Origin of the sequence: Pseudophaeobacter flagellatus (assembly GCF_021228235.1) — a bacterium.
GTDB classification, from domain to species: Bacteria; Pseudomonadota; Alphaproteobacteria; order Rhodobacterales; family Rhodobacteraceae; genus Pseudophaeobacter; species Pseudophaeobacter flagellatus.
The window spans coordinates 229,175-285,292 of the sequence record NZ_JAJQRG010000003.1 but is presented as its reverse complement, the minus strand read 5'-3'; the positions used below and the strand labels follow the sequence as shown (position 1 = coordinate 285,292).

Below are 56,118 nucleotides of genomic sequence, written 5' to 3'. Positions count from 1 at the left end.
ACAGGCGGATCACTTCGCGGTGCGCCCGCGCATGCAGCATGTTTTTCGCACCCGTCTGTGGCATCCGCTCTTTCATCAAGCGCACGCAACGTTCCTGATCGCACAGATTTTCCGAATGCATCAAGGGCATATAGAAAAACTGGCGCGCGGGTTCGTCGATCTTCATATCCCATTTGCGATTGATCGCATTCTTGGCAGCACAGAGCGCTATGCGATCGGAATGGAACGCCTCTTTGGAACCGCGGAACATGTTGCGCGAAAACTGATCCATCAAGATGATGTAAGCCAAGGTGCCAGTGGGATAGGTCAACCAGAGAGAGAATTTGCCGCGACAGCCTGCCTCCCAGGTGTCTTTGAACCGCTCTCGAATAGTGTTATCCAAGGCTTCATCGCTCAGATACCAGCCATCTTCACCGACCTCATCCAACCAGAATTTGAGGATCTCTTCGGGGCCCTGCATTGTGCCATCTCCACGTATTAATACTGAATACAACTTCAGACCATTTTACGGGTGATTTGCAAGTGACCCTGGGTCACTAATTGTAACACACAGGGCCATTTGTTGAAATATTACTCACAAAGCCAAAAGGTTAGCGCAATCACCCCGCCTCAATGGCGGCTTCTTGCTCCTCTATGTCGGTTTCGATGGCGTATTCCTGCGCGAATTCCACCGCAACAGGAGAACCAGTCAACGACATTGGTGCCATAATCCCGGTTTCATCCGAAGGAATCGCGGCGCGCTGCGTGGTACGATAAAGCGCGTAGCATGCCAGTGCCCCCAGCAAGACCGCCATGAACAGGAAATATCCCGGAGGGCCAAAGATCGCGTCGCTCATGATCCACCCGGTGATCACCGGCCCGGCAATGGCCCCCAGCCCGTTGATAAAGACAAGCCCGCCAGAGGCTGCCGCCATATCGTCGTGCTCCAGGTAGTCGTTGGTATGGGCGATCAACAGCGAATACAGCGGGTTGGACATCCCACCGATAAAGAAGGCGGCAACAAGCAAAAATCTGTACTCGCCGCCCATGACCACCCCTATAAGTGCAGCGCCACCACCAAGAGCCGAAGCCGCCAGAACAAGAACCCGGCGATCCATCCAGTCAGACATCCAGCCCAGCGGATATTGCAGCACAATCGCACCAATATAAAAGGTAGCGATAAAGATCGAGATCTGGGACAGGCTTAGCCCCGCCTCGGCCGCGTAGACCGCGCTCATGCCAAATTGCGCCGAGAATACGCCCCCCAGAAGGAACATCCCCACACACCCCAAAGGCGAAGCGTTCATCAGGGCACGCAGCGACATCGGTTTGGTGGTGTCAAAGGCCGGCGTGGGCGAGATCGACAGCAAAATCGGCGCAAAAGAAACCGAGATCACCACCGAAGCGATCACGAAGGTTTCATAGCCTGCGGGATCGCCCACCAGCATCAGCGCCTGGGCCGTCACGATGCCAACCGTCTGCACAATCATATATAGAGACAGCGCTTTGCCCCGGTTGGCATTGTCCGCCGCATTGTTCAGCCAGCTTTCAGCCGTGACATACACGCCCGAAAAGCAAAACCCGATCAGGGCGCGGCCCAGCATCCAGGCAATGGGGTTGGCCACCGCCGGATACAGGATCATCACCGCGGAAATCAGCGAGGCCAGCGCCGCAAAGACCCGCACATGACCAACCCGGCGGATCATTTCCGGCGCCAAGCGCGAGCCCCCCAGAAAGCCGACAAAATAAGCGGACATCACAAAAGACATCTGCAGGGTGGAAAAGCCTTCCATGGCGCCGCGCACACCCAGAATTGTGCCCTGCATGCCATTGCCAATCATCAACATGCCCATGCCCAACAGCAGCGCCCATGCGCTCGACAAAACCTGCAGCATCTCGGTAACTCCTTTACCGACGGGAACAAACCGCAGGCCACAATGGTCCAGCAGTCTCAGCCCGCCTGTTATTTCTGACCCAAAGTCCCCTGATCTGCAGAGGGACTGTTCAATTTTCAGGATTGGTGTCGCATACCAGAACCCTCGGCGGGATCAGAACGCATACTGCCTGAGCTTGTCTAGCAGGATTGACGCTAATTCTGCGACGTATTCGTCTTTTGCGGTAGCAAAAGCGACCCGTCGCCATAAGAAAAGAAACGATAGCGATTTCTCACCGCGTGATCATAAATTTCGCGCACCCGCTCGGCCCCCATCAGCGCAGAGATCAGCATCAACAGCGTGGATTTTGGCAGGTGAAAATTCGTCATCAGCGCATCTGCCACATGAAAGGTGAAACCGGGGTAGATAAAGATATCGGTCTCCCCCTCCCAGGCCGCAATCTCGCCAGAGCGCGCTGCACTTTCGATCAGCCGCAGCGCCGTGGTCCCCACCGGAATGACGCGCCCCCCTGCTGCCTTGGTGGCGGCAATCTCGGCGGCGGCCTCGGGGCTGACACGGCCCCATTCCGCGTGCATCTTGTGGCGTGTCACATCCTCCACCTTGACCGGCAGAAAGGTCCCCGCCCCCACATGCAGCGTCACATAGGTAAAGGTGACGCCCTTGGCCGCCAGGGCCGCCAGCAGCGGGGCGTCAAAATGCAAAGAGGCGGTTGGCGCAGCCACCGCACCCGCATGCCGGGCCCAGATCGTCTGGTAATCCTCTTTATCCCGATCATCGGCTGCGCGTTTGGCAGCGATATAGGGCGGCAACGGCATGGCACCAGCCGCGTTCAACGCCTGATCAAAATCATCCCCTGCCAGATTAAACCGCAGCACCCCCTGGCCGTCTTCGACCCGCACCAGCTCTGCTGTCAGGGAATCGGAAAACACCAGCTCTTCGCCCGGTTTGATCTTTTTCAAGGGTTTGAGCAGCGCTGACCAGCTGCCATCCGGCTTGGGGTCCAGCAGTGTCACCTCGATCTTGGCGGCGGTCTTGCCCTGTGCGGTGTCTCGGTGGCGCAAACCTGACAGCCGCGCCGGGATGACGCGGGTGTCATTCAACACCAGCCGATCGCCGCTCTGCAACAGATCGACAAGGTCGCCGACATGGGCATCCTGCAGCTGGTTTGGCGTGGCCACCAGCAAGCGGGCCGCGCTGCGCGGGCTTGCCGGGCGGGTGGCTACCAGATCATCAGGCAGGTCAAAGTCAAAATCGCTCAGTTTCATGGCGCCCCTTTACGAGGTTTCACCCGCCTTGACCATGGCCCAGGTCGGCACCGAGCGCAGAAAATTCCACCGGCCTAGCGCTCACCCCCGCTGTTGCTGGGGCGGTACGGCGGATCTGGCGTGCGCTCTTCCACCGGGGCGCCCGGCACCGTCGGCGCCTTGCCACGAAAAATGTCTCGGACAATCCCCGGGGCCAAGGCGGACAGCGGGTTGACGCTGACACTCGGGTCATCCGCGCTGCCTTTCAGCTTGAAGGCAAAGCCAAACAGCCCCTCGCCCTTGCGCGCCACCACGCGCCCGATGGCATTGATCAGGTAGATCGGCGAAATCACCCCCCGCATATCCAGGGCGCCGTTCCGCAGATCATAGATTCCATCCATCGAGATCCCCATGGACGGTCCGACGGCGCTGCTCTCATGCAGGGTCAGATGGGTAGACCCCAGGCGGAACTTGGCCTCGACCCCAGTGAACAGAATCCCCCCGCCAGAGAGCTCATCCAGCAGGCCAATCACGCTAATCGCATTCAACAGGGCAGCCATTGATGGTGCATTCTTGATCCGGGTATTCTGGATCTTGATCTCGCCGTCATATTCGCCCGCCACCGAGGCTGGCACCAGGGTCATGTCAAAACTGCCGCCCCGGCCATGGCGCAGAATGCCCGCCGCCTGAAACACCCCGCCCGCATCCTGTGACCGGATTCGCGTGGAAATGCCCCCCCCCTGCGGCACCACCACCCCCGAAACCATCGGTGCCCCGTTGAGCCGCCCGGTGAACTGTCCGTTGACCCCGCCATTGGTAGAGAACCGCCCCTCAAACCCGGTAAGGGCAATGCTCTCGGTGACCTGCAGGCGATCCAGCCGCATGGTGATCGGCCCAGTTGTCGCACCGGCCCCAGAGCTGCGGCCACTTTCTGCCGAAAACGGTGCTTTTTGCAGGTCCAGCGTGCCACTCGTCACCTGCAAATCTGCCTGGCCATTGCTCCGCCCGACAAACTGCACTGTCCCCCGTAGCCAATTGCCCACAGTCACCGAGGAAAAGCTGGCGCGGTCCAGCCCGCCGCCTGGCGTGACGCTGACCTGACCCTGCGCCGCCAGTCCCGGCGCAGAAAGCGACAGCCGATCCACCTTGGTCGGCGATGACAGTGTTGCTTCCAAATCCAACCTGCCCGTCGCGGGCGGTGCCTTGCGCCAACTGATCGGCGCGATCCGCAGATCAAGCCCGGCCAGATCCGAAGACAGCTGCAACTTTGGTGGCTGATCCGGGGCCAGATCCAGTTGGTAGTCTCCCTGTCCCTGCCCGGCAACGGTGCCATCGGGCAGACCGATTTCAAAGGTCGCAAGCGCAGCGGCGCTGATCTCGACCCGGCCAGTGACCTGACTGGCGCGACTGGCATCCTGGCCCACTGCCTGTCGCCAATGGGCTGTCAGCGGCACGCCCGAAAGCCTGCCCGCGCCCGATAGCGACACCTGGCCTTGATCGCCGCGCAAATCCAGACGCTGCGCCTCGACCTCTTGTCCGGGCACCAGAACGGTACTGCGCACATCGCGAACCACCCCAGTATAGTGATAGATAATCTCTTCCGGTGCCACATTCGGCTTCAGCGGCAACGCCAGAGTGCCCACGACATTGACCTGCCCCGCCGCCAGATCGACCGGCAATTCGGCCTTGTCCATAATGGCCAGTGGCGGCCGATTCAGCAGCGACAACCCCGCCGTGACAGACCCCTGCGCCACCACTCGCGCAATTCCCGGTGTGCCGTCCTTAACAGTCGTATCCGGAATAATGAAAGAGGTACCCGCCACCGAGACAGAGCCCCCTTCATCCGCCGTCACCGTGCCTTTGCGGGCTACGATGACCATCCGGTTGCCATAAAGGCTGAAATGCCCTGCCGCATCCTGCACCGGAGGCAGATGTTTCTGAAACTTGACCTCTGCCCCGGCAAAATTCGCGTCCAGCGCCACAAAGGGCCTGTCCCGCCCCTTGCCGCGCAGGGCAAAGTTCACCGCCTGCGCCTGGGCCTGGGCCACATTCTGCAGCACCCAACGCCGGGGCTTTTCCGCCGCCCCCGCAGGCCAGAGCGATTTCACCTGGGCCAGATCCAGCAGATCTGATCGGGCATTCAGAGCATAATCCCAGCCGTCCTCTCCGGTCTTGATATCGCCGTTCAGGTGGATCTGACGACCCTCGTGCTCGACCAGCATTTCGCCCAGCTGAAAGCGAAAGGGCGCTGGCTGCAGGTGAAAATCGGCCGTTACCCCGGCAAAGACCTGCGGCGTCGGGTAAAGCCCGGCTGGGTTCAGGGTCAGGTCGCGAAAGCGCAATTGCCCCACCAGATCGGTCAGCCGCCCGTCGCGTATCCCAGCCAGATCTGCCTGACCCTCCATTGTGCCAGAACCCCAGCCGCTGCTGACCTTCAGCTCGTCAAACTGCAAGCGCTGATCCTGCGGGTAATAGGTGAAATAGCTATGCGCCCCGTGAATCGGGATCGGCAGTGTCTGCGGTGAGGGCTGGATCACCCCCTCGCCAATCTGCAAAATCGCCGAAAGCGGCAGCAGCGCGCCATCACCGCCAACACCACCACGCAGTGAGCCGGAAATCGCCGCGCGCAGCACCTGCAACCAGCCAAGCGCCGGCGCCTGCACCGCAATATCCTCGCTGGCGATGTCACTAACCAGAATACCAAACTGGGCAGCAACTTCGCCAATCTCCGAGGTATAGCTGGCCTCGACCACCCCAACATCCTGGCGACCACTCAGCACCGAAAAGCCGGCTGAAATGGTCAGGGTCTCATCCTGCCGTTCAAACCCCACCTGGCCGCCATCCATGATCCAGACGCGGCCAAGCCGGGCATCCTCATAGCGCAGCGTCACGCCTTCGATTGTCACATCAACCAAGGCAGAAAGCTGCGGTAGCTGGAACTGGCTGTCCCATTGTTCAATCAGTTTCGGCAGGCTCTCCGCTTTGCGCAGTGGCGACCCCCCTTCGGCGAAACTCAGCGCGATACTGTCCGATTCACGGCGCAGATTGGCATATAATCCATTGAAATATATCCTCTTCGGCCGCAGTCGCGCCCGAAGAAGCGGCCGCATGGCGATGGAAATCTCGGCATCCGCCAGCTGCAGAATTGGGCTGCCATCCAGACCGCGCAGAACCACGTCACGCAGGCCCAACCGGGGCCGCCAACCGTGATTGATCACAAAATTAAGCTCGCCAAACTCCAGCTGCAGTCCATTCAGGTTCTGTTCCAGCCGGGCCTCTACCCGTTGGCGCAGCCAATTCGGAGCCTGCATCTTGGTGCCGACGCCAAAATAGATCGCCCCGGCAGCCAGAAAACACAGAACCACAACCAGCCGAATAGCCCACCGCAAAAGCCGCCAGTGCCAGCGTCGCCGTTGCGCCACCTGCCTTTGGGTCTCTTCTGCCGCTTGCGACGCATCTGGCGTGCCAAGGTCGGTGTTTTCCGCCTCTGGTTCGATCGCTGTTTATCCTTTGCCCGTGATGGCCTATTTGTGACAGGCAGACCTTGCCAACCCGTTTTGGAGACAAACAAAATGCTCGACACTCATGATCCGGCCCCGCTTTTCACCCTGCCCCGCGATGGCGGTGGCGAATGCTCTCTTGCGCAGATGCAAGGCTCGGTGGTTGTTCTGTTTTTCTACCCCCGCGATGATACTCCGGGCTGCACCAAAGAATCCATCGGGTTTTCAGCCCATCTGCAAGCCTTTGCCGATGCGGGCGCCCAGGTGTTTGGCATTTCCAAGGATCCGATTTCCAAACATGAAAAATTCATCGCCAAACACGCGCTGACCACACCCTTGCTATCGGATGCCGATCACAGCACCTGCGAAGACTATGGCGTCTGGAAAGAAAAAAACATGTACGGCAAGAAACACTGGGGCATCGAGCGCTCGACCTTCCTGATCGACGCAGAAGGCAAAATCGCCCGCGTCTGGCGCAAAGTCAAAGTCGACGGCCATGTCGAAGAGGTGCTTGCCGCCGCCAAGGCACTGTAGTCCGCCCTGCAACCGGGGCTGCGGCTGCCGGGCCAAGCTTCGCTTCGGAGCCGCCCGTCACCTGGCCCCGATCAGCCATTTCTGCGGCCACAAAGCCAGATAAATCGCCGAGGGGCCCCTTTGGGGAGACGGCTATTTCTCTTGCGACGGGGCTGCGGAAATGGCAGGGGCTGATCAGGTGATGGGGGGCTCTGAAGCCTTCGCTTTGGAGGGTCCCTGATCCTGCCCCCGCCTTTCCCTCCGGTTCTCTGTAAGGATCCCGCATGACTGCTCCGCTCAGCCTCGCTCAGATGGCCACCCAGGTGCTGACCACCGCCGATGGTAAGGAAAAGACCGCCCTGTCGCGGCGCCATGCCGCCGCCTGGCGCGACGCGCGCAGCCACAGCCCCTGCGCCATCGAGATTGGCACAGCCACGCCACCGCTGCATCCCGCCCGGCCGGACCGGCCGGAATTGCTCAGCCCGCGCGATGTGCCCAAGCGCAAACCCGGCAGCGAGGCCGGCCGTATTGCGCTACTGCATGCGGTTGCCCATATCGAGTTGAACGCGGTTGATCTGCACTGGGACATCATTGCACGCTTTTCCCATGTGCCTATGCCGATTGGTTTTTTTGATGACTGGGTCAAGGCGGCGGACGAAGAATCGAAACATTTTGGCCTGATGTGCGACTGCCTGGAAAACCTGGGCAGCCACTATGGTGCCCTACCGGCCCATCAGGGCATGTGGAAAGCCGCCGAAGACACCGCCGAGGATCTGATGGCCCGCCTTGCGGTGGTGCCCATGGTGCTGGAAGCGCGCGGTCTGGACGTCACCCCCGGCATGATCAAGATCTTTCGCCAGGCCAAGCTGACCCAGGCAGTAGAGGCGCTGGAGGTGATCTATTCCGAAGAAGTCAGCCATGTGGCCTATGGCTCCAAATGGTTCTATTTTCTGTGTGGCCGTGACAACCTGGACCCGAAAGGCGTCTTTCACGAACTGGTGAAACGCTACTTCCACAGCCCGCTAAAGCCGCCCTTCAACGAGGAAAAGCGCGCCGATGCCGGTCTCCCACCTGATTTCTACTGGCCGCTGGCCGATCAGGTGAAGCCCATTACCGGCATCTGATGCTGCGGGCCTTGCTGGCGGCAATCCGCCCAAAGTCGGTGCAATCCCGCGCCCGGGGGACGGCAGATGCAGCGCGGTGGCGGAATTCCCCCATCACCCTTGCTCAAAGCGCCAGTGATGGCTAAAGATTTCGCCCACAGGACGACCGCACGGGGATGATGGTCGCTCTGGTCAATTGGGATGGAACAAGGATCAGCGCGTGCGCACACGTCTGGCTATAAAGATACACTCGTTTCTGGAACATCGGTTTCCGGAACGCCGGGTGTTTTTGAAATCGGATGCAGATACCCGCTTTGTGCGGCTTCGACCGGAAACCCAGCTGATTGCCACCCTTGGCATGGTCCTGTTTGTCGCCTGGTCGATTGTCGCCACGGCTATTGTCTTGATGGACAGTATCGGATCTGGAAACTTCCGTGAACAGGCCAAGCGCGATCAGATGACCTATCGCGCCCGGTTGAATGATATTTCAGGCGAACGCGACAGCCGCGCCGAAGAGGCCCTCGCAGCCCAGGAGCGTTTTAACGCCGCTCTGGCGCAGATCTCGCTGATGCAGTCGGAACTGCTCACCTCTGAAACTCGGCGCCAGGAATTGGAAACCGGGATCGAAGTGATCCAAACCACCCTACGCCAGACCATGATCCAGCGCGACAATACCCGCGCCGAACTGGCCGCTCTGCGCCAGAATGCCGAGGCAGAGGGCGTCACACCACTGGTGGCGGGCGCCACACCTTTGCAAATGGATTTCCTGTCGACGGTACTGTCCGAAACCGCCAATGAGCGCGACCAGATCGAAGCCGATGCCAGGGCCGCCCTGGAACAGCGCGACGAAATAGAGCTGGAGCTGGAGCTGCTCAATGAGCGCAATGACCAGATTTTCCGCCAATTGGAAGAGGCGGTGACCGTCTCTGTCACCCCTCTGGACAAGATGTTCAGAAACGCAGGCATGCCACCAGATCGCATTCTGGAGCAGGTCCGGCGCGGCTATAGCGGTCAGGGCGGTCCGCTTACCCCTTTAGCCCTGTCCACCCGCGGTGAAGAACCCTCCGCGGAGGAGTTGCGCGCCAACAAGATTCTTGATCAGTTGGACCAGTTGAACCTCTATCGCATGGCGGCCCAGCAGGCCCCCTTTGCCAACCCGGTGAATTTGGGACTGGTACGCCGGTCTTCCGGCTTTGGCTATCGTCGCGACCCCAAGACCGGTGGCCGCCGCCTGCATAAAGGATCTGATTTTGCTGGCAGAACCGGCACAGATATCTACGCCACAGCCGATGGCACAGTCACCCACGCGGGCTGGCAATCCGGCTATGGCAAACTTGTTACCATTCAGCATGCCTTTGGGATTGAGACGAAATACGCTCATAACTCAAATCTGCGCGTCAAGGTTGGCCAAAGGGTCTCGCGCGGGGATCACATTGCTGATATGGGTAACACCGGACGGTCCACCGGGACCCACCTCCACTATGAGGTAAGGGTCAATGGCAAACCCGTAAACCCGATGATCTATATCAAGGCTGCAAGAAATGTTTTCTAAGAGCAAAATCAACGAGCCCGGACCAAAGCAGGCCGAAGCTACTCCAACAGCAGCACCTTCCGCTGCCGCGCCTGCTGCGCCCTCCGGCGATTACAAGCCCGCAGCGCCAAAGGCAAAACCGCCTGCGTCGCTGCTTAGCTCGGATCTGCATATCGCAGGTAACCTGAAAACCTCTGGCGATATCCAGGTTGAAGGCACCGTCGAAGGTGATATCCGCGCCCATTTGCTGACGGTTGGCGAAACCGCCACCATCAAGGGCGAAGTTGTTGCCGATGACGTTGTGGTCAATGGCCGCGTTGTTGGCCGTGTCCGTGGCCTGAAGGTACGTCTGACTGCCACTGCCCGCGTCGAAGGCGACATCATCCACAAGACCATCGCAATTGAAAGCGGCGCCCATTTTGAAGGCTCGGTCCAACGTCAGGATGACCCGCTGACCCCCGGTGGCAAAAAGGCAATGCCCGTCGGCACCGCTGCAGCTCCAACTGCAGCGCCAGCCGCCCCATCTGCCGCTGTCAAGGCCGCCACAAGCGCCGTCAAAGCCGAAGGCTAAGCCAAGGCGCGACCGGCTCTGACACAGAGACGATATAATAGAAATCAAAGGCACCGAAGCGCTCTTCGGTGCCTTTTTTGTGCCTGCGACAGCACAACCCAAGGCGGCAGTTGACCTTTACATTATCCATCCAGGTGCTAAGAACATCCCAATAATTTTGCGTAAAATTCTTTGAAATTTGGAGATTACAGATATGACAAAGTTCGTCATAAATGACCCTAGCGGCAATTGGACAGCAGATTTTCTCAACAGCGATGATTTTGCCAATCCCGTCCTGGCCTACCAAAGCACAACCACGCTGATCATCACCGGCAGCAATGGCGCGGCGATGACGCTGCGGGGGAACTTTTCCTCGAGCAGCCATTACCTGTGGACCTTCACTTCGGTTTCAGTCAGCGAATACGGTACGACCAAATACACTATCTCTGATTTTTCCCTTCGCTTCACGCAGCTGGATTCGCTGGGCAGCAGCTCCATGTTTTATGGCGACGACAGCATTATCTCCAACATGATGACGGGCAGTGTGTTTAGAACCTACGGCGGCAACGACACCATCGACGCATGCACCGGCAATGACAGCATCGACGGCGGCACGGGCACAGACCAGGTTCTTATTGCCGACAGATATGCCGATGCAGATATCTCGCAGGTGGGATCGCTGATCCAGGTGGATTCGGCTGATGGCCTTGATTTGCTCTATTCGGTTGAGCTGTTGAAATTCGAGGACAAAACCGTCGCTGTTCAAACCGGCACCTCCTATGCGAACACCCTGACCGGTGATCAGCAATCGTTGACCGCCGACGATCTCATCTTTGCCGGGGCAGGCAAAGATACCGTATCCGGCGGGACAGGCGATGACAGTATCCAGGGGGGCAGCGGTGCTGATCTGTTGCATGGCGATGACGGCACTGACCGATTGATTGGCGGGAATGGCTACGACACCCTGGAAGGTGGTCAGGGCAATGATGTGCTGTTTGGCAATCAGGGCGACGATTCTCTCGATGGCGGCGCTGGCCACGACTGGCTTCTGGGTGGCGATGGCACGGATAGGCTGTTTGGCGGCCAGGGGGCTGACCAACTGAAGGCCGGTTCTGGCAGTGATTTCCTCAATGGCGGCGGCGGCCGGGATAAGCTTTGGGGGGACGGTGGCAACGACACCCTGAAAGGCGGCTATGGCAACGACCGGCTTCAGGCCGGCGCAGGCAATGACAAGTTGTTCGGCAACGAGGGCACCGACCGGCTATTGGCTGGCGGCGGCAAGGATACGCTATTTGGCGACCAGGGGGATGACTGGCTGTTCGGCGGCACCGACAAAGATGTCCTTGTTGGCGGCGATGGCCAGGATCAGCTGTTTGGTGGCAATGGCGATGATACGCTGAACGGCCATCTCGGCGATGATCTGCTGTCCGGGGGCGCTGGCGCTGATCTCTTTGTCTTCCGCAGCGGGCACGGAAATGACACCATTTCCGACTTTGAACTCGGCCAGGACAAGATTGTCATCGGCCGCGGTGCATCTTGGTTCAAGCAGTTGGATTTTGCACAGCAGGGCGATGACGTTCTTGTCTCTTTCTCTGATGTGACAATTCTGGTTGAAGACATGACCCTGGCACAACTGCAAGACGCCGATAACTTCCTGCTGTGATCCTGGCCTGACAGGCCAGCCCCATGCGCGGCGATCCGCGCCAAAGGTGGCTGAGGTGCCGGGGAACCCCAAAATGAAAGCCGCGCCAAGGAAATCCTGGCGCGGCTTTGTCATTGCGTACCACCTGCCCCAGCTAGACGCTGGGCCGGGCCGGTGGTTTTGCCATCACTCGGTGGCGGTCACCTTCACCATCACATCGGGCTTGCCAACAACTGCGCCATTGGCCCCTGCGCCCAGCTTGATCGTATCGACAATATCCATGCCCTCGGTCACGGTGCCGACAACGGTGTATTGACCGTTGAGGAAATGCCCGGGCTTGAACATGATGAAGAACTGCGAGTTGGCGCTATTGGGGTTCTGCGAGCGCGCCATGCCAACAACGCCGCGATCAAAGGGCCGATCGGAGAATTCGGCAGGCAGATCAGGACGGTCGGACCCGCCCATGCCGGCACGCCCCATGTCGCCGCCCATCTTGCCGAATTCGACATCACCGGTCTGCGCCATAAAGCCATCGATAACACGGTGGAACACCACGCCATCATACTTGCCCTCAGAGGCAAGGGCGGTGATCTGCTCCACATGCTTGGGGGCGAGGTCCTCAAACAGGTCGATTTTCACCAGACCGTTGGCGCCTTCGCCCTCGATCTGAATTTCCAGCCCCGAGGCCAGCGCCGAGCTGGCAACCAGGGAAAAAACCGCGGCCAGCTTAAACATCGGCAGCCACCTTGACGCTGATCATCCGATCGGGATTCGCGGGCGGCTCTCCCTTGGTGATGGCGTCGACGTGCTCCATGCCCTCGATCACCCGGCCATAGACGGTATACTGACCGTTGAGGAAATGGTTATCCTTGAAGTTGATGAAGAACTGCGAGTTGGCCGAATCCGGGTTGGCGGAACGGGCAGCACCCAGGGTGCCACGGTCATGCGGCAGGCTGGAAAATTCGGCTGGCAGATTCGGGTGCTCGGACCCACCAGTGCCCGCCATGCGCAGGTTGAAACCATCTTCCATATCGCCATGGGCAACATCGCCGGTCTGCGCCATGAAACCATCGATAACACGGTGGAAACAAACATTGTCATATTCACCAGCGCGGGCCAGTTCCTTCATGCGTGCGGCATGTTTTGGAGCCACGTCCGCCAGCAGTTCGATGACAACATTGCCGTCTTTCAGCTCGACGATGACGGTGTTTTCTGGATCTTTGATCTCGGCCATGGGGCCCTCCTGTCGGTAAAATTTGCAACGATAGTTAAGCCGAGCGCCCGCAATTGCCAAGGGAGCATTGACTGATGGCTGAAAAGCGCTGAAACAACGGGGCAAAATCCCGTAATATCTGCACAGAGGAGCCTCTCATGGGCTGGAAAACACTGGACGACATGGACCTGGCTGGCAAAGGCGTACTGGTGCGCGTGGACATCAACGTCCCATTGGTTGATGGCGTGGTGACCGATTCCACCCGGATCCGCCGCATCGCCCCCACCGTGCGCGACATTCTTGCCGCTGGAGGCCGCCCGATCCTGCTGGCGCATTTTGGCCGCCCGGCAGGCGAACGTCGTGACAGCCTGTCGCTGAACCAGCTGGTGCCGACGCTGGAGCGCGCCTTTGAAACCAAGGTGCATTTTGCGACTGATTGCATCGGTCCCGCCGCCCGTGACGCCGTCAAGGCACAGCAGCCCGGCGAAGTGCTGCTGCTGGAAAATACCCGCTTTCACCCCGGCGAGACCAAGAACGACCCGAAGCTCGCCGCTGGCATGGCAGAGCTGGGCGATATCTACTGCAACGACGCCTTTTCCGCAGCCCATCGCGCCCATAGCTCTACCGAGGCGCTGGCACGGTTGCTGCCCGCCTGTGCCGGACGGCTGATGCAGGCTGAACTGCAAGCACTGGAAAGCGCCCTGGGGGCGCCAAAGCGCCCCGTCACTGCCGTGGTTGGTGGTGCCAAAGTCTCGACCAAACTGGAACTGCTGGGCAACCTGGTAGAGCAGGTGGATTATCTGATCATCGGCGGCGGCATGGCCAATACCTTTCTGGTGGCCAAGGGCGTGGCGGTTGGCAACTCGCTTGCCGAACATCAGATGACAGAGACTGCGCTGCAAATTCTTGCCAAAGCCAAGGCCAAGGGCTGCAAGATCATCCTGCCCAGCGATATTGTCGTCGCTGAAAAATTTGCCACCCATGCGCCACACCAGACACTGCCGGTGGACCAATGCCCCGAAGCGGGCATGATCCTGGATGCAGGCCCCGACAGCGTCAAAACCATCACCTCGATTTTTGAGCAGAGCAAAACCCTGATCTGGAACGGCCCGCTGGGGGCCTTTGAGCTGGAGCCCTTTGATGCCGCAACCAATGCTGCTGCGCTGAAGGCGGCCGAGCTGGCGCGGGCTGGTGCCCTGGTTGCTGTGGCAGGTGGTGGCGATACCGTTGCCGCGCTGAATGCCTCTGGGGCGGCGGCAGACTTTACCTATATCTCCACCGCAGGTGGTGCCTTTCTGGAATGGATGGAAGGCAAGGTGCTGCCCGGCGTCGCAGCCCTGGAGAGCTAGGCCCGAGTGGGGCAACAACTGGGGCCATCGATTGCGTGAAATGGCCCCTTTCCACCCCCAGCGCCCTGCCACCACACTGTTAGATATGGCCCCCTAGCTATGGCCCCTAGCTATGCGATTGACCGCAGGCAGCGGTGATAAGTTCTGCTGGGATGCCACGGACAGGTCAGGCCATCCCGCATTCAGGGTTGGCCGCCCCACCTCTTAACAAATCATTAACGGCAAATTTTCTATCCCCTTGTGGATAAAAGGGGATTCACAAACCGAATCACTTGTGCCATAAAGATTGCAGAGGCGGGAATAACCGGCCCAACACAGACTTGAGCAGTAACATACAGGCACTTCCATTGACCCGAAGCAGCACGCCTTCCATAGGTTCTTTTACCTTTTTTGTCGTTGCGTTTGCGCTGAGCGCATATTTCACCTTTGCCGCCGTGCAGGGGGATTTCGGGTTGTTCAGAAGAGTTGAGATTCAGGCCGAAGCCGATGGGCTTCGCCTGGATCTCGATCGCCTGAGCCTTGAAATCTCTGAAATAGAGAATCTTACCCACCGACTGTCGGATGACTACCTGGACCTTGATCTGCTGGATCAACAGGCCCGCTCCGTTCTGGGTATGCTGCGGTCTGACGAAATCGTCATTCGCTAATCTCACCTGTTATAGATGCCTGACATCGAAGCCATTGTACCCGGCTGTTGAACAGGCCTGCGCGTCATGCAACCATGCCGCCATGGATACCAGTATTGCAGCTGGCGGATCGGGCCTGTGGCCAATAATCAGCCCCCATGCGCTGAATTGACCGGGGGTAACAAAATGTCTCGCCAGCTGCGCCAATTTGAACTATGAATTAGTTTAACACTAAACTATCTAGCCTCAAAGGGGGAGCCCGCACCGATGGCAGCTAGGAAAAGCACAAAGAAACCAAACGTTTCTGCCGAAGAACTGACCAAGTATTATCGTGACATGCTTTTGATCCGTCGATTCGAGGAAAAGGCAGGCCAGCTCTATGGCATGGGCCTGATCGGCGGATTCTGTCACCTTTACATCGGGCAGGAAGCCGTCGTTGTCGGCCTGGAGGCCGCCGCCGAAGACGGCGACAAGCGCATCACCTCGTATCGCGATCACGGTCATATGCTGGCCTGCGGCATGGACCCAAACGGCGTCATGGCCGAACTGACCGGCCGCGAGGGCGGCTATTCCAAGGGCAAGGGCGGGTCGATGCATATGTTCTCGAAAGAGAAACATTTCTACGGTGGCCACGGCATCGTGGCGGCACAGGTGCCGCTGGGCGCCGGTCTGGCCTTTGCCGACAAGTATAAAGAAAACGGCCGCGTGACCTTTACCTATTTTGGCGATGGCGCCGCCAACCAGGGCCAGGTCTATGAGACCTTCAACATGGCCGCGATCTGGGATTTGCCGGTGGTTTTTGTGATTGAAAACAACCAATACGCCATGGGCACCGCGCAGGCGCGCTCAACCTCCACCCCGGATATCTATACCCGTGGCGCTGCCTTTGGCATCCCCGGTGAAGCCGTCGATGGCATGGATGTGCTGGCGGTCAAAGAGGCTAGCGAACGCGCGGTCGGGCACTGCCGGTCCGGCAAGGGGCCCTATATCCTGGAGGTCAAGACCTATCGCTATCGCGGCCATTCCATGTCCGACCCTGCCAAGTATCGCACCCGCGAGGAAGTGCAGAAAATGCGCAGCGAACGCGACCCGATCGAACAGGTCCGCGACCTGCTGCTGACTGGCAAACATGCCAGCGAGGAAGATCTGAAAGCGATCGACAAAGAAATCAAGGAAGTGGTCAACCAGTCCGCTGAATTTGCCCGCACCAGCCCGGAACCAGCGCTTGATGAGCTCTGGACCGATATTTACGCCTGAGGGGAAGAAATTAGATATGGCAACTGAAATTCTGATGCCCGCCCTGTCGCCAACCATGGAAGAGGGCACCCTGGCCAAATGGCTGGTCAAAGAGGGTGACACCGTCAACTCTGGTGACATTCTGGCCGAGATCGAAACCGACAAGGCCACCATGGAGTTCGAGGCGGTTGATGAGGGGATCATCGGCAAGATCCTGATCAGCGACGGCTCTGAGGGGGTAAAGGTCAACACGCCCATCGCCGTACTGGTCGAAGAGGGCGAGAGCCTGGACGCCGCGCCTGCGGCGCAGGAAGAAGCGCCAACGGCCGGGGCACCTGCGGCGCCCGCAGCCGCCGTCGCTGCTGCCGCGCCCAAGCCGCAGCCCGAGGTGGACACCAGCCCCGACTGGCCCGAAGGCACAGAAGTGGTCAAGACCACCGTCCGCGAGGCCCTACGCGACGCCATGGCCGAGGAAATGCGCGGTAACGAAAACGTCTTTTTGATGGGCGAGGAAGTCGCCGAATATGAAGGCGCTTATAAGATCTCGCAGGGGCTGCTGGATGAATTTGGACCCAAGCGTGTCATCGACACGCCAATCACCGAACATGGGTTTGCGGGTATTGCCACCGGCGCGGCCTTTGCCGGGTTAAACCCGATTGTCGAGTTCATGACTTTCAACTTTGCCATGCAGGCCATTGATCAGATCATCAACTCTGCGGCCAAGACATTGTATATGTCCGGCGGTCAGATGGGCGCGCCCATGGTGTTTCGTGGCCCCAATGGCGCAGCCGCCCGCGTGGGGGCCCAGCACAGCCAGGACTATGCGGCCTGGTATATGCAGATCCCTGGCCTCAAGGTGGTGATGCCCTATTCGGCATCTGATGCAAAAGGCCTGCTGAAAACCGCCATCCGCGATGCCAACCCGGTGATCTTCCTGGAAAATGAAATCCTCTATGGGCGCTCGTTCGATGTGCCAAAGATGGATGATTTCACCGTGCCCTTTGGCAAGGCCAGGATCTGGCGTGAAGGCACGGATGCCACCATCGTCTCCTTTGGGATTGGCATGCACTATGCCCTGGAAGCCGCTGATAAGCTGGCAGAAGAAGGCATCTCTGCCGAGGTCATTGATCTGCGCACCCTGCGCCCGATGGATCTGCCCACGGTGATCAAATCGGTGATGAAGACCAACCGTCTGGTCACCGTCGAGGAAGGCTGGCCACAGGGATCTGTCGGCAGTTACATCGCCTCAGAGGTGATGCAGCAGGCGTTTGATTACCTTGATGCGCCGGTGGTGACCTGCACCGGCAAGGATGTACCCATGCCCTATGCGGCAAACCTCGAACGCCACGCGCTGATCACCACCGATGAAGTGGTCGCAGCCGTGAAACAAGTGACCTACCGGTAAGGAGCGCGAGAAGCATGCCCACAGAAATCCTGATGCCCGCACTCTCCCCCACCATGGAGGAAGGCACCCTGGCGAAATGGCTGGTCAAAGAAGGCGATACCGTGTCGTCTGGTGATCTCATTGCCGAAATCGAGACGGACAAGGCCACCATGGAGTTTGAAGCCGTCGACGAAGGTGTCGTTGGCAAGATCCTCATTGCCGAAGGCTCCGAAGGCGTGAAAGTCAACACGCCCATTGCGGTGCTGCTGGAAGAGGGCGAAAGCGCCGATGATATTGGCACGACGCCGGCCAAGGCAACAGAGGCTGCGCCCGCAGCCGACGCGGGTAACAAAGCGGCCCCTGCGGTCGCTGCGGCGCCCGCTTCCCCTGCCCCGGCAGCCCCTGCTGCGGCAGATGGGACACGCATCTTTGCTTCGCCCCTGGCGCGACGCATCGCGGCCGACAAGGGCCTTGACCTGGCACAGCTCAGCGGCTCTGGCCCGCGTGGCCGCATCGTCAAAGCCGACGTAGAAACCGCCACATCGCCAGCCGCCCCCGCCGCCAAGGATGCCCCTGCTGCGGCAGCCGCCACGCCTGCTGGCCCGTCTGCCGATATGGTGGCCCGAATGTATGAAGGGCGCACCTATGAAGAGATTTCTCTCGACGGTATGCGCAAAACCATTGCTGCGCGCCTGACAGAGGCCAAGCAGACCGTGCCGCATTTCTACCTGCGCCGTGATATCCAGCTGGACGCGCTGCTAAAATTCCGCAGCCAGTTGAACAAACAGTTGGAAACCCGTGGCGTCAAACTTTCGGTCAATGACTTCATCATCAAGGCCGTGGCGCTGGCGCTACAGGCGGTGCCCGAGGCCAATGCCGTCTGGGCTGGCGATCGCGTGCTTCAGATGAAGGCATCGGATGTGGCCGTGGCCGTGGCGATCGAGGGCGGGCTTTTCACCCCCGTCTTGCAGGACAGCGAGATGAAATCCCTCTCGGCGCTCTCGGCCGAGATGAAAGACCTCGCCACCCGCGCCCGCGATCGCAAGCTGGCCCCGCATGAATATCAAGGCGGCAGCTTTGCGATTTCCAACCTCGGGATGTTTGGCATCGACAACTTTGACGCCATCGTCAATCCGCCCCACGCCGGCATTCTTGCCGTGGGCGCTGGCGCCAAGAAACCCGTTGTCGGCGCAGATGGTGAACTGAAGGTCGCCACGGTGATGAGCGTCACCATGTCGGTTGACCACCGGGTCATCGACGGTGCCTTGGGGGCCCAGTTGCTACAGGCGATTGTCGAAAACCTGGAAAACCCGATGGTCATGCTGGCCTAGCCCTCTGCCTGACCCTCTTTAAGCGTACAACAGACAGACCACCCGCAGGCTGCCCTGCGGGTGGTTTTTGTATAAATGAGTGATCGCCCGCCGAGAGCGGGTCGCGTTCATTCGCATTCAGGCGATACGCTCTCGTGTATTGATTTCGCATGTCGAATAGCTCAAAATCGGAAACCACTTTCTAGCGATATGCTCTAGATCCCGCCCCCGGCATAAGATCGCAGACATAAATCAGATATGAAAAAGGGGGCAGCAGCCCCCCTCTTCACAGGCAATGTGTCCCTACCCCGAACAGCGCGAAGGACACGCTGCTTGGCCGATCTTGAGACCTGGCTCATACCTATCTGGCCCATATCGACCTGGCGCGCCTAGGTGGCGTCTCGCTGTGCCGAAAGCACCTGATCCATACTGATCGAGGGTTGATCGCAGCCCGCTTCACCAACGATTCTGGCAGGCACACCCGCCACTGTCTTGCACGGGGGGACCTCTGACAGCACCACCGAACCTGCGGCGATCCGGCTGCAATGGCCGACGCGGATATTGCCCAGAACCTTGGCACCGGCGCCAATCAGCACCCCGTCTTCAATCTTGGGGTGGCGATCTTCTTCTTCTTTGCCGGTCCCGCCCAGGGTCACCGAATGCAGCATAGAAACATTATTGCCGACCACCGCAGTTTCACCAATGACGATAGAATGGGCATGGTCGATCATGATCCCCCGGCCAATTCTGGCCCCGGGGTGAATGTCGACGCCAAAGATTTCCGAAATACGCATCTGGAAAAAGAAGGCCAGGTCCTGATCGCCCTGCAACCACAGCCAATGCGCGATCCGGTAGGCCTGCACCGCCTGATAGCCCTTGAAATACAGGATAGGCTGCACCAGCCGATGGCAAGCGGGATCACGGTCATAGACCGCCATCAGATCAGCCCGCGCCGCCGCGATCAGATCCGGGTCCGAAGCATAGGCCGTCTCGACGACTTCACGCAGGATCACCATCGACATCTCGTTCGAGCATAGCTTGGCCGAAATGCGGTAAGACAGCGCTTTCTCTAGCGTTGGGTGGTGCAAAATACAGGCATGAATCAAGCCCCCCATCAGCGGCTGCTTGGCAACTGCCTCTTGGGCTTCGGTGGAAATCTGTTCCCAGACCGGGTCCAGCGGGGTTACGGCTGTGCGCGTCTTGATCATGATATGCTGTCCTTTTGTCACCCTTAGGTTTGCATTTAGGGCAGAAAAACCCAAGCGCAAACCCTTGATGGCAAAGATTTCAAAAATGAATATGTCGGGGCTGGGAAATCAAATGCCCCTAAGGGGGCGGTGCCAATGGTGCCCAAACCCGCTGCACAGGTGTTCAGTCTCACTGCGGCTGCGCAGGCGGCAAGCGGCGCTGCAGCTCTTGCAACGATATCATCAAGCAATTGATATAACACGGATCATCCCAAAACGGCTCTGTCGCGAGACGACAGCAGCGCCGCGCCACCGCGTCCAAAGAGCCATTGCCCCACTGCGGATGTAGATCGCCGGTGTGCGCCACATGGGCGGCGGCCAGGGCGGCGCGATCAAACAGATCCTGGCACAGGGCTTGGCGTTTTTCTGCTGAATGCGCCAGCAGGGCACGCGACAGGCTGCTCAGATCCTGCGGCAAAACGGGCAAGAGCACTGGCAGATGTTGTGATCGCGGCGCGGGCGGCACCTGGCCGCCCGCCTGGATTTCATGGATTTTCATTGGCACAGAATTCGTGAAACTGTTTCCCTCTGTCGAGCCGCATTAGCCAAGCGGTTGACGGCTGGCAAAGCCGGCACCGTAGCGGTCCGATAGCTGCGCAACCTCGATCAGATCCCCCTGCAGCGCCCCATCGGTGCTTTGCGCACTTTGGCTGTAGGTCCAGGCGACTGTATTCACCGTCTCTTCGCGCAGCACGGCAGAGCCGCGCAGCACCCGCAGCCGATAGGATTCTTGATTTTCACCTAGCGGGATTTCGGCCAGATCCCAGCTATCGCCTTCAATCCGGCTGCGCCGGATCCAGCTGACCGCGATATCTCCCCCCAGATCCCCCTGCAGCCGCAGATGCACCGGCGAATAGGGTCGCAGCCCGTTGCCATCAAAGGCCTCAAGCCGATGCAGATAGCTGGGGTCATCATAGCTGCGCCGCGCCGGGCCGATACGGTAATGCCGGGCAATACGGCGCTGCGTCAGCGACAGATCCACCTGATTGAAGCTGCCATCCAGCAGCACCACATATGACCCTTCGGGCCAGAGCGCAGGCATCAACCCATCGCTACCAAGCTGGCCGCGCAAACGCCCCCGCAGCATATAGGTGTCCGGTGCCACCAACTCTGCCTCGCAGAACTGAAAAATCTCCCAGTTGTCTGGGCTACCATCGCCGATGGCCACCGCATTCGCCCCATTGAGCACCGCCTCTTTATCGCGGCTCTGTAGCGTGCCGGAAATCAATTTGACCTGCAAATCCGCCCCCAGATCCCAACGCCCCGGGGCCGCCACGGCCAGCACCGTTTCGGTCAGACCAATTGTACTGCGGGCGGCGATGATCTGCTCCAGCTCATAGGCGGCATCGCTGCCCGAGCTATAGAGCGCCACACTGCCGGGCCAGGGATCGGCCGTTACCGCCAGATGCGGCGCATGCGGGACCTCCTCTCCCGTCAGCAGCGGCAGATCCAGAAACAGCGGCAAGACCGGCAGCGGCGGCTCGAATACCTGGCCCCTAGGCAGGGTCTCGGCAATGTCAGCGGGCTGGTAGACCTCTGGTTCGATTCGCACCGCCTCGACGGTCTGCGCCGTGGCCAGTTCCATCCGGTCAAGCCGGTAGCGCGCGCCCGGTAGCGCCGCTAGGTTCAGCTCGCCTTCCCCGGCTGACAGCGCATCAGCCGCCGCTTCGGGCGGCAAGGTGACAACATCCCCGACCCCCAGATGCAGCTGTGACGGCGGCAGTACAAAGCGGGCGGTGTCGCGGGCCACGCGGGATTCGGCCAGCCAACGCTGGACAATCTGCCCCGCCTCGCTCTGCGTCAGCACCAAGGAGAGCTCATGCGAGCTGATGGCATGGGTTTCCTCGTCCGGCAGGCTCGCCTCGACAGAGGCAGTATCATAGTTGCTGCCCCAGGCGATGTAGCGCAGGCGTACCCGCCCGGCCAGTTCGGCCTCGGCTTCGCGGCGCAGTTCCAGCGTACCGTCCAGCTCATCGCTGGCCACCAACCCCTGTTGCGACAGCGCAGAGACCTCGCTGCCCTGGCGCAGGCGGAACTCCAGCACCCCGTCGCGCTCGATACTGTCAAAGCTATAGCGCAGGCTCAGCGGTTGCAGCGCCGCGCGGGCCGGGGCAACCTCGCCCAGCCCATAGCCATGCACGATCCCATAGAGCTGGCTGACATCAATCCGATCCTGCCCGGAATTGCGGCAGATTTCTTCCACCACAGAGGCCAGACTGCGCTGCCCAGCGCGCCCGTTCAGCCAATGCCCGCGCAGATAGTTTGCACCGTCGCTCCAGATATCGCCGCGATTGGGAAAGGCGGGAAAGGGACGCGCATCCCAGGCCCAGACAAAGGCGTTGCTCATATCCAGCATCCGCCCCTCATATTCCGTTGAAAGCGGATTATGCGCCGCCTCACGCCAATACCCGATGAGGGCGCGCAGATATTGCAGCTGCATCAGATCATCGCGCTGGCCGTTGGAATATTTTGGCAGCTGCGATTCAGAGCTTTTGGGATCGAGAAACTTATTGGGCTGGTTCGCCCCCTTATCAATCGCGGCGCAGCCCAGTTCGGTGAACCAGATCGGTTTCTTTTGTGGCTGCCAGGGGCTGGGCACGGCCTGGCGCACCCCATCAATGCGATCATAGTGCTGATTGGACCACCAGTTCTTCAGATCCTTGTAGCGCCAGATCCAGGGTTCATCATGGGCACCGTCGGTGATCGGCGTGCGGATCTGGGCAGCTTCTGCTTCGGGGGAATGGTAGTACCAGTCATAGCCTTCCCCGCCTTCGACATTGGTTTGCAGATAGTCCAGATCATAGATGCTTTTGTTGCCCGCCACCCGGTCCAGATGACCCTGCCCCTCGCGCCAGTCCGACAACGGCATGTAATTGTCGATACCGATAAAATCGATGTTGTTGTCCGCCCAAAGCGGATCAAGGTGAAAGTACCTATTCCCATCAGGGCTTTGGTAGCCCCAATATTCCGACCAGTCCGCCGCATAGCTGATCTTGGCATTCGGCAGCAAGAGACGCACCTGCGCCGCAAGATCGCGCAGCGCGGCAACGGCGGGAAAGCCCGTCGCGCCACGGATCTGGGTCAGCCCGCGCATTTCGGAACTGATGCAAAAGGCCTCTACCCCCCCGGCGGCGGCACAGAGCGCCGCGTAATGCAGGATAAAGCGCCGCAGCCCCCAATCCACCGTGCCCGTATAGATAACCTGCCCAGCAGAGATGATGAAATCAGAGGCTGTGGCTCCGCCCATAAAGGCCGCGACCTCGGCCTCTGCATCAAGGGTCTGATCCGGGCTGCCCGGCTGTCCCGGTGCCTGCGACAGGGTAATACGCCCCCGCCAGGGCAGATGCGGCTGGCCTGTCTGCTGGCTCCAGGGATCTGGCAGGCTATTGCCTGTGGTCTGATCCATCAGGATAAAGGGGTAGAACATCACCCGCTTACCGGCCGCTTTCAGCGCCGCAATCGCCTCTATCACAGAGGCATCCGCCGGGGTCCCACCATAGAGCGAGCGGTCTTCGCTATCCTTGGGAACCAGCCCAGCACCTGCGCGGTTCACCCCGGAGACCTCCCATGGCATCGGCACGCCATCGGCCTGTTTCTGGTCCACCTTAGGTCTGATCTGACACTGGGCACAGCGCAGATCATTGCCAAACCAGGACACAATAAGCGAGGCCGCCTCGCAGGCGGGCAGCTCGCTGTTCAATGCAGCAAGAGAGGTGGCAAGATCGCTCTGCCCCGAGGCGCTGTGGCTATTGGCCCCCTTGGCGCGCCCCAGCCCAGCGCTATAGTGCACCCGCGTGGTGGCCAGGGCATATTCCCCGGTGCCCGGCATCAAGGCTACGCCTTTGATCAGCTGCCCCAGGTCCAGGTCATAATCGGGGCTGTCTGGCTGCTCTGGCCGTACCACTTCAAAGGAGAACTGCGGCACCCGGTTGCCAAAGCGCTCCAGCGCGATGTTTTCCATGACCACATAGGCGGTGCCGCGATAGGCCGGCACCGCGCCTGTACCTTCGACCACCTCCATCAGGGGATCTGGCAGCTGATCTGGGGTGCCGCGATAAACCGTCATGTTCAAATCTTGTGGCGAAATCTCTTCGCCATCGACCCAGACCCGTGGCACCGAAGCGATCTCGCCCACACAAAGCGCGATCGCCAGCGACACCGAATAGCTGTAGCGGGTGGTGGTGGGCTGGCGGGGTGCCCCCTTGCCACCGCCGCCAGTTGTCGTTGTGGTTTCCAGAAAATCGCTAGCCCAGATCACCTGGCCCCCAATGCGACTGCGGCCAAAGACCTGGGCGATGGGGGCACCCTGGACTGCCTCGGTCAGGCGAAACCGGTCCACCCGGCCCACCTCGACCGCTTCGGAACCAGCGCCAAGCAAGCGCTCATCTATAGCCCGCCCCAGGGTTGCGCCCACTGCGCGGCCAATGGCGACGCTGGACAGCCCCGCAACGCTGCCCCCAATAGAGCCGCCAATCGCCGCTCCGGCTGCAGAAAGAACAATGGTTGCCATCAGCTCAGCTCCTCAGGGTAGGTAAAACGCGCCACGATGCGGCGCTGCCAGGGGCCCGTCAGGGCGCTTTCCACCACGCCACGCCCCGAATAGGCGTGAATAAAGGCTGCTCCGCTGGGGGAACTGGCCTGACGGGATGGCACACGCGATTGCAGGCCAAGGTGTTTGGCCACCGCGCCTGCCCGCATCCGAAACAGCAACACATCCCCCAAGGCGGCCGCGTCCAAGGGTTTGGGGGTCAGGTAACGCAGCGCCGCCTGCCACAGACGCTCTTGCCCCTGGGGTTCTGACCAATCCAGTGAATAGGCCGGGGGTTTCGCGGGTTCCTGCCCATAGAGATCCCGCCACACCCCCCGGATAAGCCCCAGACAATCACAGCCCCCCCGGTAGCAGCTGGCCTGGTGCAGATAGGGCGTGCCCAGCCAGCGACGCGCTGCGGTGACTGCCCGCAGGTTGCCCTGCGGCGCAGGAAAGGCCGGGGCCTTGCTCTGGGCCGGGGCCGTCCTCAGGCTCTGCCGTGGTTGCTGCCATGTCATCTTCGGCTGCCCCCAGTATTGCGCCCGGTAGATTTGGGCACCGCCATCACCCAGTCTTCGCCGGGGATATCCGGAAAGCCCTGATAATTGAGCAGGTTGTTGAACTTCAACCGGCAGATCTGCATGGATTTGTCACAGCCCGCTTCTAGTCGCAGCTGATCCCCCGGGCGCAGCCCGCCCTGAAGCGGTTCGATCAGGGTGATCTCGCGCCCCGTTGCAACCACACGGTCCCGCTTGATACTGCCCCAAAGCCCCGCCGCCGCGCCGCTGATGACGCTCATCCGGCCGCCGGTGAACCAGCCCGGCTCAAACCCCTCTAGCGCCTGCCACCGCAGCGCCCCGCTTTCTGTCAGGGTTTCCAGCGCGCCTTGATAGGCATAGCCTGGCGTGGCGAGATCAAAGCGGCAGCTGCCATCGCCCAGAACCGCGGTACAGGGGGGCTGATAAATCCGCCCCAGCGGTTGGTTCAGCGCCTCGGTCAGGCCGCGCAGCTCTGCCTCAAAGGCACCACCTGCCCGCTGCAACTCTCCGATAGAGCCGCGAAACTGCAACCAACGCTGCGACACATCCTGCCAGTTGACCAGCCAGCACAGCAGATCCGCCCCATCAAAGCGCCCGGCGACGATATCCGCCTCTTGCAGCGCAGCATGGCTGAGCGCCCCCTGGGCTGCTGTATTGTCCACCGACAGGCCAGTGCTTTGCAGCAGGGCCCGCGCGCTGAGCCCACTGTCAGCGGCAAAATTCCAGCCATCAAAGGTCAGATCCTGATCATGGTCGGTAAAGCCAAAGCGCGTGCCATCGCGACGGGTCAGCCCCCAGCAACGCGCCAGCGTTGTGACCCCGGTTGCCACATGGGCCTGAAAATCCTTGCTCACCCCGCCCATCAGACCCGGACCTCGACCACTGGCACATTCGGTACATCGCCCGCCTGAAAAGAAGCAACGCTGGTCTGAATCCTGTCGGTGTCAAAGCGTACAGGCACATCGAATTCAAACCCGGCAACCACCTCAATTCCCGCTTCGGGCGGGTGGCTAAGGCTGATGGCACCGCTGCTGGGATCCAGCGTGAAATCAATATCTTCCTGTAGCTCTTCCTGGCCCAGCCCCAGGCGCAACGTGCCCGCCACAGGCTTGGCGATGGGGCGTTGGTACACCGTATTGCCAGAGCGATAGCTCTTGCTCAGCTGGAACTGGCTGGTCAGCCCATCACCCAGGCCAATGACCTGATCGCGAAAATCCGGGTCGGCGCTGGGGCGGGCCGATTTGTAATCGGACCAGTCCTTCCAGCGAAAGCCAAAAATCTGCCCCTGGCGCGCCTCGAAGAAGGCTATCAACACTTCGATATCATCCAGTGACCGCAGGCCCAGCCCGGCGTCATAGCGGCGTCTGGAATGGGCCCAGGGGGTGTTGCGCTCTTCAAAGCCATTGGCCAGCGTCACCACATCGGTGCGCCGCTCTGGCCCGCCGACAGAGCCAAAGCTCAGTGAAGCGGGAAAACGGATTTCATGAAAACTCATCTGACTGCCCTCCTAGCGATTGCGATTGCCACGGCTTAAAGCCCGCGACAGCTGTGCCGCGATCTGGCCGCGACTACGTGCAAACCCCTGCACATCCGGCGTGGTGACATTTACCACCACCGATGCACCGCCCCCCTGGCTGCGCACGCCCAGGCTGCCATCCGCACCCCGGCTCAGCGGTAAAATGGCCTCGGGGCCTGCCTCTCCCATCAGGCCGATGCCGCCGCGCATGGGGAAACTGGTTGCAGAACTGACCACGCCGCCACGGGCAAAGGGCATCACCTGCCCCTGCGAGAATGCCGCCCCTTCGGCAAATGGCAGCAGCCCGCTGATGAGATCCCCCACACCTTTTGACACCAGCCCACCGACATGGTCCGTGACGGGGCGGATGGCGGCATTATAGGTGGTGCGCATCAGCGATTGCGCCAGTCCATCCAACGCCGAAGACAGGCTATCCCCATCAAAGACCACCTGTTCAAACGACCGCCGCAGCCCCCGCGACAAGCCACGTTCCAGGGTTTCGACATCCTTGCCGGTGGCCTCAAAGGCATCGCGCACCCGGCGCATCTCGGCCTCAAAATTCGCGGCCATGCCAGCGGCATCACCCAGCGAGTCTCCAAGGGCTTCGCTTTGCAGCTCAAGCGCGGCGATATCACGACTGTCAGCCATGGTGATTTCCTTTCTCCATCAGGCGCAGGCCTGTCGATTGATCTGAATACGGCAGAGCGGCGATCCAGCGGATCAGCTGTCAGCGGGCATCGGCGGCGTATCCGGAAAGCGGCGCATCAACTGCTCTAGCCGCGTGCGGTTCAAGCTGGGCGCGCCGCCCTGCGCGCCCAAGAGCAGCTGCAACTCCATCGGCGTCAGATCCCAGAACACGCCAGGCGGCAGACGCAGCCCGCCAAGCCCCGCGCGCATCAGGCCGCGCCAGTCCAGCCCATTCATGTTCTGCTGCCGGGGGCGGTATCTGCGCCCTCTGCTTCAGGCAGGGCAAAACTGCGGGCCAGCAGCTCTGCAGCGGCACGGGCCGCCGCCACTGGCCCGCCTGCGATCTCTGCCTGCGCCAGATCCGAGGCGGTGAAATCACAGCCGCCCCCCTCTAGTCCGGCGGCCAGCAAGGCCAGAATATCCGCCGCCGAAAACCCACCCGTTTCAAAACGCTGCACCAGTTCGACCAGCGTTCCCACCTGCAGTTGCGCCTCTAGCCGGGCCAGCGCACCCAGCGACAGGCGCAGAACAAAGGGTCGGCCATCCAGCGTCAGCGTCACCTCGCCGCGCCAGGGATTTGCACCAAAAGGCTGCATGGCTCAGACCGCCACAAAGGTCAGCGCCCCGGCGCTGGACAGAGACAGCTCATAGGTGGCCTCGCCGTTGTGGCTGCCGGCATAGTCCAGCGAGGTGACCTGAAAGGGACCTTCGACAATGCCAAAATCAGGGATCACCACCTGAAAATCAGGGGTAATGCCGTCAAAGAACAGCTGGCGGGCGCGTTCATCGGTGGTGTCATCGCGAAAGATCCCCGAACCGGAAATAGACGCCGACCGCACCCCGGCCCCCGCCAGCAGCTCGCGCCAGCCACCCTGGCTTTCAAGGCTGGTCACATCGACGCTCTCGGCGTTGAAGCTGATCCGCGTGGCGCGCAGCCCCGCCAGGGTTTCGAACTGACCATCGCCGGTCATGTCCACCTTGATCAATAGATCCTTACCATTTTGGGCAGCCATTGCTGTGCTCCCTTTCGTGCTAGAGTTATCGTGTATTGGGTGTTGCGCCCCCTCTGGGCGCAGCGGCGGTCAACTGTCGTCGACCCGGGCGGCAAACATCAGGGTTATGCTGCGGCCGCCAGCCTCCAGGCGTTGGGCGGTTGCCCGTTCGAACCACAGCCCCACCAGATGACCACGCGGCAAGACCAGAGCCGCATCGATCAGCGCGTCACAGATTGCGCCTGCTGCCTCTTTGGCGAGGCTAAAGCCTGCGCTGCTGGTAAAGACGCTGATGGTAAAACGATGGCGCGCGCCAGCGGCACTGGCATCCGAACGATCCACCACCTCTTCCGAGCCAAGAACCGCATAAAGCTGCGGCAGGGTGCCGCTGGGCAGTGCATCAAACAGATCGCTCCCCAGCGCGGCACTAACCGCCGGATCTGCGGATAGGTGCTGGAAAACAGCCTGTTGCAACCCGCTTGCAAGCGCATAGGTCATGGGGCCACCTCCTCGATACAGTGACAGACAAGATAGCGCCCCTGCGTGTCTGCTTCGCTGACCGCCTCGATCAGAAACAGGCGCTGCCCCTCGCGAAAGCGCTGGCCGGGCCGCGGGCGTGACAGGGCGCCCTGCGGGCTGGCGCGCAGGAAAATTCGATGGCGCTGCAGTGACAGGCTGGTACCATCCTGGCCGGTTCGACGCCCGGCCTGTGACACCAGATCGGCCCAGACCGTGCCAAGGGGGGCCCAGCTCTCGCTATAGCCGCCCGCCCCATCGCTGAGCCGCTGCGGATCCTCCAGAACCAATTGCCGGTTGGTATTGGGCGGTTTCTGCCGGGTCATGCGCCACCGCCAAGCAACAGGCGTACCTGCCGATAGCGTTCGACCAGGCTGACCACTCCAAAGGGCATGCAGCCGCCATGCAGGCCAGTATCGTTGCGGTATTCGTAATAATGCGCCGCCAGCATCAAAACCGCTTGGGCCAGATCCTGCGAGAGCGCGTCCCAGCTGGCGGCAAAACCAGCTGTCATGCCAATTTCAAGGCGGCCGCCCGAGGGCACGTGCGGCAGACAACTGCCCTGTGGATGCAGCCTTGGTTGCTGGCTGTCACTTTCTAGCCGGACCACATCAAGGTCCAGGGCGGTACTATTGCCCTGGGCATCAGACAGGGTCATCGCAGTGATCGCCACCACTGGCGCAATCGGCAAACTGGCCGCATCCGTGCGGCGCCACCTGGACACCACCCACAAGAATTCTCTTTGCAGCAGGGCTTTACCGCTGCGCTTTTCAATGGCCGCCAGGGCTGCGCGCAAAAAGCCGATCAACACGCTATCCTGCAGGGTTCCCTCGCCAAAGCCGGTTCCCAGTCGCAGGTGCGCCTTGAAGGCCTCCAGTGGCAATGCCGCGTCGGGCACTGGCGTCACTTCGCTCAACATCATCTTCAACTCCGCAGGCTCAGAACCCCAAGATGTCCCAATCTGGTTCAGCGGGTACGCAAAGCTCTCTGCCGCTCGGACGGAGGGGGAGCAGCTAGACGACAAAAAGCCAGGAAATGCGTACCCGCTAGGGAACCGGGCTGCCGGTTCCCTACTCGGTGAAAGCCTTAGCTCACACCGAATTTCAGCAGCTTGATGGCAGCAAAATCACTGACATCACCGCCAACGCGTTTGGTGGCGTAAAACAGCACATGCGGTTTGGCGCTGAAAGGATCGCGTAACACCCGCAGATCGGGCCGTTCAGCGATGGTATAGCCGGCGGCAAAATCGCCAAAGGCCAGCGCCAGGCTATCCGGGGCCGCATCCGGCATATCTTCGGCAATCAGCACCGGATAGCCCAGCAGGCGGGCGGGTTCCCCAGCCGCAAGACCGTCAGACCATAGGAAACGCCCATCGGCATCCTTCAGCTTGCGCACCAGACCGGCGGTTTTGGAATTCATCACAAAGCTGGCATTGGCGCGGTACTGCGCCCCCAAGGCGTAAACCAGATCGATGATCGCATCACCATCGCCAATGCCGCCAGCCTCGCCCGAGGCCACATAGCCAAGAGAACCCCAGCTCCAGCTGTTGTTTTCAACCGTTGGATGGGTCAGAATGCCGGTGGGCTTGTCGACGCCGTTGCCCAAGATAAAGGCCGCCGCCTCGGCCCGCGAAAATTTGTCAGCGATCCGCCCGGCCAGCCAGCCCTCGATATCAAAGGCGCTGTCATCCAGCAGCCGCTGAGAGGCCTTGGGCAGGGCGCTCAGCTCGTGCAGGGCGATGGTGATGCGGTCAATAATCGGTGTGCCGCTTTCCACCGTCGGATCACTTTCGGTGGCCCAGCCCGCCCCAGTATCACTGTGATCGATCAACACATCAAAAGAGGTCGCCTCGACGCTAACCACCGTGGCCACCGCCCGAATAGAGGCGGTCGATTGCAGCACAGATTTGACCGTATCGGCAGTCTGCGGATCCACCAAATAACCGCCATCGCTGTTCACGGCGGTAGAAAGCGCCTTGCTCTCGGGCAAGAGGCCACGCAGGGCGCTGTCATCGCCGGTGCGGATATAGCCACAAAAAGCCTTGTGATGCGGTGCCTCGGCAGTGCTTGCCGCTGCAAGATGCGGGCGGGCTGTGCGGTGTGTCTTACGATCCAGCATGGTCATTCGCTCTTCCGTCTGTTCAAACTTTACTTTCATAACGTCCTGAAATCCTTTGAATTCACGCAAGAAACCTGAAAATGCTTCGGTAACTTCCTGCGTCAAAGGTGCTGCCTGACCGGCCATGGCCGGGGTATCCCTCTTGGTCATTTGCTGTCCTGTCTTGTTTGGTGATGGGAAAGCTTTGCGCGCGACAACTGGCGGCTGGCACGGCGCAGATCTGCCGCCAAGGCCCGCAGGTTTTGATCCGGCGCATCAGACTGCTTGGCCGTTACAGGGGCGCAATCCTGCGGTGCGATGCGGGCGGTTGGCAGCATCGGGAAAGTCACCAAGGACACCTCCCACAGCTCAACCTCGGTCAGAACGCGCCTGCCACTGTCACCCTGGCGGGCCCGTTTGGTACGATAGCCAATCGACAGCCCCTCGATCGCCCCTGCTGCGATCAATGCCGCGGCCTCGCCGCCACGTGCGATTTCTGTCAGCAATCGCCCCTTGACCCAAAGCCCGCGGCTGTCCTCGCGCAGTTCCTCCCATACGCCGATGGGTTGCATTGGATCATGCTGCCACAGCATTTTGACCCGGCTGCCACTGGCCTCCAGCGCCGAGATCGAAGCGCCATAGGCGCCAGCGGCAACCACATCGCCCCCCTGATCTACTGCGCCAAACAGGCTGGCATAGCCCTGGATCACGCTATTGTCCTGAACCTTCAGCATCTCGCCGAAACGCGAGAATTTATGTTCAAAATTCGGCTCAACCTACATGAGACACCTCTTTTAAATTATTGATTTTACGTATCAGCTGGAAGAAATTATGGATTGAAACGCCTGCGCAAGGATCACCGCAGCCACGCCATAGACCGTCAACCACAGGCGACGCTCCAGACGTTCCAGCAACTGCTCCAGTTGCTCTTGTCGGCGCGTCAGCGTATCCAATTGAATCTGGATCACCCTCTCATGGGCCGACAATCGCAACCCCGGCGCGCAGTCAAAGGGGGGCATGGGATAATCAGCCATCCAACTCTCCTTCCGGCAGCACCGGCAGGCCCAGGAGTTTGCGCTTTTCCGCCTGGCTGAGGAACGTGGCCGAACTGATCCGACGCCATTGAAGATCCCGCTCTTCCGAGAGCGCGGAAACTTGATCAAGGTCGGGCTTCAACACAATGGTTTCGCGGCCATATCCAGAAATCCAATCCGATAGCGCCGCCGTCACCCGCGTAACCAGAGGCAGCACTGTCAATCGATAGAACGCGCGATTGGCCTCTTGGTAATTGGCATAGGCGGCATCCCCCGGCAGCCCCAGCAGCATCGGCGGCACGCCAAAGGCTAGGGCAATTTCACGGGCTGCGGCCTCTTTGGTTTTCTGAAACTCCATATCCGAGGGCGAAAACCCCATGGGCTTCCAGTCCAGCCCACCTTCCAGCACCATCGGCCGGCCAGCATTGCGCGCGCCTTGAAAATTGGCCTCGATTTCTTCGCTGAGACGGCGGAACTGATCGTCAGACAGCACGCCCTGCGCATCAGAACCGGCCCAGACCAGCGCGCCCGAGGGACGGGCGGCATTGTCCAGCAGCCCCTTGGACCACTGCGAGGCCGTGCTATGCACATCCAGCGCAAGTGCTGCCGCCTGCATCGGGGCCAGACCGTAGTGATCATCCTGCGGATGGAAGTTTTTTAGATGCAGCACGCTGCCGCGCCCCGCCTCGCAGGGGAAGCGATGCTTGCGCCCGGCCACAGTGTAATCATAGGCCTGTGGCCAGCCGTCGGCACCGGGAACAATCGACATCCGGTCCGGACGCAGCAGATGCAATTCGGCGGGCCAGTCAGTTTCATCGCTGACCGCCTCGACATAGGCATTGCCCGCCAACAGCAGGTTTCCAAACAGGGTTTCAAAGAAATCCTGTCGGGCCTGCGCCGCATTGGGGCGCGCGATCAACGAGAGCAGCGGATGGGTCTCATAGCGCTGGCCTGCATCCTGCAGCACCAATGGCAGGGCCGCTGCCGCCTCGATCACCATCCGGACAGCGCGAAAGCCAACCGGATTGCCGATATAGCCCATCTGCGTCAGCGAGGTTGCATCCCTTGGGATCAGGCTGGTGGCGGTGCCACCCTGCCAGGCGATGGCACGGGCGGTGCTCGTGGCGGCGGCACTGGCCTTTATCTGATGCGCCGCATGGGGGACGGGTTTGCCACCCGATGCCGCCGCGCCTGAAGTCGCGGTGCCTGCTGTCTCACGGGGCCATTTCTTACGCCAAGGTAGGTCAAACCCCATGGGCCACTCCTTTGATCCATCATCCGGGCACAGCGCCCTTTGCTGGAGAAAAGATATGATGCCCGGGTCTGAATATCCGCCGAGCCCCCCGTCCGATCCGATTGCAACACATACTGCATTGGCTTGTTTTTGCTTGGATTTCCAACAACCCCGCTGTTGCAACCGCTGCCCCTTGGGCTAGACCATGCGCGCCCTTGGCAGGCGTATTTGTGCGCCAGGTCCCAGAATCAGCTCATGGATGGACCAGACCAGCGCATCCACCCGATCCGGCGAGCCCTGCCCCTGAAACCCCTGTGGCGTCATCTGACACATCTGCTCTTCCAGTTCGGCCAGGCCGGGCATGTGATGCACCCGCCGCTGTTCATACAGTGCCGCCACCGGCTCTGCCCGCACCACCTTGCCCCGCGTGGCGTGTACTGCGCGAAAGGGCACAAGCGGATCCACCTGCCGCAACAGGTTCTCCACCAGGGCGCCGCCCTGATTGACCTCGGCCACCACCCGGTCGGCTGAAAACTCTTGGTAGGCAGCAACCACCGCCTTGGCCCAGGACAGCGGCCCCTGGCCCTGCACGGTCCGATCTGCCAACATATAGGCCTGCCAATTTTGCAGCGGCCCCTGCACCACCGCCCCGGTAACAATGATGCCGCAGGCATCCGAGGCCTTGCCCGCGCTCACCGCCGGATCCACAGCCACGACCACCCGATCCAACGCGGGCGGTGCCAGAATCTGCAGCTCAGCCAATTGAGCCGCACGCCAGATGGCGCCTTCCACCTCGCTAAGCAATACGCCGTCCAATTCCTGCCGCCCCAGCCGCGAACCCGCATAGCGGGCGCGCACCTCTGTCAGGAAAGAGGATGCAAGATTGGCCCGGTTAGCCTCTGTTGCCGCGTGGCTCTGCACAGTTGAGGATGCGGCGAGCAGATCGCGCAGCACCGCCACATTGCGCGGCGTCGTGGTGATACAGACGCGTGGATCCTCCCCTAGTCGCAGCGAGAACTGCAGCATATCCCAGGCCTCTCGTGCGCGGCGCCATTTGGCCATCTCATCCACCCAGGCAGTGTCGAACTGCGGCCCGCGCAGCGCCTCGGGGTCATGGGCGGAAAAGGCCTGCGCCATCGCGCCATTGGCCCAGATCAGCTTGCGCTCTCCTGCTTTCCATTGTGGGCGACGATCCGGCGGCGAGCAGGCAAGAATGCCGCTGTCGCCCTGAATCATCACATCACGAACCTGATCGTAGGTCTCGCCGATCAAGGCGAGCCGTTGCGCCCGACCAGCCACCAGCGGCGTGGCACCTTCAACCTGATCGCGGATCCATTCGGCCCCGGCGCGGGTCTTGCCGGCACCGCGCCCACCCAGAATCACCCAACTGCGCCAATCCCCCGGTGGCGGCAGTTGATGCGGATGGGCCCAGGCCTCAAACAGATAGGGTAGCGCGCGCAGGGCGTTGTCAGTCATCTCCTGCATCAGGGTTGTCTGCAGCGAGGGAGGCGCGCAGGCGATCCAGGCGGCGGCTGATTTCAATGCGGGCGGCGGCAAGGTCAATGGCATAGGGGTCGTGGGTGCCTTGGTCATTTTGCTCGGCAAGGGTTTTCTCCACTTTCTGGCAATCTCTGATAAGCCCCTCAAGCTTGGCGATGCGCGGCAGGGTCGCGCTCAGCGCCGCTTCGCCGCTGTCGGCAAGGCGCAGCTGCAAGTCTTCGGCTTCGTGACGCAATCGCAGGATAGAGCGCTGTAGAGAGCGCAGCAGATCCACCGTGCCCTGGGCCTTTGGCTCCGGTTCTGTCTGGGTCATGTGAGTTATCGCACCTCATGCATAGGGGAATCCCCGCATGACAGAAAACAAAGCGCAGCACCTATTCCGCCTGATGTGTCAGGTAATATGGGCGGTACCTGCGCAACCGTCTTCCCCTAGCTGCCGCGATAGTCAGCCGTAAAACTGTCAAAAAGTCAAATCAGCTCAATTCCCAAGCGCCCGAAGACAAAAGGAAAAATTAACGCTTGGCCACAGGCGCCACAGGGTTCAAGCCCCATTCAGGCCGTGTCGGCGGCAGAACCTGCCCCAGAACGGCAAGACCCGCCCCGATCTTTTGGCGGGGGCGGGTCTAAATCTGGCCGGGATCAAACGGGCGGCAAGGCGCGGTCTCAGTTGCTGCTGCGCTCTGCTTCGATCTTGCGCCATTTGGCAACGTTGCGATTATGCTCTTGCAGGGTTTGCGCAAAGGCATGTCCGCCCGTGCCATCGGCGACAAAGAACAGATAATCGGTCTGATCCGGGTTCACTGCAGCCTCAAGGCTGGCGCGCCCCGGATTGGCGATTGGTGTCGGCGGCAGCCCTTCGATCACATAGGTGTTCCAAGGCGTTACCTTGCGCAGCTCACTTTGACGCAGGCCCCGGCCCAGCACACCTTCGCCTTTGGTCACGCCATAAATCACGGTGGGGTCGGTCTGCAGGCGCATGCCCCGGTTCAAACGATTGGTAAAGACGCTGGCAACCTGGCCGCGTTCTTCTGCGACGCCGGTTTCCTTTTCGATAATCGAAGCCAGAATCAACATCTCTTCGGGCGTTTGAACTGTCGCATCCTCGCTGCGGTTTTCCCAGGCGGCCGCAATCAGCAGCTCTTGGCGCTCCTGCATCTGCTGCAGCACGTCACTACGTGACTGGCCGGTCGTGATTTCATAGCTGTCAGGGGCCAACATGCCCTCGGCAGGGCGCTCTCCGGCATCACCATCCAGGATATCAATGCTTTGCAGCGCATTCACCACCTGCCAGCTGGTCACCCCTTCGGCCAGCGCCACACGAAAGCGGGTATCGGCGGCAGATTTCAGGTTTGTGAAAACCTCTGGCACCTCATCCACGCCGATTTCAAAATCAGCCCGTTCAACAAACTTCCCCGAGGCAGGGTCCAGCTCACGCACTTCGGCCCGCAGCCGGGTGACGCCAACGCGGTAGACGACCTCGGTGCCGCAGGTGCTTGCCCCGCCCAAAGTGATCTGCTCCAGGATCTGCTCCATCGAGGTGCCCGGCTGTACCAGAAAGCTGCCCGCCTTTAGCTGGCTTGATTTCTCGGTATATTTAGCGCTTAGCCGAAAGATCGCACTAGATGAGACAGCGCCCTGCTGTTCCAGATCAGCACTGACGCGAGTCATGTTTGAGCCAGGGCGCACCTGCAGGCAGATCGCAGTTTCCAACGGCCCTTCGACGGTGTACTGCGACTTGCCCCAAAGGATGAGACCGCCCAAAAGAAACAGACCCACCACCAGGACAGTCAGCATGTTAGAGGCTAGACTACGCCACATTTATTTAGGTTTCCCAAAGACAACAGAAGCATTGGTGCCGCCAAAACCAAAGGAATTGGACAGGGCGACATCAATTTTGCGCGCGCGTTTTGCATTGGGGGCCAAGTCGATGGCGGTTTCTACCGCTGGGTTATCCAGGTTGATGGTCGGCGGTGCGACCTGATCGCGGATCGCCAGAATAGAAAAGATCGCCTCGATGGCGCCAGCAGCCCCCAACAGGTGACCCGTTGCGGATTTGGTCGATGACATGGTGACATTGCCCGCATGATCTTCCAGCATCCGCTCCACCGCGCCCAGCTCAATGGTATCCGCCATAGTCGAGGTACCATGCGCATTGATGTAATCCACATCCGCAGGCGTAAGCCCCGCATTCTTCAGCGCGGCCCGCATGGAACGCTCGCCGCCTTCGCCGGTCTCTGACGGGGCGGTGATGTGATAGGCATCGCCGGACAGGCCATAGCCCAGCACCTCGGCATAGATCTTGGCGCCACGGGCCACGGCATGGTCGTAGTCTTCCAGCACCACAACCCCGGCACCTTCGCCCATGACAAAGCCATCGCGATCAGTGTCATAGGGGCGCGAGGCCCGTTTTGGATCATCGGCATATTTGGTCGACAGGGCCTTGCAGGCGTTAAAGCCGGCAATGCCGATCTCGCAGATAGCCGCTTCGGCACCGCCTGCAATCATCACATCTGCATCGCCGGATTTGATTAGGCGGGCCGCATCGCCAATGGCATGCGCCCCAGTGGAACAGGCCGTGACAACCGAATGGTTCGGACCTTTAAAGCCAAAGCGGATCGACACCTGTCCCGAGATCAGGTTGATCAGGGCCCCCGGGATAAAGAAAGGAGAGACCCGGCGCGGGCCCTTTTCCTTGATCATCACCGCAGTATCGGCAATCGAGCTGAGCCCGCCAATGCCAGAGCCAATCATCACGCCAGTGCGTTCCAGGCTTTCGGTATCCTCGGGCGTCCAGTTGGCGTCGCGCACGGCCATATCAGCGGCGGCAATACCATAGAGGATGAAGTCATCGATCTTCTTCTGATCTTTCTTGATCACCCAATCATCAGGATTGAAGCTGCCATCTGATCCGTCACCGCGCGGGACTTCGCAGGCATATGTGGTGGTGACACCACTGGCCTCTGCGTCAAACAGCGTGATCGGTCCGGCACCAGACTGGCCATCCAACAGGCGCGACCAGGTCTCTTCAACCCCGGTTGCCAATGGTGTCACCAATCCCAATCCGGTTACAACGACTCGACGCATTCCGTGCTCTCCTCTGCCTCGGCAATTCGCAACCAGATAGCTTGGATTGCCCTAGGGGTGCAAGTGCGCCGATAGAACGTATCGGCGCAGAATGGCAAATAACAGAGCCCACGCCAGGCCAATCAGAGTAACAATACTGCGGCAATCCGGGTCCGCCAAGGGCGCCGCCAGACGACCGAATTTCTGCCCTGCGCGAAAGCCAAAAGCGGGACGGCCATATGTGACCGCCCCGTCCGGCACCTGCTGCAAGCCATCGCCTGCAGCAGGTTCATTAAATAAATTCAGCAATTTCTTCTGGTTGCGGCTGGGCAGCCTTCAGCGCATCTTCCAGGGTGAGCGTCTTGCGAAACAGCGCCCGCCCGACCAAGGCCCCGGAAATATTGGACAGGTATTTCAACCGCGACAGATCATCGACACAGCGCACGACACCGCTGGCGATCACCGGCGCCTGTGCCTTGGCAGCCAGCCCCGAGATCAGCCCCAGTTGCGCATCCAGATCGGACATATCACTGTCGATATCGGTGACAATAATACCTGCAAAGGGGGCGGCACCAAAGGCCGCGATATAGCTTTCAGGTTCAAAAGCGCCGGCTTGGCGCCAGCCTTCGGTCATCACCTGGCCCTGCCAGACATCCACCGCCAGAACAATCTGATCCGGATACTGTTTCGCCATCTCCCAGACCAGAGTAGGATCAAGCGCGGCCAGGGTGCCAACCACGACACGTCCTGCGCCCTGTTCGATCCAACTCTCGATGCTGTCCCGGCTGCGCATGCCGCCGCCCAATTGCACCGGAATACCAGCGACGCGAATAATTTCAGCCACCAGTTCTTTGTTGCTATCGTCGCCCTGGATGGCGTTGAAATCGGTCAAATGCATCCACTCGGCACCTGCTACGGCAAATTCCTTTGCCTTTTCAACAGGGTCCACATGCCAGATCAGCGGTTCCTCTAGCCGGCCCTTTTCCAGAGTGACGCAGCGCCCGTCTAACAATTCCATTGTCGGAAAAACCATCATCTCCGAAGCCCTCCTAGTTGGTCATCTTAACACGCTACCACAAAATCGGGGCGCGCAGGATAAGCATCGTTCAGAAGAACAAAAAGGGAGAGACGCAAAACGGCGCTTCCACGATGGAAAGCGCCGTCAAGGCAATCACATTAAAGTGATAACGACTTAGGAAGCTTCGGTGATGAACTTCACTGCGTCACCAAATGTCTGAATGGTTTCGGCCGCATCATCAGGGATCTCGATGCCGAACTCTTCTTCAAAGGCCATGACCAGCTCAACGGTGTCGAGGCTGTCAGCGCCCAGATCGTCGATGAAGGACGCGTTTTCGGTCACTTTTTCTTCTTCAACACCCAGGTGCTCTACAACGATCTTTTTTACGCGGTCTGCGACGTCGCTCATGTCATTTCCTCGTTCTTCAGGGCAGTCTGCCCGGTTTTTGCCCTTACCCGCTTGGGGTGGCATGATTTTGCCCGATGCGGGCGGTTCGGCTCCCAGAAACGAGAGCTGCCCGATCGCTGCCCCCAAGCGAGGGAAACGTCAGGACGAATATGGGCCGCCTATAGCACAGACCAGCCCGGAGGCAAATGGTTTCGCACCATGGGCGTGGCCCGGATTATGCTCTGTGTCAGGCGACCCAGATCTGCAGATGGCGCGGCGCGGCCCCAAGAACAAGAGCCGCCCAACAGTTTTCATGGACCCTATTGATATAAAGAGCATATTTCCAACGTACGGAAACAATTTTTTGCGCAAAATAGCGTATTTTTGCAACATTTCTCCGCTCGTTTCAGGTGGTAAAACAAACAGGGAATGGCGCAAAATATCGCCTAGATCATCGCCATTCCGCCGTTCACATGCAGGGTGCTGCCAGTAACATAGGCGGCCTCATTGCTGGCCAGATAGAGCGCGGCTGCGGCGATTTCTTTCGATTCCCCCATCCGTGCAGCGGGAATCTGGCTGAGGATCGCGTCCTTCTGGGTCTCATTCAGCTTGTCGGTCATGGCAGTACCGATGAAACCAGGCGCAATCGCGTTCACGGTGATACCGCGACTGGCGACCTCATAGGCAATGGATTTCGACATGGCCACCATGCCGGCCTTGGCCGCCGCATAGTTGGCCTGACCCGGGTTTCCGGTGGTGCCAACGATGGACGAGATATTGATGATCCGCCCCCAGCGCGCCTTCATCATGCCACGCATTACACCCCGGCACAGGCGCATGGTTGATGTCAGGTTCACATCCAGCACGCTTTGCCATTCCTCATCCTTCATCCGCATGAAGAGATTGTCTTTGGTAATTCCGGCGTTGTTGACCAGAATATCAACGCTGCCCATGGCGGCGGCGGCCTGCTTTGGCAGCGCTTCAACGGCCTCGGCATCGCTCAGATTGCAGGTGACGACATGCGCGCGGCTGCCAAGTTCTTCGGCCAGGGCCTGCAATGGGGCCTCGCGGGTGCCGGACAGCGCCACAGTAGCACCAGCCCCGTGCAGGGCGCGGGCGATATCGCCGCCAATGCCACCAGAGGCGCCGGTGATCAGGGCATTTTTGCCAGTCAAATCAAACATATATATTCCTCAATTTCAGAGTTGTCGCAGCCAGGAAAAGCGCTTTGTTGCCTGGCCACGCAAGGCCGGTCTGCCCTCGGTAAAGCCCGCGGTTTCAGGCGTCCTTTAGGGCAGCAACGGCTTCGGGGGTGCCAAACTGACGGCTGCTGAGGCTGCGGTCGATCTTGCGGATCATCCCCGACAGCGCCTTGCCCGCACCGATTTCCCAGAATTCCGTAACCCCCCTGGCACCCATGTTCTGCACACTTTCGCGCCAGCGCACCGAGCCGGTCACCTGTTCGACCAGCAGCTGGCGAATCTCGGCAGGATCGCTGACCACATCGGCGCGGACATTGGCCACCACCGGCACCGCCGGGGCAGAGATTTCAACTGCGGCCAGGGCTTGGGCCATAACATCGGCGGCGGGCTGCATCAGGGCGCAGTGGAATGGCGCGCTGACCGGCAGCATCACGGCCCGTTTGGCGCCTCGGGCCTTGGCAATCTCGGCGGCACGTTCAACCGCGGCCTTATGGCCCGAGACAACCACCTGTGTAGGATCATTATCATTGGCCGCCTGGACCACTTCGCCAGGCTGGGCAGCCTCGGCGGCGATGTCTTGAACGGTGGCAAAATCCAGCCCCAACAGGGCCGCCATGGCACCAATGCCCACCGGCACCGCGCTTTGCATCGCTTCGCCACGGGTGCGCAACAGCCGCGCCGTATCCGCCACGGAAATCGCCCCAGCAGCGGCTAAAGCGGAATATTCCCCAAGCGAATGGCCCGCGACACAGGCGGCCTGATCAATGGTCACGCCTTCGGATTCCAGCGCTCGCATCGCCGCCATAGAGGTGGCCATCAGGGCCGGCTGGGCATTCTGCGTCAGGGTGAGAGTCTCGATATCGCCCTCCCAGATCAGCTTGCTGAGGTTTTCCCCCAGGGCCGCATCGACCTCATCAAAAATGGACCGGGCCGCCGGGTAGGCCGCCGCCAGCGCCTGCCCCATGCCAATGGCCTGGGCGCCCTGGCCGGGAAATACAAATGCGATCGTCATATAGACCCTCATGCTTCACTGTCGTTTTCCCCGGTTTAGACGCAGCGACGCAAACGTACAAGAGAACTGCCACGCCGCGCAGTCGCGTCGCGCAGCGACATCGCCCTGTGCGACCCCCTGCACAGGGGCTGTTTGCTGGCGGACATAGCCAGCCATTGCATGACCTACGGGCATCGCTAGAACTAGACACATCAAGACACCCCCAAGCCCGCCCCCTTGGCCAATCGGCGATTGGCAGACACTGATTTTTGCAAAAGGAACACCCCTCCCCGTGTCCGCAAACAATACATTCTCCAGCTATGGCAGCATCACCAAGAGTTTTCACTGGTTGACCGCGCTCCTCCTGATTTCCGCCGTCCTGCTTGGCCTGGTGGCCAATGATCTTGCCCATCAGATCGAAAGCCCCAGCTTTGATGGCTCACCCGATGTGATATCACGGGCAGTTCTTCTGTTTTCGCTGCACAAAACCATCGGGATCGCTGCCTTCTTCACCGCAGTTGCACGAATTATCTGGGCCCTGTCCCAACCAAAGCCCGGCCTGCTACACCCGGAAAACAAGCCTGAGGCCCTGGCCGCCGAGGTGGTGCATTGGCTGCTCTATGGCGCCATGGTGGCCACGCCACTGACCGGCTGGATCCATCACGCGGCCTCTACTGGTTTTGCCCCGATATGGTGGCCCTTTGGGCAGGATCTTCCGTTTGTCACCAAATCCGAGAGCCTCTCTGAGCTGTTTTCCATGCTGCACTGGATGTCCTCGACAACGCTGCAGATCACCTTCTTGCTGCATGTGGCTGGCGCACTGAAACATGTGGTGATCGACCGCGATTCCACGCTGCGTCGGATGTTGCCCAATTCTGGCGATCTGCCGCTCCCACCCAAACAGCAGCACAGCGCCCTGCCTGCGGTGCTGGCCCTGGTGATCTGGAGCGCGGTTCTTGGCTCTGGCGTGTTTCTGGCACAGCAGGCGCATGACCAAAACGGCCAGGGCGCGGACACAGCCCAAGTGGAGACAGCGCAAGCCCCCACCACAGGCAACTGGCAGGTCGAAAGCGGCAACCTCGCCCTGACGATCCAGCAAATGGGCAGCGCAGTCAGCGGTGAATTTGCCACTTGGCAGGCCGAGATCACCTTCGACGCGCCCGACAGCCCAGGCCCCGCAGGCCAGGTCGCAGTCGAGATTGACATCTCCTCGCTTTCGCTTGGAACCGTGGGGGATCAGGCCATGGGACCGGATTATTTTGACACCGCCACCTACCCTACAGCCCAGTTTGACGCCCAGCTGGAAAAGACCGGGACCGGGTATCAGGCGGTGGGAGAGCTGCGCATTCGCGACAAGAGCCAGCCGCTGATCCTGCCCTTTACGCTGGACATCAATGGCGACAGCGCCAAGATGCATGGCCAGACCACTGTCAACCGGCTCGACTTTGATATCGGCAAAGGCACACAGGACGCGGGCACTCTGGGCTTTGAGGTTGTTCTGGATATTTCCCTGACAGCGCAAAAAACCAACTAGGCCCCGACGTTTTACAGATTCCTCTTGCTAAAACGCGCGCCTTCCCCAAGCCTCGCTTGGGGAGGTTTCTTATAGTCAAACCTCTATTCCAGCGTAGCCTCCTGCCCCCACCTTCAGTTCCTTGGGCAACCTAGCCCCGCCAGGGCATCCGGTGCGCACGACCGCAAAGTGCCAAAATGCAAAACGCCGCCTGCCCAAGCGGCAAGCGGCGTTTCATCTTGTCTGCTTGGTTCAGAAAAGGCGCTTATTCGGCCTTCATCGCCTCGATAGAGATCATCACGGCAACTTCGTCGCTTACATAGGGGGCAAACTTTTCCAGCCCATAGTCAGAACGTACCAGAGTGGTGGTTGCATCAAAGCCCGCCCAGGGCTTGCCCGCCATCGGGTGATTGCCCGCCTGGTTCAGCGTGGCATCCAGTACCACGGATTTGGTCACACCGTTCAGAGTGAAATCACCAGTGATCTCGGCAGTATTTTCACCGGTCACCTTGATATCGGTCGATGTAAAGGTGATCTGCTCCTCTTCGGTTGCTTCAAAGAAATCTTTGGACATGAAGTGATCAAAACGGGCCTGCCAGCCAGTCAACATTGAGGACAGTGGCATGCTCACCGATACGCTGGAATTGGCGGGGGCCTCTTGATCGAACATGATCTCGCCTTCAAAGCCCGAGAACATCCCTGTCGTTGTCGAATAGCCCAGGTGATTATAGCTAAAGACCACCTGGCTGTGACCGGGATCCAGAGTGTATTTTTCGGGTGCTGCCAGGGACGCCGTCGCGGTAAGGCCGGCAAGTGCAGAGGCGAGAAGGATTTTTTTCATTGCAAGAGGCTCCATTGGAGAAAGGATAGCGGACAAGATGTCCTTTTAGTGTCCCGGCAACCTGTGTGCTGTGCTGTCAAAAGAAAAGCGACATTTTCCAACATGATCTGTTGAGAAAAGAACAAAGCCCCTGCGAAATGCGCAAAAGGCCTTTGTATCAGGGCAATATGGCGCCCCCCGCCTATGTGCATCACAGCATCGTGAAGCTTTAGCTGAATAGCTGCACCGCGCCGCTCAGCTGATCGCGCAGCTGGCTACGGGCTGCCGCAGAGCCCAGGGGCAGCTCAACCAGCAGGCTACCATCGCGCTCATATAACTGTACCGCACCTGCGCTCAGCCGGGCACCGCCAAGGCTGTCATAGCTACGCCGCAACACCGTTTTGGGCCGCCCGCGCGTATCTCGTCGCAAGATCCGCAATTCTTTGTGCAGCGGATCAAAACAGGCCTCTGGCTGGTTGCGCATATCCTGCACCGTCATCAACACCACACCCAGGACAAGAACAACAACCGCAGCACCAATCTTCAAAAGGCTCAGTTCCGGATCCGCAACATTGCCAGGAAACAGCCAGAGCCCACAGGCCCCCACCACCATGGCGACCCCCAAGCCGCGCAGCAAAGCGCCGCGTGCGCACCAATTGGCCTCAAACCGTAAGACCAGCGGCATCGCGCTTGCAAAGGCCTGAGCCTGTTGCAACCGACTTGCGCCGGAAGCGCCACCAAAGGGGGGCACCGAAAATCGCGCGCCATACTCTTGGCCAAGGGTGGCTTCGCCGGAAATGCCCATCTCATACCTCAAACTGTCTAAAACCCGCTGCCGCTCTGCCCCCCCTTAGGGTTCAGTCAAGCGGCAGCAATTAACGCTTCATTAACCAAGGTTGACGAAATCAATGCGGCAGCAATACGGCGCAGATTGGGGTTTTGCTGTTCACAGTCCGATATTCTGCTATATGCAACAGACAAGACAGGCAAACAGCCTGGGCTACGGGGCGCTCTCTCCGCCGATCCCATGCTAGCCCCCCCGGCCCCGACCGCACAGACTGCCCAGAACCGCATTTAACCTTGCTCTTTGCGCAAAAGCCGATATATGGGGCCAACCTTCCGCGACAATTTCGATCCGCGCAGCCTCTCGTGACAGGGCAGCGGAAGGTTCAACCGCCCCGTCTATGAAATGCGCCTTGAAACAAACTGGAGTTCGCATGCCCCTCTATGAGCATGTCATGATTGCGCGTCAGGATCTGTCCAACTCGCAAGCTGAAGGTCTCGTCGAACATTTTGGTGCCGTATTGGCTGACAACGAAGGTAAGCTCGTTGACAGTGAATACTGGGGCGTCAAAACGATGGCCTATAAGATCAACAAAAACCGCAAGGGCCACTATGCCTTCCTGCGTTCCGATGCTCCGGCTTCGGCGATTCAGGAAATGGAACGCCTGATGCGCCTGCATGATGACGTGATGCGCGTTCTGACCATCAAGGTCGACGAGCACGCCGAAGGACCCTCGGTTCAGATGCAGAAACGTGACGAACGCGACACCCGTCGCGAGCGCCGCTGATCCAGCTTGAGAAAAGGACGCTAAACCATGGCAGCCAAACCGTTTTTCCGCCGTCGCAAAGTGTGCCCCTTCTCGGGTGACAATGCGCCGAAGATCGACTACAAAGACACCCGTCTTCTGCAGCGCTACATTTCTGAGCGTGGCAAGATCGTGCCTTCGCGTATCACTGCCGTTTCGGCAAAGAAGCAGCGTGAACTGGCCCGTGCTATCAAGCGCGCCCGCTTCCTCGCCCTGCTGCCTTATGCTGTTAAGTAAGGAGACCTGAGCAATGCAAGTTATCCTTCTTGAACGTGTCGCCAAGCTGGGCCAGATGGGTGACGTCGTAGACGTTAAACCCGGTTTTGCCCGTAACTTCCTGCTGCCCCAGGCGAAAGCCAAGGTCGCATCGGAAGCCAACCTGGCCGCATTTGAAGCCCAGAAAGCGCAGCTGGAAGCACGCAATCTGGAAACCAAAGCAGAAGCCGCCGCCCTGTCTGAAAAGCTGGACGGTCAACAGTTTATCGTGATTCGCTCTGCCTCGGACTCTGGCGCTCTCTACGGTTCCGTCACCCCACGTGACGCCGCAGAAGCCGCCAGCGAAGCAGGGTTCTCGGTAGACAAGAAGCAGGTTGCTCTGATCGACCCGATCAAAGACCTCGGCCTGCACACCGTTCTGGTCAAACTGCACCCAGAAGTCGAAGCCCAGATCAAGCTGAACGTCGCCCGTTCAACTGAAGAAGCTGAGCTGCAGGCCTCTGGCAAATCGATCCAGGAGCTCGCTGCCGAAGAGGAAGCCGCTGCTGAATTCGAAATTGCAGAACTTTTTGACGATATCGGCTCTGCCGCTTCGGACGACGACGAGGGCGATGCCCCCGCCGCCAGCGAAGAAGAACCAACAACCTGATCGCACCCCGATCAGATTGATGAATGAGAAAGGCCACCTCACACATGAGGTGGCCTTTTTTGTCTTGGCCGCCGTTGGGGCTTGGCGATCTGCCCCCAACCGATCTAACCTGTGTCATATTCACAGTGAATTCGAAGGAGTGTGGTCATGTCTGGACGTATCTTAAAATCTGTCAGCGGTGGTCTTTTGCTGCTGGCGCTTGCTGCCTGCGACACCGTTCCCGTAGAGGCCCCGCTGCAGGTCAGCGGCGCACCTGGTGCCAATTTCAATAGCGACGAGGCCCAATGCCGGGCAGAGGCGCGCCGGGTTGGGCAAGGCCATATCGGCAAGACCGCAGCCGTCGCCGGAACCGGAGGGGCCTTGGTGGGGGCAACCGAAAGCCGAGACAAGGCTCTGGCTGGAGCGCTTGTTGGTGCCGCAGTTGGTGCCGCAGTGGCGGATTCCCAGGTCAAGCAGGCGCAGCGCCAGTATCTGGTGCAATGTATGCAGCAGCGCGGCCACTCCGTCACCGGCTAGCAACGGAGAGGTCCCCATAGACCAGGGCACACGATGGCACGCCATGCCCCAAAATCCGCCGATCCCCGGTCGGTCAGCTTTTGCTTTTGGCCCAACTTAGATAAAAGCGGTGCAGCTGGCGTGCTGCGCTGCGTTATCGGGAAAGGCCCAGAGCATGATCCAACAGTACCTTTGCAGGCCCCTGATCCTGCTGGCCTTTCTTCTACCAGCCATTGCGTTGTCAGCCTGTGGTGCCGAAACCGAAGAAGCAGGTTTTAATCCGCCGCTCTATCCCAACGAGACCCCCGAGCTGCGCCAAAGCATCAACTATTGGTCCGATTATTACGAGGTGCCGCCCGCCCTGGTGCACCGCCTGGCCATCCGCGAAAGCACACACCGACCCGCGGCTGTGAACCGCCCCTACTACGGGCTGCTGCAGATTCTACCTGCCACGGCGCGCTCCATGGGCTTTAACGGCGCGCCCAAAGACCTTTTGGATGCCGATACCAACCTTGAATTTTCGGTGAAATACCTGCGCGGGGCCTGGCTGTTGTCAGATGGTGATTTTGACACCGCAGTCAAACATTATTCGCGCGGCTATTATTACGCCGCCAAGCGGCGCGGCATGTTGAAGGAAACCGGCTTGGCAAACTAGGGTCCTGCCACGAAGCACCATCAAGGGTTGCAAAAATGATCACGTTCCCTGTCATTTTGTTGTTATCGTTCTCGGGTACCCGCAGAGCACAACAAAACTGGGAGCTGAACAATGCCGATCACCCTTGACCGCCGATCCTTTCTTGCTGGCAGTGCTGGCCTTATTGCGCTGCATCCGTTTTCACTGCAAGCAGCGTCCAATCAGGTACATCTGCGGCTGATGGAAACCACAGATCTGCATGTGCATGTCTTTCCCTATGACTATTACGCCGACAAGCCCCGCGATACGGTTGGCCTTGCCCGCACGGCCTCTCTTGTCAAAGAGATCCGCGCCGAAGCGACCAATGCGCTGCTGCTCGACAATGGCGATTTCCTGCAGGGCAATCCGATGGGCGACTATATCGCCTATGAGCGTGGCATGCACGACGGTGATCTACATCCGGTGATTGCTGCTATGAATGCCGTTGGCTTTGATGCTTCTACCCTGGGCAACCATGAATTCAACTACGGGCTAGAGTTTCTTATGAAATCTCTGGCCGGGGCAGATTTCCCCGTGGTCTGCTCCAATATCGCCAAGGAAACTGGCGCGGGTCCCCGCGATGACAAGACCCTGTTGCCGCCATATGTGCTGATGGATCGCACCTTGACAGATGGCGCCGGGCAAAAGCACGCCATCAAGATCGGGCTGATCGGTTTTGTGCCACCCCAGGTAATGAACTGGGATCGCCGCCACCTGGAAGGCAATGTGCAGGCCCGTGACATCTTGCAAACCGCCCGCGCCTATGTGCCTGAAATGAAAGAAAAAGGTGCTGATATCATTATCGCCCTGTCGCATTCCGGTATTGGTGCGGCCCGCGAAAGCGAGGGCATGGAAAATGCCTCTTTGGCGCTGGCCGGGGTGGATGGCATTGATGCGATCATGACCGGCCACAGCCACCTGGTGTTTCCTTCGTCCAAATACGACGGGCTGGATGGCATCGACGTGGCCAAAGGCACGTTACGGGGCAAGCCCGCCACCATGGGGGGCTATTGGGGCAGCCACCTGGGCCTGATTGATCTGATGCTGGAACGTGATGCGGGCGGCTGGCGCATGGTTGGCCATGCCTCCGAAGCGCGCCCGATTTCCAAACGCAACGAAGACCGCTCCATCACCGCGCTGGTCGACAGCAATGCAACGGTTCTGGCCGCAGCAGCGCAGGAACACGAGGAAACACTGGCCTATGTGCGCCGTGCTGTCGGCAAGACAGATGCGCCGCTGCACAGCTATTTTGCGCTGGTTGCCGATGATCCTTCGGTGCAGATCGTCTCTATTGCGCAAAGCTGGTACATCGCCCAGATGCTGCAGGGCACCGAATACGACGGGCTGCCCATCCTGTCAGCCGCCGCCCCTTTCAAGGCCGGTGGGCGCGGCGGACCAGAATATTTCACCGATGTCCCCAAGGGCGATGTGGCGATCAAGAATGTGTCGGATCTGTATCTCTACCCCAATACCGCCCGCGCGGTTCTGGTCACCGGGGCCGAGGTCAAGGACTGGCTGGAACGGTCTGCCGGGATCTTCAACCAGATAGAACCCGGCAAGGCGGACCAGTTGCTGCTGAACCCGGCTTTCCCCAGCTACAACTTTGATGTGATGGACGGGGTCAGCTATCAGATCGACCTGAGCCAGCCTTCCAAATTCAGCACCAATGGGGAATTGGAAAACCCCGATGCAAGCCGCATCACCAACCTTGAGTATAACGGCGTCCCCATCGATCCAGAGGCCCAGTTCATCGTCGCCACCAACAATTACCGCGCCTCTGGTGGCGGTGATTTCCCCGGTGCCAAGGGCGACAGCATTGTCTTTGAAGGTCCGGATACCAACCGCGATGTGATCGTGCGTTATATCGTTGAAAAGGGCACCATCAGCCCCCGTGCCGATGCCAATTGGCATTTTGTACCGCTGCCGGGCACGAGCGTCCTGTTCGACACCGGCCCAAAGGCAAGCGACTATGCCAGCGACGTCCAGGGGGTAGAGATCTCTGCAGCCGGGGAAGGTCCGGAAGGGTTTGCACGCTTCCGTATTGATCTTTGAACCTGGCGCGGCGACGCCCGCCTGCCTGCTTACAGTTCCCCAAAGGGCCTGGCATTTGCCGGGCCCTTTGACCTAGCGGGAATGCGGGGGGCGGACTGCGCCGCCAGCCGCGTCGCGCGGCCCTGAAACACAATTATTGCGCACGATCGCCCCTTTGGGACAAAGAAAAAGGGCCGCCAATTGGCAGCCCTTTGCAACAGTCAGAAGACCATAGTTTATTCTTCTTCAAGGGCCTCAACAGCCTTTTGAAGGTCTTCTTTCGAAACTTCTTTTTCGGACACTGTGGCCTGTTCGAACAGGTGGTCGATGACCTTGTCTTCAAACAGAGGCGCGCGCAGTTGCTGTTGCATCTGGGCGTTCTGCTGAATGAATTCAAAGAACTGACGCTCTTGCCCAGGATACTGACGCGCCTGCGCCATGATCGCCTGGGTCATCTCTGCGTCGGTCACTTCGACTTCGGCTTTCTGACCAAGCTCTGCCAGCAGCAGGCCAAGACGCACGCGGCGGGACGCCAGTTTGGTGTGCTCTTCAGTGGCCTCTACTTCGGCGTGATCATGGCCTTCGACATCGGGGTTTTCCTCATGCCACAGCTGATGCGCGATCTGCTTGGCTTCGGCGTCCAGCAGCGAAGGCGGCAGGTCAAAAGAGACCAGCTCGTCCAGCTTGTCGAGGGTGGCGCGCTTCATCACGGCGCGGGCGGCACCGGCATACTCGGCTTCCAGACGTTCGCGGATCTGGCCCTTCAGGCCTTCTAGGTCTTCAGCGCCGAACTTCTTGGCCATCTCGTCGTTGATCTCGGCCGCCTTGGGGGCCTTGACCTCTTTGATGGTGCAAGAGAACACAGCTTCTTTGCCGGCCAGGTGCTCGGCCTGATAGTCGTCGGGGAAAGAAACAGTAACGTCTTTTTCCTCATCGGCTTTCACGCCAACCAGCTGCTCTTCGAAACCGGGAATGAAGGAGTTGGACCCCAGAACCAGCGGATAGTCATCTGCTGCGCCGCCTTCAAAGGCTTCGCCGTCAACTTTACCCAGGAAGTCGATGACAACCTGGTCACCGTCTTCGGAGGCAGCACCGGCTTCGCGGGCTTCAAATTCTTGGGCGTTTTCTGCCAGGCTTTCCAGCGCTTCGGTGACGGCCTCTTCTTCAGCCTTCACAACCAGCTTTTCCAGGGTCACACCAGACAGGTCGACCTCGGGAATTTCGGGCAGTGCCTCGTAGGACATCTCGACGTTGACGTCGTCGCCCTCTTTCCAATCTTCATTGGTCATTTTGACGTCGGGCTGCATCGCAGGGCGGTCGCCGCTGTCTTCGAAATGCTTGTTCATGGCACCGTCGATGGCTTCCTGCATCGCTTCGCCAATCATGCGCTGGCCAAACTGCTTTTTCAGCAGCGCCATAGGAACTTTGCCTTTGCGAAAGCCCTTCATTTCGATTTCTGGCTGGGCTTCAACCAGCTTTTCATTGACCTTGGCGTCCAGCTCGGCAGCAGTGACCGTGATGGCGTAGCCGCGTTTCAGACCTTCGTTCAGCGTCTCGGTGACCTGCATCCTATACCCCATAGAGATTCGGGGCGCGCGCGCAGGCAACACCCCCAGACAATTTGAGGCCTTCTATTGTTCCTGACGGCGCGGTGCAAGGGGGATTGCCGGTTTCAATCTCTCAAAGCGGAATTTACTGGCAAAATTCTGGCGAAAACAAAAAAGCACGCCCCCCGCATTGGGGGACGTGCCTTTGGCCCAGGAACCGAGGGAACGACCTGGGTCAAACATGTTTAGATATTTAGAACTTCCAACGGGCGCCGGCCAGAATCACGTTGGAATCCTGGTAGCTGGTCGCCGATGTGTCCGCGTAGGAATAATCGCGGTAAGCGATATAGGTTTCCAGGTTTAGATTGTCGATCTTCTGAACCGCAGCAACGCCCCAGGATTCGGAGCTATCGCCAGTGGTCACAAGATCGGAACCGTCATAGTAATCGACCGAGAACGAAGTCTTGCCCGCGTTGATCAGGTTGGCCGAATATCCCAGCTTGGCATAGCCATAGTTGCCCGAGATATCGCGATCCCCGGCGGCCAGTGTCATCGACAGGCCGGTGTCACGGTGCAACAGCGACACAGAACCGGAGATATCACGACGATCCTGCTTGCCTGTCTGTTCTGTCCAGGCCGCAGCCAGGCCTGCATCCAGAGCAAAGGCACCCAGCTCATCATTGCCGTAACGTACCGCAACATCATAGGTTTCGCGGTCGTTGTTGGTACCCAGGATGTCTGTGCCGTAGGATGTCGAGAAGACAAAACCAGCAAAGTTGTTGCTGTCATAGCGGACCCGGCCCAGACGGCTGCCATCCAGATCGGTGAAGGCATCGCCAATGGTCACGCCGCTCACAGCGCCGCTTGCGGTGCGGAAGGCATAGCCGCCGCCGATATCGGCCACGGATACACCCGCCCCCAGACCGGTGCCCGAGAAGTCAGCCCCTGTCACGCCGTCAGACGCCATAGAGCCCTGACCAGCAGAGAATGTGCCATAGTTGGCAGTTTCAAACTGCAGATCCACGTGGCGCAGGTTGGTGCGGCTCCAGCTCAGGTTTTGGCCTGTGCCAGCCTGATCCACCCCATCAGAGGCACGCAGACCAAAGGCTGTTTCAAAGTGGAACTTCAGCGTGTTTTCGCCAAAGGCCTGCTCCAGCCAGAACCCGATGCGCGAGTTGGAGGAAGAGTTGTCAACAACGCGGCTGTAGTCTTCGACCCCATCGTCAAAAGACTGGAAGGATGGGTTGAACTGACCATACCAGCGGAAGCTGCCGCCGTTGTCATTGGTATAGGTGGGGCCAGCAAAGGCTGGCGCGGCCAGCAGGGCGGTCGCAACAGCCGCGCTGCTGCGCAAAGCGATTTTGGTGCTCATGGTATTGAGTCTCCTGATTGAACTTTTGCGGTGCAAGACCCCCCCATCCCAGGGATCTGTACCTCGGCCCGGGTATATCAAGCAGTTTTTTTGTGGCGCAGTCTTGAAATTGGCTTTTGCGCACATGGGTGAAAAATACGCATATTCCCGCTGAAATCCGGTGACGAAAATCAATTTTTTGAAAGCACGCGGCAAACTTGAGTGAACTACTTCACCTAACGCCTGCACAGGGGTCAAAGCAGCATTGCGCCCAGCGAAACCCATACCCCAAAAGGCAAAAATTTTACGTCACCAGAGATTCGCAAACCGACATCTTTCTTTTCTCTGGCCGCCCTGCGTCGGGGCAGATACCCCGCAGAAGATCTCCGCCTTACGCCTGCCGCAGCCCTGGTTTCACGCTGCCACTAAACAGCCTACCAGCCTTCATCTGCCACCCGCGAAAGCAAACGCTCGGTTTGGTCGCTCGTCCAGTCCGCGCGCCCCGTCACTGTGGCCCAGGCCTCTGTGTAATCACGCACCGCATAGTTATGCCCATGCCCGGCCGGCACTCTGGCCGCCGACAGCATATCCAGTGCCACCTGGAAAAACGTCACCAGCGGCACCCAGGTAAAGCCGGATGAAACACCGCTGCCCCGGTTCTCCCCCATCCAAGCGGGCGCTCGGGACCACATGTTTTCCTCAAAGAAGACAATCGGGTCCGATGGGTAAGCCAGGAATACTGTGCGAATGGGACTCCAGCCCTGTTGCTGGTCGGCAGCGATCGTGCCGGGGCCAAAGGCACGAAACAGCGCGCCGTTTTCAAAGCGGGGCTGCCAGGCCGGTGACTGTGGGTCGCGATTGCGCTGCACCCGTTTCCACAGCGGGTTGCGAAAGGTCGGTCCAGCCCAGAGAGCACCGTGAAACGGGTCGCTCACATAGGCATAGAGCGGCACAGATGTTTCAGACCCCAGCGATCCCAGGCTCAGCCCAAAGAGATAGAGCCGCGGGCGGGTCTCGGCTGGCAGGGTTTTCCAGTAATTATAGATCACATCAAACACAATGGCTGCGGACTCTTGCACCAATCCGGGCTGCAGCAGCAGGGATTGCGGGCTGGGCAGGTATGAGTACTGCACCCCCACGGTGGCGATGTCCCCGTCATGCATGTATTCCAGCGGCGCAATTGCGCCGTTTTGCAGCCAGCCAGTTCCGGTTGGGGTCGCAATGACCAGTATCTTGCGCGAAAACGCCTCGGTGCGCTGCAGGTCTTGCAAGGCCAGGCGCGCCTGCGCCAGTGGTGTCGGCGCCGAGCGCAGCCCCACATAGACACGTATCGGCTCTTGCGCTGGCCTGTTGCTAAAGGCCTCGATATCGCTGCGCCGTGGGCCTTCATGGACAAACTGCTTGCCCGCCTTACCCAGCCGCCCCCAGTCGATCAGCGATTGGGCACTGCCCGAGCGCTGCGGTTCTTGCGGGGCAAAAGCGCCGGGCGGATCAGAAATATCAATACGCGCCTGGGCACTGTCGATCGCGGCGATTGTGCGCTGAAACAAGGTATCGTTTGCAACAAAAACCAGCAGCGTCAGAAAGGCGACAGCCCCCAGGACAGAGGCAATGCGGCGTGGCACATAATGGCGTGGCAAGGCGGCCGCCCAGGCAAGGGCCAGATACAAGACTTTCCCCAGCAGGATAAGCAGCAAGGCGATGCCCAGGCCAATCAGGGTGATCTGCAGGTAATAGCTCTCTTCGACCTCGGGCATCTGCATCAGGCTGCGGGTGACATTTTGCCAGTTGGCCACGTTCCAGAAAGTATAGCCCGCAACAGCCGCGCTGGAACCGGCCAGCACCAAATACATGCGGGCGCGCCACCGCAGCGGCAACACCGGCAATTCCAGAGAATGCCAAAGCCAAAGACCAACAGTGCCAATGCCGTAGCCAAGCGCAAAAACCAGGCCCGACAACACCCCCTGAAACGCCCAGGGGCGTGGCAGCAGGGACGGCCAGAATGTGGCAACGCAAAAAAGGGCTCCAAAATAGAGCCCTGCCAGCGACGGCTGCCACCACAATAGTTTTTTGCGCCCATTCTCGATGCCTGCCCGCTGCCTGTCCACGCCTGCCCCCTGTGCAATTCATCTGGCTCCCCTCATGACCGTTTTAGCGGCAAACACCGCCGCCGAATACATAAATCGAATAATTCCAGCCAATTGCCGCCCGATACGCCCTGCACAAACGCAGACAAACATCATTGCATCCGGGTAAGTGTTCACCTAATGTTCCAACTGGCAATAAAACCATTTCGTAAGAGGTAACTTAAAATGATCACCGGAAGCTGTTGTTGTGGAACAGTTAAGTTCGAACTCCAGGCCATGCCAACCATGCTGGGCACCTGTCACTGCACGCGCTGTCGAAAAGCTGGCGCCAGCGCAATTGTCTTTGTCAAACGGGATGATCTCAGATGGGTGTCTGGCAAGGAACAGGTCGCGCTGTATCACCCGGCGGCCCCGTATAAATATCATCGTTGTTTTTGCAAACTATGCGGCACATCCCTGGGCGAAATCCTGTCCGAGGAAGATAGCTTTCCAATTGCCGCAAATGCCCTGGATACGCCGGTTGCGCTGCAAAACCAGTTTCACGAATTTACCTCTGAAAAACCGGGGTGGTACGAAATCTGCGATGATGCGCCGCAATCACCAGGGAACCCGCCAAGCTGATCCTGCCCTCTGACTGGCTTTGGCGGGCAAGAGGCCCCCTATTGCACAGCGGGCGCAGCAAGGATCTCCGCTACCGTTGCCAGTTTGGCATTGGCACAGCTCCGCCCCCGCAGCTCTGCGATCAGCGCATCCGACAGCTGACCTTCGCTGCGGGGCGTCGGCCCCTGATAGCCGGGACAGGGCTGCAACAGATCGGATGGCACCGGGATTGGCCTGCGTCTCTCATCCGGGAGAGCGCTGGAACAGCTGCTCAGCAGTACGGCCCAGCAAAGGGGATAAAGGCGCATCGCGGCCCTCCATCTTTTCAAAATCATTGATAATTTCCGACCAGCGCCGCGCCTCATCTGCGGCGCGGTCCAAATGGGCGCGGTGAATGCGGGCAGCCGCTGCCGCCCGTGCCAGCTCTGCCCTGGCGGCGCGCAGGCGTGTCTGGGTCTGGGCCAGATCTGCCGCCATGCGCCGACGCTCGTCGATCAGATCCAGCAGCGCCCAAAGCGCGACTACAAGGGTCAGCCCACCAGCCAGCACCGGCAATTTTCGCAAGCCCCAGACCAGGGTCACGCACCCGACCTCAGGGCGGCATGACACATCTCCATTTCGGAAATGCGCCGCCGTGTCAGGCCAGGCCAGACGCGGCCCCCCGCCCTGTTCCAACGCTGCAATTCATCGCAGCCCCCCGACAAATCGCCCGCATTGACCCGGCGCAGCAAGGTAGAGCCACAGGCCGCCCCAACCCCGACATTATATGTCCAGGACACCAGGGCGATCTTCATTCCCAATGGCACCTCTGCCGTCAGGCAGCGATCCAGCCCTGCTTCATAGCGGATGATTTCTGCTGCCAGCATCTGGTCACAGTCCGCCCGGCTGTAGCTGTCGCCAGGGCGTACGCCCCCGGTCGCG

57 protein-coding genes (2 of these 57 only partly in view) are annotated in these 56,118 nt (G+C 59.8%); 18 read left to right on the top strand and 39 right to left on the bottom strand.

All coding sequences use genetic code 11. The features are described 5' to 3' along the window. From LRK71_RS07760 to LRK71_RS07745, 4 genes are all read right to left on the bottom strand, one after another. Positions 1 to 460 carry the 5' portion of a DUF924 family protein gene (locus LRK71_RS07760; protein WP_232402373.1) on the bottom strand. 122 nt of this gene lie to the left of the window's left edge, so the window shows 460 of its 582 coding nt (coding positions 1-460); the start codon lies at positions 458 to 460; its stop codon lies beyond the left edge, outside the window. Positions 461 to 599: 139 nt separating this feature from the next. After that, positions 600 to 1,874 (bottom strand): MFS transporter, encoded by a 1,275-nt coding sequence (locus LRK71_RS07755; protein WP_232402371.1) that lies wholly within the window; start codon positions 1,872 to 1,874, stop codon positions 600 to 602. A 194-nt stretch (positions 1,875 to 2,068) separates the two neighbouring features. Continuing rightward, a complete protein-coding gene (queA, locus tag LRK71_RS07750) occupies positions 2,069 to 3,139 on the bottom strand; it encodes a tRNA preQ1(34) S-adenosylmethionine ribosyltransferase-isomerase QueA (RefSeq protein WP_232402370.1) in 1,071 nt (356 codons plus the stop codon). 74 nt (positions 3,140 to 3,213) lie between these two features. Further along, entirely contained in the window at positions 3,214 to 6,540 is a 3,327-nt protein-coding gene (locus tag LRK71_RS07745; RefSeq protein WP_232402368.1) for a DUF3971 domain-containing protein, read from the bottom strand. 150 nt (positions 6,541 to 6,690) lie between these two features. Here LRK71_RS07745 and LRK71_RS07740 point away from each other — a divergent pair, with 150 nt between their 5' ends. From LRK71_RS07740 to LRK71_RS07720, 5 genes are all read left to right on the top strand, one after another. Further along, the gene (locus tag LRK71_RS07740; protein WP_232402366.1) at positions 6,691 to 7,152 is read left to right on the top strand and encodes a peroxiredoxin; all 462 of its coding nucleotides are present in this window, start codon (positions 6,691 to 6,693) and stop codon (positions 7,150 to 7,152) included. Between the two features lie 263 nt (positions 7,153 to 7,415). Beyond that, positions 7,416 to 8,255 carry a ferritin-like domain-containing protein gene (locus LRK71_RS07735; RefSeq protein ID WP_232402365.1) on the top strand — a complete coding sequence of 280 codons (840 nt, stop codon included), beginning with the start codon at positions 7,416 to 7,418 and terminating at the stop codon, positions 8,253 to 8,255. 199 nt (positions 8,256 to 8,454) lie between these two features. Further along, positions 8,455 to 9,786: a DUF5930 domain-containing protein gene (locus LRK71_RS07730; RefSeq protein WP_232402363.1), complete on the top strand. Its 1,332-nt coding sequence runs from the start codon at positions 8,455 to 8,457 to the stop codon at positions 9,784 to 9,786. Continuing rightward, complete coding sequence (locus tag LRK71_RS07725; protein WP_232402360.1) at positions 9,776 to 10,336, top strand: bactofilin family protein; 561 nt, start codon at positions 9,776 to 9,778, stop codon at positions 10,334 to 10,336. Before LRK71_RS07730 ends, LRK71_RS07725 begins: the two co-directional genes overlap by 11 nt. Before the next feature lie 193 nt (positions 10,337 to 10,529). Continuing rightward, positions 10,530 to 11,978 (top strand): calcium-binding protein, encoded by a 1,449-nt coding sequence (locus tag LRK71_RS07720; RefSeq protein ID WP_232402359.1) that lies wholly within the window; start codon positions 10,530 to 10,532, stop codon positions 11,976 to 11,978. 165 nt (positions 11,979 to 12,143) lie between these two features. Here the strand turns inward: LRK71_RS07720 and LRK71_RS07715 are convergent, their stop codons facing one another. Together LRK71_RS07715 and LRK71_RS07710 are read right to left on the bottom strand one after the other, a co-directional pair. After that, on the bottom strand, positions 12,144 to 12,692 hold the full coding sequence (locus LRK71_RS07715; RefSeq protein ID WP_232402356.1) for a peptidylprolyl isomerase: 549 nt from the start codon (positions 12,690 to 12,692) through the stop codon (positions 12,144 to 12,146). Continuing rightward, positions 12,685 to 13,191, bottom strand: coding sequence for a peptidylprolyl isomerase (locus LRK71_RS07710; RefSeq protein WP_232402354.1), 507 nt, complete (start codon positions 13,189 to 13,191; stop codon positions 12,685 to 12,687). Before LRK71_RS07710 ends, LRK71_RS07715 begins: the two co-directional genes overlap by 8 nt. A gap of 137 nt (positions 13,192 to 13,328) precedes the next feature. Between LRK71_RS07710 and LRK71_RS07705 the strand changes: the two genes are divergently transcribed. From LRK71_RS07705 to LRK71_RS07685, 5 genes are all read left to right on the top strand, one after another. Further along, positions 13,329 to 14,519 (top strand): phosphoglycerate kinase, encoded by a 1,191-nt coding sequence (locus tag LRK71_RS07705; protein ID WP_232402352.1) that lies wholly within the window; start codon positions 13,329 to 13,331, stop codon positions 14,517 to 14,519. Between the two features lie 347 nt (positions 14,520 to 14,866). After that, the gene (locus tag LRK71_RS07700) at positions 14,867 to 15,166 is read left to right on the top strand and encodes an FtsB family cell division protein (RefSeq protein WP_232402350.1); all 300 of its coding nucleotides are present in this window, start codon (positions 14,867 to 14,869) and stop codon (positions 15,164 to 15,166) included. Positions 15,167 to 15,412: 246 nt separating this feature from the next. Next, the gene (pdhA, locus tag LRK71_RS07695; protein ID WP_232402347.1) at positions 15,413 to 16,402 is read left to right on the top strand and encodes a pyruvate dehydrogenase (acetyl-transferring) E1 component subunit alpha; all 990 of its coding nucleotides are present in this window, start codon (positions 15,413 to 15,415) and stop codon (positions 16,400 to 16,402) included. A gap of 16 nt (positions 16,403 to 16,418) precedes the next feature. Beyond that, positions 16,419 to 17,786 (top strand): pyruvate dehydrogenase complex E1 component subunit beta, encoded by a 1,368-nt coding sequence (locus tag LRK71_RS07690; protein ID WP_232402345.1) that lies wholly within the window; start codon positions 16,419 to 16,421, stop codon positions 17,784 to 17,786. A 14-nt stretch (positions 17,787 to 17,800) separates the two neighbouring features. Further along, positions 17,801 to 19,096: a pyruvate dehydrogenase complex dihydrolipoamide acetyltransferase gene (locus LRK71_RS07685; protein WP_232402343.1), complete on the top strand. Its 1,296-nt coding sequence runs from the start codon at positions 17,801 to 17,803 to the stop codon at positions 19,094 to 19,096. A 368-nt stretch (positions 19,097 to 19,464) separates the two neighbouring features. Here the strand turns inward: LRK71_RS07685 and cysE are convergent, their stop codons facing one another. The 25 genes from cysE to fabD form a co-directional block, all read right to left on the bottom strand. Further along, the gene (gene cysE / locus LRK71_RS07680) at positions 19,465 to 20,283 is read right to left on the bottom strand and encodes a serine O-acetyltransferase (protein ID WP_232402341.1); all 819 of its coding nucleotides are present in this window, start codon (positions 20,281 to 20,283) and stop codon (positions 19,465 to 19,467) included. 169 nt (positions 20,284 to 20,452) lie between these two features. Then, positions 20,453 to 20,821 (bottom strand): DUF7742 family protein, encoded by a 369-nt coding sequence (locus tag LRK71_RS07675; protein ID WP_232402338.1) that lies wholly within the window; start codon positions 20,819 to 20,821, stop codon positions 20,453 to 20,455. A 42-nt stretch (positions 20,822 to 20,863) separates the two neighbouring features. Continuing rightward, positions 20,864 to 24,832 (bottom strand): baseplate multidomain protein megatron, encoded by a 3,969-nt coding sequence (locus LRK71_RS07670; RefSeq protein WP_232402336.1) that lies wholly within the window; start codon positions 24,830 to 24,832, stop codon positions 20,864 to 20,866. Further along, positions 24,832 to 25,368, bottom strand: a complete 537-nt coding sequence (locus tag LRK71_RS07665; protein ID WP_232402335.1) for a C40 family peptidase — start codon at positions 25,366 to 25,368, stop codon at positions 24,832 to 24,834. Before LRK71_RS07665 ends, LRK71_RS07670 begins: the two co-directional genes overlap by 1 nt. Further along, on the bottom strand, positions 25,365 to 26,252 hold the full coding sequence (locus LRK71_RS07660) for a DUF2163 domain-containing protein (RefSeq protein ID WP_232402332.1): 888 nt from the start codon (positions 26,250 to 26,252) through the stop codon (positions 25,365 to 25,367). The genes LRK71_RS07665 and LRK71_RS07660 overlap by 4 nt, the downstream gene beginning before the upstream one ends. Next, positions 26,252 to 26,884, bottom strand: coding sequence for a DUF2460 domain-containing protein (locus LRK71_RS07655; protein ID WP_232402331.1), 633 nt, complete (start codon positions 26,882 to 26,884; stop codon positions 26,252 to 26,254). Before LRK71_RS07655 ends, LRK71_RS07660 begins: the two co-directional genes overlap by 1 nt. Positions 26,885 to 26,896: 12 nt before the next feature. After that, positions 26,897 to 27,553, bottom strand: coding sequence for a phage tail tape measure protein (locus tag LRK71_RS07650; RefSeq protein WP_232402329.1), 657 nt, complete (start codon positions 27,551 to 27,553; stop codon positions 26,897 to 26,899). Between the two features lie 72 nt (positions 27,554 to 27,625). Further along, positions 27,626 to 27,829, bottom strand: a complete 204-nt coding sequence (locus LRK71_RS07645; protein ID WP_232402327.1) for a rcc01693 family protein — start codon at positions 27,827 to 27,829, stop codon at positions 27,626 to 27,628. Beyond that, positions 27,826 to 28,188 (bottom strand): GTA-gp10 family protein, encoded by a 363-nt coding sequence (locus LRK71_RS07640; RefSeq protein ID WP_232402325.1) that lies wholly within the window; start codon positions 28,186 to 28,188, stop codon positions 27,826 to 27,828. The genes LRK71_RS07645 and LRK71_RS07640 overlap by 4 nt, the downstream gene beginning before the upstream one ends. A 3-nt stretch (positions 28,189 to 28,191) precedes the next feature. Continuing rightward, positions 28,192 to 28,605, bottom strand: a complete 414-nt coding sequence (locus LRK71_RS07635; RefSeq protein ID WP_232402323.1) for a phage major tail protein, TP901-1 family — start codon at positions 28,603 to 28,605, stop codon at positions 28,192 to 28,194. 69 nt (positions 28,606 to 28,674) lie between these two features. Continuing rightward, positions 28,675 to 29,082 carry a DUF3168 domain-containing protein gene (locus LRK71_RS07630; protein WP_232402321.1) on the bottom strand — a complete coding sequence of 136 codons (408 nt, stop codon included), beginning with the start codon at positions 29,080 to 29,082 and terminating at the stop codon, positions 28,675 to 28,677. After that, positions 29,079 to 29,426, bottom strand: a complete 348-nt coding sequence (locus LRK71_RS07625; RefSeq protein ID WP_232402320.1) for a head-tail adaptor protein — start codon at positions 29,424 to 29,426, stop codon at positions 29,079 to 29,081. Before LRK71_RS07625 ends, LRK71_RS07630 begins: the two co-directional genes overlap by 4 nt. After that, a complete protein-coding gene (locus tag LRK71_RS07620) occupies positions 29,423 to 30,022 on the bottom strand; it encodes a head-tail connector protein (protein WP_232402318.1) in 600 nt (199 codons plus the stop codon). Before LRK71_RS07620 ends, LRK71_RS07625 begins: the two co-directional genes overlap by 4 nt. Before the next feature lie 164 nt (positions 30,023 to 30,186). After that, positions 30,187 to 31,368, bottom strand: coding sequence for a phage major capsid protein (locus tag LRK71_RS07615; RefSeq protein WP_232402314.1), 1,182 nt, complete (start codon positions 31,366 to 31,368; stop codon positions 30,187 to 30,189). Continuing rightward, on the bottom strand, positions 31,365 to 31,931 hold the full coding sequence (locus LRK71_RS07610; protein ID WP_232402311.1) for an HK97 family phage prohead protease: 567 nt from the start codon (positions 31,929 to 31,931) through the stop codon (positions 31,365 to 31,367). The genes LRK71_RS07615 and LRK71_RS07610 overlap by 4 nt, the downstream gene beginning before the upstream one ends. Positions 31,932 to 32,012: 81 nt before the next feature. Beyond that, entirely contained in the window at positions 32,013 to 32,231 is a 219-nt protein-coding gene (locus LRK71_RS07605) for a GTA head formation protein, RCAP_rcc01685 family (protein WP_232402309.1), read from the bottom strand. Continuing rightward, a complete protein-coding gene (locus LRK71_RS07600; protein WP_232402308.1) occupies positions 32,224 to 33,486 on the bottom strand; it encodes a phage portal protein in 1,263 nt (420 codons plus the stop codon). The genes LRK71_RS07605 and LRK71_RS07600 overlap by 8 nt, the downstream gene beginning before the upstream one ends. Before the next feature lie 177 nt (positions 33,487 to 33,663). Beyond that, the gene (locus LRK71_RS07595; protein WP_456300280.1) at positions 33,664 to 34,950 is read right to left on the bottom strand and encodes a DNA-packaging protein; all 1,287 of its coding nucleotides are present in this window, start codon (positions 34,948 to 34,950) and stop codon (positions 33,664 to 33,666) included. Then, positions 34,934 to 35,278: a recombinase gene (locus LRK71_RS07590; protein WP_232402307.1), complete on the bottom strand. Its 345-nt coding sequence runs from the start codon at positions 35,276 to 35,278 to the stop codon at positions 34,934 to 34,936. Before LRK71_RS07590 ends, LRK71_RS07595 begins: the two co-directional genes overlap by 17 nt. A gap of 350 nt (positions 35,279 to 35,628) precedes the next feature. Then, positions 35,629 to 36,783: an endolytic transglycosylase MltG gene (gene mltG / locus LRK71_RS07585; protein WP_232402306.1), complete on the bottom strand. Its 1,155-nt coding sequence runs from the start codon at positions 36,781 to 36,783 to the stop codon at positions 35,629 to 35,631. Next, positions 36,784 to 38,049, bottom strand: a complete 1,266-nt coding sequence (gene fabF, locus LRK71_RS07580) for a beta-ketoacyl-ACP synthase II (protein WP_232402305.1) — start codon at positions 38,047 to 38,049, stop codon at positions 36,784 to 36,786. A gap of 271 nt (positions 38,050 to 38,320) precedes the next feature. Continuing rightward, positions 38,321 to 39,064 carry a 1-(5-phosphoribosyl)-5-[(5-phosphoribosylamino)methylideneamino]imidazole-4-carboxamide isomerase gene (locus LRK71_RS07575; protein ID WP_232402304.1) on the bottom strand — a complete coding sequence of 248 codons (744 nt, stop codon included), beginning with the start codon at positions 39,062 to 39,064 and terminating at the stop codon, positions 38,321 to 38,323. 156 nt (positions 39,065 to 39,220) lie between these two features. Continuing rightward, positions 39,221 to 39,454, bottom strand: a complete 234-nt coding sequence (locus LRK71_RS07570) for an acyl carrier protein (protein WP_009808171.1) — start codon at positions 39,452 to 39,454, stop codon at positions 39,221 to 39,223. Positions 39,455 to 39,879: 425 nt separating this feature from the next. After that, positions 39,880 to 40,617 (bottom strand): 3-oxoacyl-[acyl-carrier-protein] reductase, encoded by a 738-nt coding sequence (fabG, locus tag LRK71_RS07565; protein ID WP_232402303.1) that lies wholly within the window; start codon positions 40,615 to 40,617, stop codon positions 39,880 to 39,882. Between the two features lie 94 nt (positions 40,618 to 40,711). Further along, on the bottom strand, positions 40,712 to 41,647 hold the full coding sequence (gene fabD / locus LRK71_RS07560; RefSeq protein WP_232402302.1) for an ACP S-malonyltransferase: 936 nt from the start codon (positions 41,645 to 41,647) through the stop codon (positions 40,712 to 40,714). A gap of 271 nt (positions 41,648 to 41,918) precedes the next feature. Between fabD and LRK71_RS07555 the strand changes: the two genes are divergently transcribed. Then, positions 41,919 to 43,160, top strand: coding sequence for a cytochrome b/b6 domain-containing protein (locus LRK71_RS07555; protein ID WP_232402301.1), 1,242 nt, complete (start codon positions 41,919 to 41,921; stop codon positions 43,158 to 43,160). 244 nt (positions 43,161 to 43,404) lie between these two features. On the opposite strand, the gene LRK71_RS07550 is transcribed toward LRK71_RS07555, so the two are convergent. Next, entirely contained in the window at positions 43,405 to 43,980 is a 576-nt protein-coding gene (locus tag LRK71_RS07550) for a YceI family protein (protein ID WP_232402299.1), read from the bottom strand. A 208-nt stretch (positions 43,981 to 44,188) separates the two neighbouring features. Further along, positions 44,189 to 44,764 (bottom strand): hypothetical protein, encoded by a 576-nt coding sequence (locus LRK71_RS07545; RefSeq protein ID WP_232402297.1) that lies wholly within the window; start codon positions 44,762 to 44,764, stop codon positions 44,189 to 44,191. A gap of 412 nt (positions 44,765 to 45,176) precedes the next feature. Here LRK71_RS07545 and rpsF point away from each other — a divergent pair, with 412 nt between their 5' ends. The 6 genes from rpsF (at position 45,177) to LRK71_RS07515 (ending at position 49,633) form a co-directional block, all read left to right on the top strand. Then, positions 45,177 to 45,530: a 30S ribosomal protein S6 gene (gene rpsF / locus LRK71_RS07540; RefSeq protein WP_232402295.1), complete on the top strand. Its 354-nt coding sequence runs from the start codon at positions 45,177 to 45,179 to the stop codon at positions 45,528 to 45,530. A 27-nt stretch (positions 45,531 to 45,557) separates the two neighbouring features. After that, positions 45,558 to 45,785: a 30S ribosomal protein S18 gene (gene rpsR / locus LRK71_RS07535; RefSeq protein WP_005982441.1), complete on the top strand. Its 228-nt coding sequence runs from the start codon at positions 45,558 to 45,560 to the stop codon at positions 45,783 to 45,785. 13 nt (positions 45,786 to 45,798) lie between these two features. Beyond that, positions 45,799 to 46,413, top strand: a complete 615-nt coding sequence (gene rplI / locus LRK71_RS07530; RefSeq protein ID WP_232402294.1) for a 50S ribosomal protein L9 — start codon at positions 45,799 to 45,801, stop codon at positions 46,411 to 46,413. 147 nt (positions 46,414 to 46,560) lie between these two features. Next, positions 46,561 to 46,929, top strand: coding sequence for a hypothetical protein (locus tag LRK71_RS07525; protein ID WP_232402293.1), 369 nt, complete (start codon positions 46,561 to 46,563; stop codon positions 46,927 to 46,929). A 154-nt stretch (positions 46,930 to 47,083) separates the two neighbouring features. Next, on the top strand, positions 47,084 to 47,563 hold the full coding sequence (locus tag LRK71_RS07520) for a lytic transglycosylase domain-containing protein (RefSeq protein ID WP_232402292.1): 480 nt from the start codon (positions 47,084 to 47,086) through the stop codon (positions 47,561 to 47,563). Between the two features lie 111 nt (positions 47,564 to 47,674). Further along, positions 47,675 to 49,633 carry a bifunctional 2',3'-cyclic-nucleotide 2'-phosphodiesterase/3'-nucleotidase gene (locus LRK71_RS07515; RefSeq protein WP_232402291.1) on the top strand — a complete coding sequence of 653 codons (1,959 nt, stop codon included), beginning with the start codon at positions 47,675 to 47,677 and terminating at the stop codon, positions 49,631 to 49,633. A gap of 215 nt (positions 49,634 to 49,848) precedes the next feature. Here LRK71_RS07515 and tig read toward each other — a convergent pair whose 3' ends face one another. From tig to LRK71_RS07500, 3 genes are all read right to left on the bottom strand, one after another. Next, a complete protein-coding gene (gene tig / locus LRK71_RS07510) occupies positions 49,849 to 51,180 on the bottom strand; it encodes a trigger factor (protein WP_232402290.1) in 1,332 nt (443 codons plus the stop codon). A gap of 232 nt (positions 51,181 to 51,412) precedes the next feature. Continuing rightward, complete coding sequence (locus LRK71_RS07505) at positions 51,413 to 52,531, bottom strand: porin family protein (protein WP_232402289.1); 1,119 nt, start codon at positions 52,529 to 52,531, stop codon at positions 51,413 to 51,415. A gap of 413 nt (positions 52,532 to 52,944) precedes the next feature. Beyond that, entirely contained in the window at positions 52,945 to 54,618 is a 1,674-nt protein-coding gene (locus LRK71_RS07500) for an alpha/beta hydrolase (protein WP_232402288.1), read from the bottom strand. 204 nt (positions 54,619 to 54,822) lie between these two features. Between LRK71_RS07500 and LRK71_RS07495 the strand changes: the two genes are divergently transcribed. Then, entirely contained in the window at positions 54,823 to 55,218 is a 396-nt protein-coding gene (locus LRK71_RS07495) for a GFA family protein (RefSeq protein WP_332460247.1), read from the top strand. Between the two features lie 38 nt (positions 55,219 to 55,256). On the opposite strand, the gene LRK71_RS07490 is transcribed toward LRK71_RS07495, so the two are convergent. The 3 genes in view from LRK71_RS07490 to LRK71_RS07480 are tightly spaced (at most 19 nt apart) and all read right to left on the bottom strand, a layout consistent with a single transcriptional unit that may run on beyond the window. Further along, a complete protein-coding gene (locus LRK71_RS07490; RefSeq protein ID WP_232402287.1) occupies positions 55,257 to 55,421 on the bottom strand; it encodes a hypothetical protein in 165 nt (54 codons plus the stop codon). Positions 55,422 to 55,440: 19 nt separating this feature from the next. Next, positions 55,441 to 55,779 carry a hypothetical protein gene (locus LRK71_RS07485; RefSeq protein ID WP_232402285.1) on the bottom strand — a complete coding sequence of 113 codons (339 nt, stop codon included), beginning with the start codon at positions 55,777 to 55,779 and terminating at the stop codon, positions 55,441 to 55,443. Further along, positions 55,776 to 56,118, bottom strand: partial view of a lysozyme gene (locus LRK71_RS07480; protein WP_232402283.1) — the final stretch only. It continues 383 nt past the right edge of the window; the window shows 343 of its 726 coding nt (coding positions 384-726); its start codon lies beyond the right edge, outside the window; its stop codon occupies positions 55,776 to 55,778. The genes LRK71_RS07485 and LRK71_RS07480 overlap by 4 nt, the downstream gene beginning before the upstream one ends.

Excerpts from the sequence above, each read along its gene's own strand:
- LRK71_RS07655 (WP_232402331.1), bottom strand. The coding sequence starts at position 26,884 with ATGAGTTTTCATGAAATCCGTTTTCCCGCTTCACTGAGCTTTGGCTCT.
- LRK71_RS07640 (WP_232402325.1), bottom strand. The coding sequence starts at position 28,188 with ATGCAGCCTTTTGGTGCAAATCCCTGGCGCGGCGAGGTGACGCTGACG.
- LRK71_RS07740 (WP_232402366.1), top strand. The coding sequence starts at position 6,691 with ATGCTCGACACTCATGATCCGGCCCCGCTTTTCACCCTGCCCCGCGAT.
- LRK71_RS07520 (WP_232402292.1), top strand. The coding sequence starts at position 47,084 with ATGATCCAACAGTACCTTTGCAGGCCCCTGATCCTGCTGGCCTTTCTT.
- rpsR (WP_005982441.1), top strand. The coding sequence starts at position 45,558 with ATGGCAGCCAAACCGTTTTTCCGCCGTCGCAAAGTGTGCCCCTTCTCG.
- LRK71_RS07710 (WP_232402354.1), bottom strand. The coding sequence starts at position 13,191 with ATGGCCGAGATCAAAGATCCAGAAAACACCGTCATCGTCGAGCTGAAA.
- LRK71_RS07615 (WP_232402314.1), bottom strand. The coding sequence starts at position 31,368 with ATGACCAAGAGGGATACCCCGGCCATGGCCGGTCAGGCAGCACCTTTG.
- LRK71_RS07670 (WP_232402336.1), bottom strand. The coding sequence starts at position 24,832 with ATGGCAACCATTGTTCTTTCTGCAGCCGGAGCGGCGATTGGCGGCTCT.
- LRK71_RS07685 (WP_232402343.1), top strand. The coding sequence starts at position 17,801 with ATGCCCACAGAAATCCTGATGCCCGCACTCTCCCCCACCATGGAGGAA.
- LRK71_RS07595 (WP_456300280.1), bottom strand. The coding sequence starts at position 34,950 with ATGCAGGAGATGACTGACAACGCCCTGCGCGCGCTACCCTATCTGTTT.
- pdhA (WP_232402347.1), top strand. The coding sequence starts at position 15,413 with ATGGCAGCTAGGAAAAGCACAAAGAAACCAAACGTTTCTGCCGAAGAA.
- LRK71_RS07525 (WP_232402293.1), top strand. The coding sequence starts at position 46,561 with ATGTCTGGACGTATCTTAAAATCTGTCAGCGGTGGTCTTTTGCTGCTG.
- queA (WP_232402370.1), bottom strand. The coding sequence starts at position 3,139 with ATGAAACTGAGCGATTTTGACTTTGACCTGCCTGATGATCTGGTAGCC.
- LRK71_RS07570 (WP_009808171.1), bottom strand. The coding sequence starts at position 39,454 with ATGAGCGACGTCGCAGACCGCGTAAAAAAGATCGTTGTAGAGCACCTG.
- LRK71_RS07650 (WP_232402329.1), bottom strand. The coding sequence starts at position 27,553 with ATGGCTGACAGTCGTGATATCGCCGCGCTTGAGCTGCAAAGCGAAGCC.
- LRK71_RS07675 (WP_232402338.1), bottom strand. The coding sequence starts at position 20,821 with ATGAAAATCCATGAAATCCAGGCGGGCGGCCAGGTGCCGCCCGCGCCG.
- LRK71_RS07575 (WP_232402304.1), bottom strand. The coding sequence starts at position 39,064 with ATGATGGTTTTTCCGACAATGGAATTGTTAGACGGGCGCTGCGTCACT.
- LRK71_RS07545 (WP_232402297.1), bottom strand. The coding sequence starts at position 44,764 with ATGGGCATTTCCGGCGAAGCCACCCTTGGCCAAGAGTATGGCGCGCGA.
- fabG (WP_232402303.1), bottom strand. The coding sequence starts at position 40,617 with ATGTTTGATTTGACTGGCAAAAATGCCCTGATCACCGGCGCCTCTGGT.
- tig (WP_232402290.1), bottom strand. The coding sequence starts at position 51,180 with ATGCAGGTCACCGAGACGCTGAACGAAGGTCTGAAACGCGGCTACGCC.
- LRK71_RS07495 (WP_332460247.1), top strand. The coding sequence starts at position 54,823 with ATGATCACCGGAAGCTGTTGTTGTGGAACAGTTAAGTTCGAACTCCAG.
- LRK71_RS07705 (WP_232402352.1), top strand. The coding sequence starts at position 13,329 with ATGGGCTGGAAAACACTGGACGACATGGACCTGGCTGGCAAAGGCGTA.
- LRK71_RS07690 (WP_232402345.1), top strand. The coding sequence starts at position 16,419 with ATGGCAACTGAAATTCTGATGCCCGCCCTGTCGCCAACCATGGAAGAG.
- rpsF (WP_232402295.1), top strand. The coding sequence starts at position 45,177 with ATGCCCCTCTATGAGCATGTCATGATTGCGCGTCAGGATCTGTCCAAC.
- LRK71_RS07635 (WP_232402323.1), bottom strand. The coding sequence starts at position 28,605 with ATGGCTGCCCAAAATGGTAAGGATCTATTGATCAAGGTGGACATGACC.
- LRK71_RS07550 (WP_232402299.1), bottom strand. The coding sequence starts at position 43,980 with ATGAAAAAAATCCTTCTCGCCTCTGCACTTGCCGGCCTTACCGCGACG.
- LRK71_RS07665 (WP_232402335.1), bottom strand. The coding sequence starts at position 25,368 with ATGACATGGCAGCAACCACGGCAGAGCCTGAGGACGGCCCCGGCCCAG.
- LRK71_RS07605 (WP_232402309.1), bottom strand. The coding sequence starts at position 32,231 with ATGGCTGATTATCCCATGCCCCCCTTTGACTGCGCGCCGGGGTTGCGA.
- LRK71_RS07715 (WP_232402356.1), bottom strand. The coding sequence starts at position 12,692 with ATGTTTAAGCTGGCCGCGGTTTTTTCCCTGGTTGCCAGCTCGGCGCTG.
- mltG (WP_232402306.1), bottom strand. The coding sequence starts at position 36,783 with ATGTGGCGTAGTCTAGCCTCTAACATGCTGACTGTCCTGGTGGTGGGT.
- LRK71_RS07625 (WP_232402320.1), bottom strand. The coding sequence starts at position 29,426 with ATGACCCGGCAGAAACCGCCCAATACCAACCGGCAATTGGTTCTGGAG.
- rplI (WP_232402294.1), top strand. The coding sequence starts at position 45,799 with ATGCAAGTTATCCTTCTTGAACGTGTCGCCAAGCTGGGCCAGATGGGT.
- LRK71_RS07630 (WP_232402321.1), bottom strand. The coding sequence starts at position 29,082 with ATGACCTATGCGCTTGCAAGCGGGTTGCAACAGGCTGTTTTCCAGCAC.
- LRK71_RS07620 (WP_232402318.1), bottom strand. The coding sequence starts at position 30,022 with ATGATGTTGAGCGAAGTGACGCCAGTGCCCGACGCGGCATTGCCACTG.
- LRK71_RS07590 (WP_232402307.1), bottom strand. The coding sequence starts at position 35,278 with ATGACCCAGACAGAACCGGAGCCAAAGGCCCAGGGCACGGTGGATCTG.
- LRK71_RS07660 (WP_232402332.1), bottom strand. The coding sequence starts at position 26,252 with ATGGGCGGGGTGAGCAAGGATTTTCAGGCCCATGTGGCAACCGGGGTC.
- LRK71_RS07515 (WP_232402291.1), top strand. The coding sequence starts at position 47,675 with ATGCCGATCACCCTTGACCGCCGATCCTTTCTTGCTGGCAGTGCTGGC.
- fabF (WP_232402305.1), bottom strand. The coding sequence starts at position 38,049 with ATGCGTCGAGTCGTTGTAACCGGATTGGGATTGGTGACACCATTGGCA.
- LRK71_RS07505 (WP_232402289.1), bottom strand. The coding sequence starts at position 52,531 with ATGAGCACCAAAATCGCTTTGCGCAGCAGCGCGGCTGTTGCGACCGCC.
- LRK71_RS07720 (WP_232402359.1), top strand. The coding sequence starts at position 10,530 with ATGACAAAGTTCGTCATAAATGACCCTAGCGGCAATTGGACAGCAGAT.
- LRK71_RS07600 (WP_232402308.1), bottom strand. The coding sequence starts at position 33,486 with ATGGGGTTTGACCTACCTTGGCGTAAGAAATGGCCCCGTGAGACAGCA.
- LRK71_RS07610 (WP_232402311.1), bottom strand. The coding sequence starts at position 31,931 with ATGCTGAAGGTTCAGGACAATAGCGTGATCCAGGGCTATGCCAGCCTG.
- fabD (WP_232402302.1), bottom strand. The coding sequence starts at position 41,647 with ATGACGATCGCATTTGTATTTCCCGGCCAGGGCGCCCAGGCCATTGGC.
- LRK71_RS07645 (WP_232402327.1), bottom strand. The coding sequence starts at position 27,829 with ATGAATGGGCTGGACTGGCGCGGCCTGATGCGCGCGGGGCTTGGCGGG.
- LRK71_RS07735 (WP_232402365.1), top strand. The coding sequence starts at position 7,416 with ATGACTGCTCCGCTCAGCCTCGCTCAGATGGCCACCCAGGTGCTGACC.
- cysE (WP_232402341.1), bottom strand. The coding sequence starts at position 20,283 with ATGATCAAGACGCGCACAGCCGTAACCCCGCTGGACCCGGTCTGGGAA.
- LRK71_RS07755 (WP_232402371.1), bottom strand. The coding sequence starts at position 1,874 with ATGCTGCAGGTTTTGTCGAGCGCATGGGCGCTGCTGTTGGGCATGGGC.
- LRK71_RS07725 (WP_232402360.1), top strand. The coding sequence starts at position 9,776 with ATGTTTTCTAAGAGCAAAATCAACGAGCCCGGACCAAAGCAGGCCGAA.